This is a genomic window from Desulforamulus aquiferis, from assembly GCF_030577015.1.
GTDB classification, from domain to species: domain Bacteria; phylum Bacillota; class Desulfotomaculia; order Desulfotomaculales; family Desulfotomaculaceae; genus Desulfotomaculum; species Desulfotomaculum aquiferis.
The window spans coordinates 114,536-172,206 of the sequence record NZ_JARPTC010000001.1 but is presented as its reverse complement, the minus strand read 5'-3'; the positions used below and the strand labels follow the sequence as shown (position 1 = coordinate 172,206).

At 44.0% G+C, this 57,671-nt stretch carries 54 protein-coding genes, 1 tRNA gene and 1 riboswitch (2 of these 56 running past the window's edge); of the genes, 8 read left to right on the top strand and 47 right to left on the bottom strand.

What is annotated here, in order from left to right:
- The 4 genes from P6N53_RS00880 to P6N53_RS00865 form a co-directional block, all read right to left on the bottom strand.
- Positions 1-31, bottom strand: partial view of a hypothetical protein gene (locus P6N53_RS00880; RefSeq protein WP_304540401.1) — the 5' end (the start) only. It extends 176 nt beyond the left edge of the window; only the first 31 of its 207 coding nucleotides appear in the window; it begins with the start codon at positions 29-31; its stop codon lies off the left edge, out of view.
- 211 nt (positions 32-242) lie between these two features.
- Entirely contained in the window at positions 243-1,136 is an 894-nt protein-coding gene (locus P6N53_RS00875; RefSeq protein ID WP_304540400.1) for a hypothetical protein, read from the bottom strand.
- 276 nt (positions 1,137-1,412) lie between these two features.
- Positions 1,413-1,487 (bottom strand) — tRNA-Arg (locus P6N53_RS00870).
- 129 nt (positions 1,488-1,616) lie between these two features.
- Positions 1,617-2,561 (bottom strand): L-lactate dehydrogenase, encoded by a 945-nt coding sequence (locus P6N53_RS00865; RefSeq protein WP_373322959.1) that lies wholly within the window; start codon positions 2,559-2,561, stop codon positions 1,617-1,619.
- A 124-nt stretch (positions 2,562-2,685) separates the two neighbouring features.
- Positions 2,686-2,844, top strand: a riboswitch (cyclic di-AMP (ydaO/yuaA leader).
- 7 nt (positions 2,845-2,851) lie between these two features.
- On the opposite strand from P6N53_RS00865, the gene P6N53_RS00860 reads away from it, so the two are divergent.
- Positions 2,852-3,673, top strand: coding sequence for a cell wall hydrolase (locus P6N53_RS00860; protein ID WP_304540398.1), 822 nt, complete (start codon positions 2,852-2,854; stop codon positions 3,671-3,673).
- A 28-nt stretch (positions 3,674-3,701) separates the two neighbouring features.
- On the opposite strand, the gene P6N53_RS00855 is transcribed toward P6N53_RS00860, so the two are convergent.
- The 3 genes from P6N53_RS00855 to P6N53_RS00845 all read right to left on the bottom strand — a co-directional run bounded on the left by P6N53_RS00855 (position 3,702) and on the right by P6N53_RS00845 (position 5,297).
- Entirely contained in the window at positions 3,702-4,397 is a 696-nt protein-coding gene (locus P6N53_RS00855; protein ID WP_304540396.1) for an endonuclease/exonuclease/phosphatase family protein, read from the bottom strand.
- Between the two features lie 14 nt (positions 4,398-4,411).
- Entirely contained in the window at positions 4,412-4,918 is a 507-nt protein-coding gene (locus tag P6N53_RS00850; protein ID WP_304540394.1) for a hypothetical protein, read from the bottom strand.
- An 82-nt stretch (positions 4,919-5,000) separates the two neighbouring features.
- Positions 5,001-5,297, bottom strand: a complete 297-nt coding sequence (locus tag P6N53_RS00845) for a hypothetical protein (protein ID WP_304540392.1) — start codon at positions 5,295-5,297, stop codon at positions 5,001-5,003.
- 114 nt (positions 5,298-5,411) lie between these two features.
- On the opposite strand from P6N53_RS00845, the gene P6N53_RS00840 reads away from it, so the two are divergent.
- A complete protein-coding gene (locus P6N53_RS00840) occupies positions 5,412-5,732 on the top strand; it encodes a hypothetical protein (RefSeq protein ID WP_304540390.1) in 321 nt (106 codons plus the stop codon).
- Positions 5,733-5,796: 64 nt separating this feature from the next.
- On the opposite strand, the gene P6N53_RS00835 is transcribed toward P6N53_RS00840, so the two are convergent.
- Positions 5,797-5,931 (bottom strand): hypothetical protein, encoded by a 135-nt coding sequence (locus tag P6N53_RS00835; protein ID WP_304540389.1) that lies wholly within the window; start codon positions 5,929-5,931, stop codon positions 5,797-5,799.
- 188 nt (positions 5,932-6,119) lie between these two features.
- On the opposite strand from P6N53_RS00835, the gene P6N53_RS00830 reads away from it, so the two are divergent.
- Complete coding sequence (locus P6N53_RS00830; RefSeq protein ID WP_304540387.1) at positions 6,120-6,449, top strand: DUF2508 domain-containing protein; 330 nt, start codon at positions 6,120-6,122, stop codon at positions 6,447-6,449.
- A 55-nt stretch (positions 6,450-6,504) separates the two neighbouring features.
- Here P6N53_RS00830 and lpdA read toward each other — a convergent pair whose 3' ends face one another.
- From lpdA to P6N53_RS00785, 9 genes are all read right to left on the bottom strand, one after another.
- Complete coding sequence (gene lpdA, locus P6N53_RS00825; protein ID WP_304540385.1) at positions 6,505-7,884, bottom strand: dihydrolipoyl dehydrogenase; 1,380 nt, start codon at positions 7,882-7,884, stop codon at positions 6,505-6,507.
- A gap of 90 nt (positions 7,885-7,974) precedes the next feature.
- The gene (locus P6N53_RS00820; RefSeq protein ID WP_304540384.1) at positions 7,975-9,459 is read right to left on the bottom strand and encodes a glutamate synthase subunit beta; all 1,485 of its coding nucleotides are present in this window, start codon (positions 9,457-9,459) and stop codon (positions 7,975-7,977) included.
- A gap of 28 nt (positions 9,460-9,487) precedes the next feature.
- The gene (gene gltB, locus P6N53_RS00815) at positions 9,488-14,098 is read right to left on the bottom strand and encodes a glutamate synthase large subunit (protein ID WP_304540383.1); all 4,611 of its coding nucleotides are present in this window, start codon (positions 14,096-14,098) and stop codon (positions 9,488-9,490) included.
- A gap of 266 nt (positions 14,099-14,364) precedes the next feature.
- Positions 14,365-15,699: a type I glutamate--ammonia ligase gene (gene glnA, locus P6N53_RS00810; RefSeq protein ID WP_304540381.1), complete on the bottom strand. Its 1,335-nt coding sequence runs from the start codon at positions 15,697-15,699 to the stop codon at positions 14,365-14,367.
- Positions 15,700-15,984: 285 nt separating this feature from the next.
- Positions 15,985-17,319, bottom strand: coding sequence for a type I glutamate--ammonia ligase (gene glnA / locus P6N53_RS00805; protein WP_304540380.1), 1,335 nt, complete (start codon positions 17,317-17,319; stop codon positions 15,985-15,987).
- 155 nt (positions 17,320-17,474) lie between these two features.
- Positions 17,475-18,059: an ANTAR domain-containing response regulator gene (locus tag P6N53_RS00800; RefSeq protein ID WP_304540379.1), complete on the bottom strand. Its 585-nt coding sequence runs from the start codon at positions 18,057-18,059 to the stop codon at positions 17,475-17,477.
- 175 nt (positions 18,060-18,234) lie between these two features.
- Positions 18,235-19,812 carry an FMN-binding glutamate synthase family protein gene (locus P6N53_RS00795; RefSeq protein WP_304540378.1) on the bottom strand — a complete coding sequence of 526 codons (1,578 nt, stop codon included), beginning with the start codon at positions 19,810-19,812 and terminating at the stop codon, positions 18,235-18,237.
- Positions 19,813-19,868: 56 nt separating this feature from the next.
- Entirely contained in the window at positions 19,869-21,170 is a 1,302-nt protein-coding gene (locus P6N53_RS00790; RefSeq protein ID WP_304540377.1) for a glutamine synthetase family protein, read from the bottom strand.
- 169 nt (positions 21,171-21,339) lie between these two features.
- Positions 21,340-21,921 carry an ANTAR domain-containing response regulator gene (locus tag P6N53_RS00785; protein WP_304540376.1) on the bottom strand — a complete coding sequence of 194 codons (582 nt, stop codon included), beginning with the start codon at positions 21,919-21,921 and terminating at the stop codon, positions 21,340-21,342.
- Between the two features lie 308 nt (positions 21,922-22,229).
- Between P6N53_RS00785 and asnB the strand changes: the two genes are divergently transcribed.
- A complete protein-coding gene (gene asnB / locus P6N53_RS00780; RefSeq protein WP_304540473.1) occupies positions 22,230-24,074 on the top strand; it encodes an asparagine synthase (glutamine-hydrolyzing) in 1,845 nt (614 codons plus the stop codon).
- A 64-nt stretch (positions 24,075-24,138) separates the two neighbouring features.
- On the opposite strand, the gene P6N53_RS00775 is transcribed toward asnB, so the two are convergent.
- The 13 genes from P6N53_RS00775 to P6N53_RS00715 all read right to left on the bottom strand — a co-directional run bounded on the left by P6N53_RS00775 (position 24,139) and on the right by P6N53_RS00715 (position 37,796).
- The gene (locus P6N53_RS00775; RefSeq protein ID WP_304540375.1) at positions 24,139-25,407 is read right to left on the bottom strand and encodes an ArsB/NhaD family transporter; all 1,269 of its coding nucleotides are present in this window, start codon (positions 25,405-25,407) and stop codon (positions 24,139-24,141) included.
- A gap of 121 nt (positions 25,408-25,528) precedes the next feature.
- Positions 25,529-26,737 carry a cystathionine gamma-synthase family protein gene (locus tag P6N53_RS00770; protein ID WP_304540373.1) on the bottom strand — a complete coding sequence of 403 codons (1,209 nt, stop codon included), beginning with the start codon at positions 26,735-26,737 and terminating at the stop codon, positions 25,529-25,531.
- A 49-nt stretch (positions 26,738-26,786) separates the two neighbouring features.
- The gene (gene rocD / locus P6N53_RS00765; protein WP_304540371.1) at positions 26,787-27,992 is read right to left on the bottom strand and encodes an ornithine--oxo-acid transaminase; all 1,206 of its coding nucleotides are present in this window, start codon (positions 27,990-27,992) and stop codon (positions 26,787-26,789) included.
- Between the two features lie 18 nt (positions 27,993-28,010).
- A complete protein-coding gene (locus P6N53_RS00760) occupies positions 28,011-29,108 on the bottom strand; it encodes an amidohydrolase family protein (RefSeq protein ID WP_304540370.1) in 1,098 nt (365 codons plus the stop codon).
- Positions 29,092-30,438: a glutamine synthetase family protein gene (locus P6N53_RS00755; RefSeq protein ID WP_304540369.1), complete on the bottom strand. Its 1,347-nt coding sequence runs from the start codon at positions 30,436-30,438 to the stop codon at positions 29,092-29,094. Before P6N53_RS00755 ends, P6N53_RS00760 begins: the two co-directional genes overlap by 17 nt.
- Positions 30,439-30,453: 15 nt before the next feature.
- Positions 30,454-31,638 (bottom strand): M20 metallopeptidase family protein, encoded by a 1,185-nt coding sequence (locus P6N53_RS00750; protein ID WP_304540368.1) that lies wholly within the window; start codon positions 31,636-31,638, stop codon positions 30,454-30,456.
- A gap of 78 nt (positions 31,639-31,716) precedes the next feature.
- Complete coding sequence (locus tag P6N53_RS00745; RefSeq protein WP_304540367.1) at positions 31,717-32,466, bottom strand: creatininase family protein; 750 nt, start codon at positions 32,464-32,466, stop codon at positions 31,717-31,719.
- A 17-nt stretch (positions 32,467-32,483) separates the two neighbouring features.
- The gene (locus P6N53_RS00740; RefSeq protein WP_304540366.1) at positions 32,484-33,674 is read right to left on the bottom strand and encodes an ABC transporter substrate-binding protein; all 1,191 of its coding nucleotides are present in this window, start codon (positions 33,672-33,674) and stop codon (positions 32,484-32,486) included.
- An 88-nt stretch (positions 33,675-33,762) separates the two neighbouring features.
- Positions 33,763-34,773, bottom strand: coding sequence for a branched-chain amino acid ABC transporter permease (locus P6N53_RS00735; RefSeq protein ID WP_304540365.1), 1,011 nt, complete (start codon positions 34,771-34,773; stop codon positions 33,763-33,765).
- Position 34,774: 1 nt separating this feature from the next.
- Complete coding sequence (locus tag P6N53_RS00730) at positions 34,775-35,671, bottom strand: branched-chain amino acid ABC transporter permease (protein ID WP_304540363.1); 897 nt, start codon at positions 35,669-35,671, stop codon at positions 34,775-34,777.
- Between the two features lie 3 nt (positions 35,672-35,674).
- Complete coding sequence (locus P6N53_RS00725; RefSeq protein WP_304540361.1) at positions 35,675-36,379, bottom strand: ABC transporter ATP-binding protein; 705 nt, start codon at positions 36,377-36,379, stop codon at positions 35,675-35,677.
- Entirely contained in the window at positions 36,372-37,139 is a 768-nt protein-coding gene (locus P6N53_RS00720) for an ABC transporter ATP-binding protein (protein ID WP_304540471.1), read from the bottom strand. The genes P6N53_RS00725 and P6N53_RS00720 overlap by 8 nt, the downstream gene beginning before the upstream one ends.
- Positions 37,140-37,163: 24 nt before the next feature.
- On the bottom strand, positions 37,164-37,796 hold the full coding sequence (locus tag P6N53_RS00715) for a GntR family transcriptional regulator (RefSeq protein ID WP_304540359.1): 633 nt from the start codon (positions 37,794-37,796) through the stop codon (positions 37,164-37,166).
- A 515-nt stretch (positions 37,797-38,311) separates the two neighbouring features.
- Here P6N53_RS00715 and P6N53_RS00710 point away from each other — a divergent pair.
- Positions 38,312-39,445, top strand: coding sequence for a PRK06851 family protein (locus P6N53_RS00710; protein WP_304540358.1), 1,134 nt, complete (start codon positions 38,312-38,314; stop codon positions 39,443-39,445).
- A gap of 67 nt (positions 39,446-39,512) precedes the next feature.
- Here the strand turns inward: P6N53_RS00710 and P6N53_RS00705 are convergent, their stop codons facing one another.
- A complete protein-coding gene (locus P6N53_RS00705; protein ID WP_304540356.1) occupies positions 39,513-40,019 on the bottom strand; it encodes a GNAT family N-acetyltransferase in 507 nt (168 codons plus the stop codon).
- 178 nt (positions 40,020-40,197) lie between these two features.
- On the opposite strand from P6N53_RS00705, the gene P6N53_RS00700 reads away from it, so the two are divergent.
- Together P6N53_RS00700 and P6N53_RS00695 are read left to right on the top strand one after the other, a co-directional pair.
- Positions 40,198-40,446, top strand: a complete 249-nt coding sequence (locus P6N53_RS00700) for a DUF2164 domain-containing protein (RefSeq protein ID WP_304540354.1) — start codon at positions 40,198-40,200, stop codon at positions 40,444-40,446.
- A 38-nt stretch (positions 40,447-40,484) separates the two neighbouring features.
- Positions 40,485-40,916, top strand: coding sequence for a hypothetical protein (locus tag P6N53_RS00695; RefSeq protein WP_304540353.1), 432 nt, complete (start codon positions 40,485-40,487; stop codon positions 40,914-40,916).
- 159 nt (positions 40,917-41,075) lie between these two features.
- On the opposite strand, the gene P6N53_RS00690 is transcribed toward P6N53_RS00695, so the two are convergent.
- The 3 genes from P6N53_RS00690 to P6N53_RS00680 all read right to left on the bottom strand — a co-directional run bounded on the left by P6N53_RS00690 (position 41,076) and on the right by P6N53_RS00680 (position 43,177).
- Positions 41,076-41,456, bottom strand: coding sequence for a methylglyoxal synthase (locus P6N53_RS00690; protein WP_304540351.1), 381 nt, complete (start codon positions 41,454-41,456; stop codon positions 41,076-41,078).
- A gap of 139 nt (positions 41,457-41,595) precedes the next feature.
- Positions 41,596-42,516 (bottom strand): AEC family transporter, encoded by a 921-nt coding sequence (locus P6N53_RS00685; protein WP_304540349.1) that lies wholly within the window; start codon positions 42,514-42,516, stop codon positions 41,596-41,598.
- A gap of 88 nt (positions 42,517-42,604) precedes the next feature.
- On the bottom strand, positions 42,605-43,177 hold the full coding sequence (locus P6N53_RS00680) for a glycerol-3-phosphate responsive antiterminator (protein WP_304540347.1): 573 nt from the start codon (positions 43,175-43,177) through the stop codon (positions 42,605-42,607).
- Positions 43,178-43,430: 253 nt separating this feature from the next.
- Here P6N53_RS00680 and P6N53_RS00675 point away from each other — a divergent pair, with 253 nt between their 5' ends.
- Positions 43,431-44,693 carry an ArgE/DapE family deacylase gene (locus tag P6N53_RS00675; RefSeq protein WP_304540344.1) on the top strand — a complete coding sequence of 421 codons (1,263 nt, stop codon included), beginning with the start codon at positions 43,431-43,433 and terminating at the stop codon, positions 44,691-44,693.
- A 117-nt stretch (positions 44,694-44,810) separates the two neighbouring features.
- Here P6N53_RS00675 and P6N53_RS00670 read toward each other — a convergent pair whose 3' ends face one another.
- The 13 genes from P6N53_RS00670 to P6N53_RS00610 all read right to left on the bottom strand — a co-directional run.
- Positions 44,811-46,172, bottom strand: coding sequence for a PLP-dependent cysteine synthase family protein (locus P6N53_RS00670; protein WP_304540342.1), 1,362 nt, complete (start codon positions 46,170-46,172; stop codon positions 44,811-44,813).
- A 27-nt stretch (positions 46,173-46,199) separates the two neighbouring features.
- Positions 46,200-47,480 carry a TRAP transporter large permease gene (locus P6N53_RS00665; RefSeq protein ID WP_304540340.1) on the bottom strand — a complete coding sequence of 427 codons (1,281 nt, stop codon included), beginning with the start codon at positions 47,478-47,480 and terminating at the stop codon, positions 46,200-46,202.
- A gap of 15 nt (positions 47,481-47,495) precedes the next feature.
- A complete protein-coding gene (locus P6N53_RS00660; protein WP_304540338.1) occupies positions 47,496-48,017 on the bottom strand; it encodes a TRAP transporter small permease in 522 nt (173 codons plus the stop codon).
- A gap of 125 nt (positions 48,018-48,142) precedes the next feature.
- Positions 48,143-49,198 carry a TRAP transporter substrate-binding protein gene (locus tag P6N53_RS00655; RefSeq protein ID WP_304540336.1) on the bottom strand — a complete coding sequence of 352 codons (1,056 nt, stop codon included), beginning with the start codon at positions 49,196-49,198 and terminating at the stop codon, positions 48,143-48,145.
- A gap of 71 nt (positions 49,199-49,269) precedes the next feature.
- Positions 49,270-50,259: a xanthine dehydrogenase family protein molybdopterin-binding subunit gene (locus tag P6N53_RS00650; protein ID WP_304540334.1), complete on the bottom strand. Its 990-nt coding sequence runs from the start codon at positions 50,257-50,259 to the stop codon at positions 49,270-49,272.
- The gene (locus P6N53_RS00645) at positions 50,256-51,527 is read right to left on the bottom strand and encodes a xanthine dehydrogenase family protein molybdopterin-binding subunit (protein WP_304540469.1); all 1,272 of its coding nucleotides are present in this window, start codon (positions 51,525-51,527) and stop codon (positions 50,256-50,258) included. The genes P6N53_RS00650 and P6N53_RS00645 overlap by 4 nt, the downstream gene beginning before the upstream one ends.
- A 3-nt stretch (positions 51,528-51,530) precedes the next feature.
- On the bottom strand, positions 51,531-52,019 hold the full coding sequence (locus P6N53_RS00640) for a (2Fe-2S)-binding protein (protein WP_304540332.1): 489 nt from the start codon (positions 52,017-52,019) through the stop codon (positions 51,531-51,533).
- A 2-nt stretch (positions 52,020-52,021) separates the two neighbouring features.
- Entirely contained in the window at positions 52,022-52,882 is an 861-nt protein-coding gene (locus P6N53_RS00635) for an FAD binding domain-containing protein (RefSeq protein ID WP_304540330.1), read from the bottom strand.
- Positions 52,883-52,961: 79 nt separating this feature from the next.
- Positions 52,962-54,113 (bottom strand): 4Fe-4S binding protein, encoded by a 1,152-nt coding sequence (locus tag P6N53_RS00630; protein ID WP_304540329.1) that lies wholly within the window; start codon positions 54,111-54,113, stop codon positions 52,962-52,964.
- A 144-nt stretch (positions 54,114-54,257) separates the two neighbouring features.
- Positions 54,258-56,000 carry a PucR family transcriptional regulator gene (locus P6N53_RS00625; protein ID WP_304540327.1) on the bottom strand — a complete coding sequence of 581 codons (1,743 nt, stop codon included), beginning with the start codon at positions 55,998-56,000 and terminating at the stop codon, positions 54,258-54,260.
- A 351-nt stretch (positions 56,001-56,351) separates the two neighbouring features.
- Positions 56,352-57,053 (bottom strand): ABC transporter ATP-binding protein, encoded by a 702-nt coding sequence (locus tag P6N53_RS00620; protein WP_304540325.1) that lies wholly within the window; start codon positions 57,051-57,053, stop codon positions 56,352-56,354.
- A gap of 13 nt (positions 57,054-57,066) precedes the next feature.
- Complete coding sequence (locus tag P6N53_RS00615; RefSeq protein ID WP_304540324.1) at positions 57,067-57,432, bottom strand: GntR family transcriptional regulator; 366 nt, start codon at positions 57,430-57,432, stop codon at positions 57,067-57,069.
- Between the two features lie 3 nt (positions 57,433-57,435).
- Positions 57,436-57,671 carry the 3' portion of a hypothetical protein gene (locus P6N53_RS00610; RefSeq protein ID WP_304540323.1) on the bottom strand. It continues 538 nt past the right edge of the window, so the window shows 236 of its 774 coding nt (coding positions 539-774); the start codon falls outside the window, past its right edge; it ends in the stop codon at positions 57,436-57,438.

The window sequence follows — 57,671 nt, the reverse complement described above, 5'->3', positions numbered from 1 at the left end:
CTTCAAAGCATTTTACTGTAAACGCATACATTTTCGCTTTCCCCCTACTCCTTTTGAGTCTGTTGCAGCACCGGTGTCTACGGTAGTAGCGGTGTAGTTGAGAGCGAAAATAACTTTTGGTATGTAATCTGACCATGATCTTAAACTCCTTTCTTTTCTGAGTAAGTAGCCGTAAATAAAAAAACAGCCCTTTTTAGGACTGTAATTTTTTACCCTTTCTTATTTCATTTAATTGAATGTAATTACGCTGAATAGGTATCCTGTATTTCACTCCAGCTTGCTGACACTTTCTTGAGCAACTTTTTTGACTCATTCTCTCTTTCCTTGGATTTTTCAAACAAGGACAAATCACAATATTGAAGAACGGTTTCTCTTATCAATTCTTCAATAATTTCCGGCTTAAGTGCATCCAATTCCCAACATTCATGCCCGAACTCTCGTATATATCCATGGCAACGGCTGTCGGTAAGTTTTGTAGGGTTAGGAGGGGGATTGTACTTCTCTATCTGATCGATATTTAGAGCTATTCGCATGAATTTAGGATAGACACCAAATGTGTTTAACCGATCCACTATATCTCTACTCATATCTTTACCGCTTGGATCATGGTCACCCAGGTGAATAATAACAATCCCCTTATCTTCTCCAAGCCTCTCCAACCTCTGTGCAGCTCCCCACATTTCTGATTGGCTTACATAACCCCTGCAAGAGAAAAATGGAACATCCAGCCTACCACATATCTGCCCCACGACTCCTACTAGCGCGTCTTTCTCAACCCAAACCTCAACGTAGTTATCCTGTTCTTCCCACTTGTTATAAGCAAATTGGTTTGCACAAGCTTCTATAATTTCAGCCGGTGAACTCCAATGGTTGTTTTTTCTTAAATTTCTTGTGCGGTCTATAATTGCATTCCAATCAATGAGGCCAGCCATTCTACCATCAGATATTAAGTTTCCAAGGTTTTTATAACTACGCTCGTTGTTCGGTATAACATCTCTTGCAACTAATTGGTAATACACTTGTCTTAAGGTCAGGTCATAACCCTTTGAATGGTATTCTTCGATAATTCGATTAACGCGATTAATTAAAACAATTCTATCTTGCCTAAAGTTTTTTTCCTGGTAACAAATCTTCATTTTCATGCCTCACTTTTAGTTCCAAGTACTGCTTAAGCACATCTAACAGAGTTTTAAATCACCTACTGTCCCAATCATTACTTCTTCCCTTATATGTCCATTAATAAAAAACTCCTGCCGTTACTGCTCGGCAAGAGCTTATAGTTGTCAATCTGTCAGGCTGGTTGTCAATCCGTTAATGGATTTAACGGGAACTTTTGGGAACTATTGCCTTGTCCTCATCAAATATAAAAGCCCGTGAAATCCAGTATTTTAAGGACTTCATGGGCTTATCAGTGGTGCGCCTGACAGGAATCGAACCTGTGCACCCGGCTCCGGAGGCCGGCGCTCTATCCCCTGAGCTACAGGCGCATAAAAACTTCGCTATTACATTATAGCAACAATTATGAATTTTGCAAGGGTTAATACGGAAGGATAGCAACTAAAGAATAATAACATATTTTTCACACTCACACAATAGGGGGTTGAGCCAGGCCGGCTTTAAAAGCCGGCCTGCTTAATAATATCCTTTAAAAGTTTGGCAGATCTCCTTAGGGCGTCCTCTTCCTCAACAGATAAGGGTAATACTACTGTTTCGGCACGTCCAAGACCGTTAACGATACAGGGTAAGCTTAAACAACAGTCCTCAATTCCGTAAGAGCCTTTTACTAATCCTGACACGGTTAGGATGGAGTTTTCATCCCTTAAGACGGCCTCACAAATACGCTTGATAGAAAGGGCAACGGCATAATAGGTGGCCCCTTTACGCTGAATTATTTCATAGGCTGCGGTTTTTACTTGCTCGGCAAGCTGTTCCCTATTCAGGGGAGCCAATCCCCTGAGCTGGAAAAAATCATCTAGGCTGACGCCCGCTATATTGGCAGAACTCCATAGGGCAACCTCTGAGTCACCATGTTCACCCACGATGTAGGTATGGACATTCCTTGGATCAACCTGACAGTGTTGTGCCAGTGCAGCTTTAAATCTGGAGGTATCCAGCACTGTTCCCGAGCCAAAGACCTGATTGGGTGGTAGCTCTGAGGTTTTTAAAGCAATATATGTAAGTACATCTACAGGATTTGTTACCATAATGAGAATGGATTTTTCACAGTACTTTACAAGTTGTGGCATTGCTTGCTTTAGTATAGTTACATTTTTCTCCATTAAATCCAGCCTGGTTTCTCCAGGTTTTTGGTTTGCCCCTGCAGTGAAGATTACTATCTGGGCTCCCTGGCAGTCTGCATAGGTTCCTTCATAAACGTTAATTGGTTTTGTAAAGGCAGCGGCATCTCCCAGGTCCATAGCTTCACCCTCAGCCTTTTCCCTGTTGATATCGATAAGAACCAATTCGCTGGCAATCCCACTGGCCATAATGGCAAAGGCTGTTGATGCTCCCACCTGACCCAAGCCAATTATGGCAATTTTGACCCCTCTCCTAAAAGCCACAATTAATCACTCCCCCCGCGAAATATTGCTAGTATCTCCTTGTTTTACTTATTGTATTAGGTCCACTTCCAAATTTTGTGGGTAGACGTATTAATTGAAAGATTGTACAATTGTTGTTAACTTATTGGTTAATAGGCCGAATCTCCAAAAACTGGAGTACGGGGGACTAAATATTTACGGGGTGAATCCGCAACCTTTTTCAGGGGGTGTCTACAGGTGCGGTAGGGGTGCCCTTCCAACCCGAACCCGACAACTAACCTCGAAGGCCAAGAGGAGGGTAACTGTACTTAATGAACATTTCTAAACGTATAAAACGTTTGGTTGTTGCCTTATGCTTTGTGGGTCTGATGACTCCTGCATTTGCAGCCTATGGTTATGATTATACGGTTCAAACAGGTGATTCGCTCTATATCATTAGTCAAAAGACCGGTGTAGGTATTGATGCCATAAAAAGCAGCAATAAACTGACCGGAGATTTACTTCAACCCGGACAAGTTTTAAATATTCCTGATAGCCAGGCTAAGCAAGCCACCCCACAACAAACTGCTTCCACCTATACTGTTAAAGCTGGAGATAGTTTATTTACAATTGCTCAGAACCAGGGTATTAGGCTTGAAGCCTTGATTGTTGCCAATAGTATTAGTGGAACTTTGATTTATCCAGGTCAGCAACTAAACGTTCCTGTGGCTGCCTCCCGCAGTGCAGGTGCAGTAGTTGAAGTCAGTCGAAGTGCAAAAAGGCCTGTTATACCCTTCACTGATGAGGACTTCGATCTTTTATCCAGATTGGTTAACGCAGAGGCCGGCGGTGAACCATTAGATGCACAAGTTGGTGTTGCAGCGGTGGTTATAAACAGAGTGAGAAGCGGTATTTTCCCTAATTCAATCAGGGAAGTAATTTATTCACCAAATCAGTTTAGCCCCGTAAGAAACGGTTGGATTAATCGCCCTGCTACTGAGAAATCTAAAGAAGCTACCCTGGACGCCCTGTATGGAAGTGATCCTACTAATGGTGCTTTGTATTTCTTTGATACCTCTACAAGAAATACTTTCCTGCGCTCACTGCCTGTGGCAGCTACCTATGGACAAATGATTTACGCTAATGCTAAGTAACAAAGGCGCCGAATAATCGGCGCTTTTATTATTTTATAAGCCTTATATCACATATCACTGCCAGGTGATCTGAAGCCTGGGATTCCACTGTAAATGCCGACATTACCTCCCATTCATGGGATACAAAAATAAAATCCAATTGTTCCTCAGGCTTTTGGGCCGGAAAAGTCTTTAAAGCCCTTGCTATTCCTGTGGCATCTTGGAGGAACGAGGTTATTAGTTCATACTCAGGTGAATTTCTATCAGAGTTGAAGTCGCCCACCAAAATTGAGGGGTATCTTTTTTTAAAAATAATATCAAGGACTTCCTGGGCCTGCTTTTTCCTTTCCATTTTGCTGAGTCCTAAATGGGTGCAATAAAAGGCAATTGGCGGTACACCTCTTATATTGATTATTGCCTCTATCAGTCCCCTCTGTTCACCGGTGCTGGTCAACAGGTGGTTTTCCCATTTCACTATAGGCCAACGACTTAGCACTGCATTACCGTACTTTGCAGGGCTCCATTTTAGTGTAGATCCGTAGACCCATTGCCTTTGTAATAGCTTACCCAATCGTCTGGCCTGATGTCTAAAACAACTTCTAGGAAGATATTTGTCCACTTCCTGAAGCCCCATTAGTTGCGCTCCTGAGCAGGCAAGTACCGCTGCTACCCTGTTAAGGTTAATCCTATTGTCTGTACCCTGGGCATGATGAATATTATAGCTTGCAACCCTAACTGTTTCCACATATTCACCCCCGGTCAGATAAGAAATGTATCTCGACCGGCTTTTCTGGTTGAGTTTAATAAATCAGCTAAATGGGTCATCAATCCTCGTATATTAAGATCCGGTGGTATATTTGCAGCTTTATTTGCCAAACTAACCAGTCCTTTATCGATCCCTTTGAGCAAAAATCCTTCCCGGGCTGCCACTGGACTTATCAAAGAATTGTTATCTTCTATAAGCCCCCTGTCAGGCAATAATAGCAGGTTACGATAGTATATCAAGTTACCTAGCTGTTCCCAGGTGTTTTGCTTAAAGCCAATAATTGTAATGTTTCCATCATCCCAAAGTATTTCAAAGGTTATCAGGCAAATACCCAGACTCTTAATAATTACCAGGTTCCAGTCTAACCTATAACCAACCTCTCCGCCCATGGCCTGCCTTTCTGCATAACCAGCCATTTCATTTTTTATAGCTGGAACTACTAAAAAACAGGTATCGCCCAAAGTACCTATAATATCTGGATATACAATTAATCCGCCCATAGCTTTCCCTCACTAACCCAAAAAAGGGCCTTCCTATTTAGCTGGGTTAAAATATGCTATGCGCTGCTTATAAATGCTGTTACTATTTATGACTTCGGTTAAACTCCTGGGCCCAGATGTTATATTCCTCAAGTAAGGTCAGAACCTTAGCATAGGTGCTGCCCTCAGTGTCTAGGATACGGGTCGCAAAGCCAATGCCTGAAATAAAACCCGCACTCATTCCCCTCTGAAAATCAGTCCCATGATGATGTTGTTGTTCATCCCTGGGATTTTTTGAAGCAACATCCTTCAGCTCAGCAATCTTACGGCTGAGTACCTCTAGGATATATGCCTCTCTATCTTCAGAAATTGACTGGTTTAAACTGTCTTTGTCTGCCATAGTAGCCCTCCCATCTTTTGTCACTATTTACCATTATAACAGCCAACCAGACATTTTACACCCCTTCCAGATTAGCCTACAGCAACCTATAATAATTTCAGGAGGTGGAAAATTATGGCTGACAAATGGGATGTCATGGAGGAAATATTTGAACTAAGTGATAATCGGGCTGTTAACTTGTTCCTTCAACCTGTAGAAGGTCAGGTTAAAATCCGGGGACGATTTGTTAGGGATGAAGGTGGTAAACTTCGTCCTGTCCTTGTAAAAACAAGTTATTTTCCCAGTAGAAATAATGAGCAATCACCCGACTCTCCATGGCGCATTGTTGCTTCGCAACCAGCCACCTCTTCGGATAAAAGTTCTAATAATAATAAAAGCATAAATAAATGGTACAGTAGCATTTGGCAACGTCTAAATGACTTTGTAAGGTTCTAGCTATAAAAGCAAAAAACCTCCCGTAAACCGGGGGGTTATATAAGCATCCTTTTTAGGGTAGAACTTAAACACTTTTTGAGCTTCTCAGGGCTGCATACATTTTATAACAGCACCCCATTCTAATTTTTTCACCATCACCTATGCGTTTCAGTTGTACCTTGCCGTTTACGATCTTAATTGTTCCAATAAGTTTAGCCATTTAAAACACCTCCTGTTTCATTAGCTTGAGAAAATTATAACAAGCAATGCCATTAGCTTCAATAGCTTGAAACTTATTCCAAATTGTAAAATAACTCACATAATTCTAAATCAGAATCATTAAAATTTTTTGTAATACTCCTTGTCCTTTGGCCATAAACATTAGCAATTGGACAAGGAGGTATTAATATGAGAATAGATAAAGAGATCTTCTCTTGCCTTATTAAGGGCTTTTCTTGGAAAAGGCTACGGAGAGCTATCCTAAAGGATAAGCAGGACCCGAAAAGGGAGTATAGCTTAGAGGTGCAAATTGTCCAGGCAAAAACCTCGTGGGAAATAGCAATCCAACAACTCCAATGGGCTGATAAAGATATGTTGGACGCGGCAATCCTGTATACCAACGCTTGTGAAAAACGTTATATGTCTTTGCTGCGCCAGGCCAAGGAACAGGGTTATTCTGCCTGGGGGCAGTTAGATGTCCAAAGCTTTACCCCTAACAATGCAGGCATGGCCGGCTAAGAATGGCTCTAGCGTAAAAAAGGGCAAAGAGCAAGCTTTTCCTTGCCCTTTGCCCCTAAATATGAATTGCTCTTCCATGAACTGCCTCTGCTGCCTCTAAAAGTGCCTCTGCTAAAGTCGGGTGAGCATGGATAACTTGAGTTACCTGTTCCACAGTAGCCCCCATTTTAATGGCCAATGCTGCCTCAGAGATTAAATCTGTGGCATGGGGTCCGACTATATGTACACCAAGCACCTTATCTGTCTCAGGGTCGGCTAAGCATTTAACAAATCCTTCGGTCTCACCCATGGCTGCAGCTTTTCCAGAAGCCATAAAGGGAAATTTTCCTACTTTAGCCTTAAGGCCTAGCTCTTCACACTGCTGAATCGTAAGGCCAACCCCCGCCACCTCAGGTATGGTAAATATACAACTGGGTATTACTCGGTAATCCATTTTTCGAGGCTGACCCATAATGTTCTCAACGGCAGCTAAACCCTGGGCTGAAGCCACATGGGCTAACTGGACCTTGCCCGTTATATCACCGATGGCATAGACCCCGGGTACACTTGTCTTTAAATATTCGTCAACAATAACCTCACCCCGCTGCCCCAGGGCAACTCCCGCTTCCTCTAGCCCCAGGCCCATGACATTCATGGTACGACCAATGGAGATAAGCACCTTGTCGGCATAGATAGCCTCATTACCCTCTAAAAAAGCAGTGACTCCCTCCTGGGTTCTTGCCACTCTCTCTATCTTGGCCTTGGTCTTGACTGTTATTCCCCTGCGCTTGAGTATGGTTTGCATCTGCCGGGCAGCATCACGATCGGTGAAGGGCAGGATGGTAGGCATAGCTTCCACAATTGTTACCCTGCTGCCCATTTCTGCAAAGATGCAGGCAAACTCACAGCCTATAACCCCACCGCCGACAATTAAGAGTTCCGGTGGTACCTCCTGAAGAATCAGAGCTTCGTTGGATGTTATTACCTTCTGCCCGTCATAGCCCAGGGCAGCAATCGTGGCTGGCTTTGTTCCAGTGGCTAAGATAATGTTCTCTGCTGCTAATTCCGAAATGCCTCCGTCATTCAATTCAACTATTACCTTGCCTGTTTCCCCCAATTTTGCCGCCCCAGGGATTAAGTCCACTTTATTCTTCTTTAATAAATAATTGATACCCGTAACCATTTTATTTACAACTGCATCCTTACGCTCCATTAGCTTTGCCAGGTTAAATTCTTTATTCTCAATGGTAATGCCAAATTCCCCGGCTGACTGAATTTTACGCAGCAGCTCTGCCCCTGCGACCAAAGCTTTGGTAGGTATGCAGCCCCAATTTAGGCAGGTGCCCCCCACCCGCTCCCTTTCGATCAAGGCAACCTTAGCTCCCATTTGGGCGGCACGAATAGCTGCAACATAACCACCAGGCCCACCGCCTATTATTACGATTTTATATTGCAAACAAACTACCTCCAGTACAGTTTTTTACCCGTCAATCTAAAAAATAACGCTCCCATTATAGGAGCGTTATCAATTTAGCTTTTTAGTATTTTATAACAGATTGGTGGAACCCATCAAGTAACGATCACATTCCCGGGCTGCTCCTCTGCCTTCGTTGATTGCCCAAATTACTAAACTCTGACCCCGCCTCATATCTCCGGCTGAGAATACGCCTTCTAGGTTTGTAGCAAATTTACCATATTCAGCCTTGGCGTTGCTGCGTTCGTCACGTTCCACACCAAGTTGTTCAAAAAGTGTTTCTTCTGGCCCGGTAAAGCCCATGGCCAAAAGCACAAGCTGGGCGGGCCAAACCTTTTCAGTCCCGGCAATTTCCCTGGGGGTAAAACGACCAAGGTCGTCCTTAACCCATTCCACCTTTACTGTGTGCACTTCCTTCAATTGACCCTGTTCATCTCCAACAAATTTCTTAGCTGTTATGCAGTATTGTCTTGGATCCTCGCCAAAGATTGCGGCCGCCTCCTGCTGACCATAGTCAACCTTATGCACCCTTGGATATTCTGGCCAAGGATTGTTGCTGCCACGCTCCAAAGGAAGTTGGGGCATAATCTCCAGCTGGGTGACACTCTTACACCTGTGCCTTAGGGATGTGCCCACACAATCAGTACCGGTATCACCACCACCTATAACGATTACATCCTTGTCCTGGGCGGAAATAAAATTGCCATCCTCAAGGTTGGTATCCAGTAGGCTTTTAGTGTTGGCCGAGAGGAACTCCACGGCAAAATGAACACCCTTGAGGTTCCTGCCTTCAATTGCCAAATCCCTGGGCTTGGTTGCCCCGCCACAGAGAACCACCGCATCAAATTCCTTCAATAATTCCTTGGCAGGATAGTTTTTGCCCACCTCTGTGCCTGTGAGAAACTTAATGCCCTCTGCCTCCATTAGTTCTACACGTCTCTGAACATATTTCTTATCCAGTTTCATATTGGGAATACCATACATAAGGAGTCCGCCAACCCTGTCGGCACGTTCAAATACCGTTACCCAGTGGCCTGCTTTGTTAAGCTGGGCCGCAGCAGCTAATCCTGCAGGACCGGAGCCTACTACAGCAACCTTTTTGCCTGTACGCTTTACTGGGGGCTGGGGCTTTAGCCAGCCTTCCTCAAAGGCCCGATCAATAATGGCACATTCAATATTTTTCACCGTCACAGGGGAGCCTATCAGGCCGCCTGTACATGCACCCTCACAAAGGGCAGGACACACTCTGCCAGTAAACTCGGGGAAATTATTAATCTTAACCAAGCGTTGAAAGGCTTCCTTCCACAAGCCCCGGTAAACCAGATCATTCCACTCGGGGGGAAGGTTATGGTTGGGGCAGCCAGAGGCCACCCCATTAATAATCATGCCACTGTGGCAGAAGGGAGTTCCACACTCCATGCAGCGAGCTGCCTGTTCTTTTAGCTTTTCCTCAGGCAGGCTATTATTAAGTTCCTGCCAGTCATTGATTCTTTCAATAGGATTTCGGTATGGCGCCTGTTCCCTTTTATATTCCAAAAATCCGGTAGGTTTACCCATGATGTACCCTCCCAACCTTTTTGCAGGGCTAGTTACCACTAACCCGAGACTTATCCATTTTGTTTTCCTCAAAGGCAGCCATAATGGCTTCCTCTCCACTTAAACCAGCCTTGTGAGCCTGCTCGATGGCTTCCATCACACGCTTATAATCCTTAGGTATAACCCGAACAAATTTGCTGATCAGACTATCCCAGTTATCAAGAACCTGCTGAGCCACTTGGCTTTGGGTGTACCTTAAGTGCTGTTCAATCAGGTTTTTAACCTCTTCGATTTCCCCAGCATCCTCCAGTTTTTCGAGGAGAACCATTTCTTTATTGCAAAGATTGGGGAATGTACCATTTTCATCAAGTACATAGGCAATACCGCCGGACATTCCTGCCCCAAAGTTTCTGCCCGTTGAACCAAGAACTACCACTCTACCGCCGGTCATATATTCACAGGCATGGTCGCCTACACCTTCAACAACCGCCTGGACACCACTGTTTCTAACGCAGAATCTCTCTCCCGCTATACCACGGAAATATGCCTCTCCTGAGGTGGCACCGTAAAGGGCTACGTTACCAATAAGGATATTTTCCTCAGGTACGAAGGTGGCTTTACTTGGTGGGTAAACACAAATCTTTCCGCCGGAAAGGCCTTTACCAACATAATCGTTGGCATCACCCTCCAGATTCAGTGTTATTCCCTTGGGAACAAAGGCTCCAAAGCTTTGGCCCGCAGAACCTTCAAAGTATAATTTAATTGTATCTTCAGGTAGACCTTGGCCACCGTAACGCCTGGTTACTTCGCTGCCTAAAATAGTACCTACCACCCGGTTAATATTTCTAATATTTAACCTGGCTTCCACCGGTTCTCCCTTTTCCAGTGCAGGCTTGCAAATATCAAGAAGCTGCTGCATATCAAGGGATTTATCCAACCTATGATCCTGTTTAATACTGCAGTATCTGCCCACAGTGTCTGGTAGATTAGGCTGATAAAGAAGCGGGGTAAGGTCTAAGCCCTTCTTCTTCCAATGTTCAGCGGCATCACAAACATCCAGCACATCTGTCCTGCCCACCATTTCGTTAATAGTGCGGAAGCCTAGTTCTGCCATAACCTCACGCATTTCCTGAGCGATATACCGCATCAGGTTAACTACATACTCGGGCTTACCCTTAAAGTTTTTGCGCAATTCGGGATTCTGGGTTGCCACGCCCACTGGGCAGGTATCTAGGTTGCAAACACGCATCATGACACAACCAATAGCCACCAGAGGTGCAGTCGCAAAGCCGTATTCCTCTGCCCCAAGAAGGGTAGCAATTACCACATCGCGGCCAGTCATTAACTTACCATCGGTCTCAACTACAATACGGTCACGGAGTTGGTTCAGCACCAGGGTTTGATGGGTTTCTGTCAGTCCTAATTCCCAGGGAAGGCCTGCATGCCTCATACTGGTACGGGGAGAAGCACCTGTTCCGCCATCATAACCACTAATTAACACAACGTCAGCCCGACCCTTTGCCACCCCTGCGGCAATAGTTCCTACCCCTACCTCGGAAACCAGCTTAACATTAATTCTCGCTTGGGGGTTAGCATTTTTCAGGTCATGGATCAGTTCCGCGAGATCCTCAATGGAGTAAATATCATGGTGCGGTGGAGGAGAAATTAACCCTACTCCCGCAGTGGTGCCCCTTACCTGAGCAACCCATGGGTAAACCTTCCGGCCAGGAAGTTGACCTCCTTCACCAGGCTTAGCACCCTGAGCCATCTTGATTTGTATTTCATCGGCATTAACCAGGTAGTTGCTGGTAACACCAAATCTCCCTGAGGCCACCTGTTTGATAGCACTGCGCCTTAAGTCACCGTTGGCATCCGGCAAGAAACGGGCCGGATCTTCCCCACCTTCACCGGTATTACTCTTGCCGCCAATACGGTTCATAGCAATGGCCAGACACTCGTGGGCCTCTCTGCTGATGGAACCAAAGGACATGGCCCCTGTCTTAAAGCGGCGACAAATAGCTTCTACCGGTTCCACCTCATCAATGGGGATAGGCTTTCTGTTGTTTTTAAATTTAAACATTCCCCTGAGGGTACAAGTCTTTCTGGCTTCATCATCCAGCAGCTTGGAATATTCTTTAAACAAACCATAGTCACTATTCTGACAAGCCCTCTGTAAATAGTAGATGCTTTTGGGGTTAAATAGGTGTTCTTCACCATCATGACGCCACTGAAGGGATGAGCCTGAATCTAGGGTTTCATCACGGCCTTCCTGTTCAGTAAAGGCTCTCTTGTGGCGAAGCTCAACTTCCTTAACAATGGCATCAATGTCAATGCCGCCAATGCGTGATGGTGTCCATGTAAAGTACTTGTCTATGACGGACTGGTGAATACCGATGGCCTCAAATATTTGGGCTCCGGAATAACTTTGGATGGTGGAAATGCCCATCTTGGACATTACCTTAACTACACCTTTGGTTGATGCCTTGATATAGTTTTTGCTTGCATCTTTAACAGTAATCTCAGTAATATAGCCCCTGTTAATCATATCTTCCAATGTTTCGATGGCCAGATATGGGTTAATGGCACTGGCACCGTAACCCAGCAGCAGGGCAAAATGGTGTACCTCCCTAGGCTCCCCGGATTCCAGAATCAGGCTTACTTTAGTACGGGTTCCTTCGCGAATCAGGTGGTGATGTAGTCCGGAAACTGCCAGCAGCGCCGGTATAGCTGCATCCTCCTGGTTGATTCCCCTATCGGAAAGAATCAACAAATTATTACCCTCGACAATGGCAGTGTCTGCAGCCAAAAATAGTTCATTCATGGCCTTTTCTAGCCCGGTGGTGCCATCTTCCACCTTATATAAAATTGGCAGGGTAGTTGATTTATAGCCTTCTTTGTCAATGCAACGCAGTTTAGCAAGCTCTTCACTGTTTAAAATTGGACTCTTAATCCTTAATCTCTGGCAGCTACTTGGTTCAGGTTTAATCAAATTCTTTTCTGAGCCAATGGTAGTACCGCTGGCGGTAATAATCTCTTCCCTAATGGCATCAATTGGCGGGTTAGTTACCTGGGCAAAAAGTTGCTTAAAATAGTTATATAGGAGTTGTGGTTTTTCTGATAAAACTGCCAGGGAAGTATCATTACCCATGGCACCTACCGGATCAACCCCGTTTTTACCCATAGGCTCAAGAGTCTTTAGCAATTCCTCATGGGTATACCCGAAGGCTTGCTGACGCTGGATTATGTTATCGCTATCCCCTTTAACCTTTGGAGCATCTGGTAGTTCTTCAAGATTACCCATGTATTCTTGGATCCATTGACGGTAAGGATGCGCCGATGCCATTCCCTGCTTTAATTCATCATCGGTAACAATTCGTCCGGCTTCGGTGTCCACCAGAAGCATTCTTCCTGGATGCAGCCTCTCTTTATAGGCTACATTTTCAGGCTCAATCTCCAGCACACCTACTTCCGAGGCAAGGACAATCATGTCATCCTTGGTTACATAGTAGCGGGATGGTCTTAGACCGTTTCTATCAAGGGAAGCCCCAATAATCTTGCCATCTGTAAAGGCGATGGCTGCAGGACCATCCCAGGGTTCCATCAAGCAGCTGTGATATTCGTAAAAGGCCTTTTTCTCATCACTCATACTTTCATGATTGGCCCAAGGCTCAGGAATCATCATCATGGCCGCATGGGGTAGTGAGCGTCCTGATAAAAATAGAAACTCCATGCAGTTATCAAACATTGCAGAGTCGCTGCCCTCTTGATCTATAACAGGCAGCACCTTCTTGATATCGTCACCGAAAAGCTCTGATTGGCACATGGCCTGCCTGGCGTGCATCCAGTTAACATTACCCCTGAGGGTATTAATCTCGCCATTGTGAATCAGGTAGCGGTAGGGGTGAGCCCTTTCCCAACTTGGGAAGGTATTGGTGCTGAAACGTGAATGTACGAGGGCTAAAGCAATTTCTATATCAGAGTCCTTTAAATCCAAGTAAAACTGGTCAAGCTGTTCGGGGGTAAGCATGCCCTTGTAAACAATGGTCCTTGAGGACATACTGGCAAAGTACAGGGTTTCTCCATCCATTAGGACAGATCTGCGGATTTCCTTTTTTGCCCTTTTTCTGATTATATATAGCTTACGCTCAAATTCCTTCTCAGTTAGTTCGGGATTTGAGCCAATAAATAGCTGAGTAATATATGGCTGTGCTGATTTGGCTGAATCACCAATCATTGAGTTATCAACGGGAACCTCTCTCCAGCCCAGGAGGTTTTGTCCTTCCTCTGCGATAACCTGCTCCAGAATTCCTTTGCAAGCTTCATACTTGGCAGTATCATTAGGAAGGAATAGCATGCCTACGCCATATTTCCCAGGGCCAGGCAGGTTAAAGCCCAGCTTAGCACACTCCTTTTCAAAGAAGTTGTGGGGGATTTGCATAAGAATTCCTGCACCGTCACCGGTGTTTGTCTCGGCACCCTGCCCGCCACGGTGGTCAAGATTAACCAGAATGGTCAGAGCCTTGTGCAAAATTTCGTTGGATTTTACCCCTTTAATATTGGCAACAAACCCAATGCCGCAGGCATCACGTTCTAAGCTGGGATCGTACATGCCTTGTTTTGAGGGCAATCCCTTAGGATTTCCTTGAGATATACCAGTCATTGGTGTCATGACCTCCTATTTGCAGAATTATACATTTACTACAGGCGGGCAATTGCCTTAACCTGTGAACCTCTAATTAATAGTCAACTAGAAAACAAACTTCCTTATTAAAACAATTCCAATATTAACTGCCAATTCCTTAAACAATATAATTTTCCAGAATTTTCTGACACCCAAAAGGGACAAAAGGGCCCGGACGAAGGCACTACCCTTAATGTACGCTTGTCCGGGCAAAAACCTTTGACTAGATATAATTTATGCTATTTTTAATACTTTGTCAGATATTCTTCCAATTCCCAGGGACTAACCTGCATACGGTAACGATCCCACTCAATGGACTTGGCTTCCAAATACCGATCAAATATATGTGGGCCTAATGCTTCTTTGATTACTGTGTTGACCTGAAGTTCCTTTAATGCTTCCTGCAAGTTTTCCGGCAGGCTGGTAATCCCAGCTTCCCGCCTCTCTGCTATAGACATCTCGTAAATGTTTCTATCGGTCGGTGGTGGTGGAACCAGCTTTTTCTTTATACCGTCTAGGCCTGCCTTCAGACATACCGCCAGGGCCAGATAAGGATTACAGGATGGATCCGGACTCCTCAGCTCAACCCTTGTGGACATTCCCCTTTTAGCGGGAATACGAATCAATGGACTGCGGTTACGGGATGACCAAGCTACATAAACAGGTGCTTCATAGCCTGATACAAGACGCTTATAAGAGTTTACTGTGGGGTTAATAACGGCGGTGATAGCACCGATATGTTTCATTAACCCAGCAACATAATTCATACTTTCTTCACTCATACCAATGGGAGCACTGGGATCATAGAAAGCATTTTTCCCTTCATTAGTAATGAGGGATTGGTTGAGGTGCATACCTGAGCCAGCCATACCAAAGACCGGCTTTGGCATAAATGTGGCATGAAGTCCATGACGCTGTGCAATGGTTCTTACTGCCAGTTTAAAGGTAACAATGTTATCAGCAGCAGCCAATGCATCCGAGTATTTAAAGTCAATTTCATGCTGACCAGGAGCTACCTCATGGTGGGAGGCCTCTATCTCAAAACCCATTTGTTCAAGGGTAAGCACCATATCCCTTCTGGCATCTTCACCCAGATCAATGGGAGTCATGTCAAAGTAACCTGCTTTATCATGGGTATTGGTGGTTGGACGCCCGTTGGCATCCACATGAAACAGGAAAAACTCAGCCTCTGGGCCGACATTCATGGTATAGCCCATCTCGGCAGCCTCAGCAACTGCCCTTCTCAAGGCATAACGTGGGTCACCTATAAAGGGGGTCCCATCTGGATTATAAATATCACATATTAGACGGGCTACAGCACCTTCTCTAGGTTTCCAGGGAAATACAACAAAGGTATTTGGGTCGGGACGCAGGTACATGTCTGATTCTTCAATACGTACAAATCCTTCAATGGAGGAGCCGTCAAACATCATCTCCCCCTCAAGGGCTTTATCCAGTTGCTCTACTGTAATGGCCACATTCTTCAGGACCCCAAAGATGTCAGTAAACTGGAGACGGATAAATTTTACGTTTAATTCCTTACACATTTGCCTAACATCATTGTTAGTCAGCTTGGTCACAATAACACACCTTTCTGCTTTAACTTACATGATATTATATCACAAATTAAAAAAACGCCTACATACAGGCAGCAAAAAAGTGCATACCTCGTGCAGGCGTCATTGCCTAATTAACTGGCACCCCATTGTGCCATTTCATCTTCTTATTTAGTATATCAAAAATTCTACAAAAATCCATAGTTGTTCTCTATGAATTATGTATACTTTTATAAAAAGCAACAAAAGGCAGACCATACCCCTTCCGGATATAGCCTGCCTTTTATTTATTTAGCTATTTTTCTACTTCTAGTAAACAGTCAGGTACTTTTTAAGCTCCCAATCATGGACAGTGGTTCTGAACTCATCCCACTCTTCCATTTTACCTTCCACGAAACGACCCAGGATATGATCTCCTAGTACGGAAGAGATAACAGGGTTGTTTTGCAATTCCACAACTGCCTCTTGGATGCTGGCGGGTAAAGCCACAATACCTTCAGCAGCCCTTGCGGCAGCGTCCATATGATAAATGTTTTTCTCAGTCTGTACAGGTGGTTCAATCTGGTTCTTGATACCATCAAGACCAGCCTTTAAAGCAGCGGCAATGGCCAGGTATGGGTTGCAAGCTGGATCTGGGTTGCGCAGTTCAACACGGGTAGACATGCCACGCTTAGCAGGAATACGGATTAAGGAACTGCGGTTCCGCAGGGACCAAGCCACATAGCATGGAGCCTCATAGCCGGGAACCAGACGCTTATAAGAGTTTACACTGGAGTTGGTTAGAGCAGCAAAGGAACGAGCGTGCTTGATCAAACCTCCAATGTAGTATTTTGCAGTTTGGCTCAGTTGATCTGGAGTACTGGGGTCATAGAAAGCATTTTCCCCATCCAGGGTAAAGAGGGACTGGTTCATGTGCATGCCAGAACCGTTAATACCGAAGATTGGCTTTGGCATAAAGGTTGCGTGCAGACCATGGCGCTGGGCGATGGTACGAACAACAAACTTGAAGGTCATGATTTTATCGGCAACATCTAAAGCGTCGGAATATTTAAAGTCGATTTCATGCTGTCCAGGAGCTACCTCGTGGTGGGAGGCCTCAATTTCAAAGCCCATTTCCTCCAGGGTTAGTACCATGAAACGACGGGCGTTTTCACCCATATCAATGGGGGTCATGTCAAAGTAACCAGCTTCATCATGTGTATCAGTGGTAGGTTTACCGTCTTTATCTAAATGGAAAAGGAAAAATTCGCACTCAGGACCTACATTCATGGTGTAGCCCATTTCTTTTGCTTCTGCCAATACCTTTTTAAGGGCATAACGCGGGCTGCCTTCGAAGGGAGTGCCATCTGGATTGTAAACATCACAAATCAAACGTGCCACCGCTCCCTCACGGGGTCTCCATGGGAATACCACAAAGGTGCTGGGGTCTGGACGAAGGTACATGTCAGACTCTTCAATTCTGGTAAAACCGTGGATGGAAGAACCGTCAAACATCATTTCTCCATCGAGGGCCTTTTCTAATTGTTCAACAGTAATGGCCACGTTTTTCAGAGCACCAAAAATATCAGTAAACTGTAGGCGAACAAACTTAACTCCCATTTCCCTAGCCTTGTCTAATACATCCTTTTTAATTGCAGCGTCCATAAATTTAGCCACCTTCCCTTGGTTAATTTGTTGACAACTTTTGTTGTTTAAATAAATAAACGCCTTTTATAAAAAGGAAATTGAGTAATCCCCTAATAAAAGGCGCCATTGCCTCCGGTACATCCTTGTGCCGCTATTCAATTACCCTAATTTAGTTAAACCTGATTAATGTTATAGGCTAATATTACGGCTTCAGCCACAGCTCGCATGGAAATCCTCTTGTTCATGCTTTGCTTTTGAATTCTTTTAAAGGCTTCCTCTTCGGTAATTCTCATGCTCTTCATCAAGATACCTTTGGCCTTTTCCACCAGCTTTCTGGTTTCCAAAGTATCCCTTAATTCGCTAACCTGCTTTTCTAATTTGATAATTTCTTGGTAATTACCTAGGGCAAGTTCTACCGCCGGAAGCAAGTGACTCTCGTCAATGGGTTTGAGCATAATGGCAAACACCCTAGCATCCTTGGCCTTCTCAACTAGCTCTTGCTGCATATAATCTGTGGTTAATATAACAGGGCCAAGCTTATCTTCATATAAGATCTGGGCAAGCTCCAAACCACTCAATCCTGGCAAATTATCTTGGCAAATCAATAGGTCAGGAAGACGAGTGCGGATTTGTTTGAGTGCACCGGTGCCGTCGGAGGCATCTCCGACTACCAGATAGCCCAACTTGCCCAACATGGTCTTTAGATTCTTTCGCCATGTTTCATCTTCATCGACGATGATTATTCGTTGATTAGCCACGAAATCCCCCCGAAAACAACAAAAAGCCCAGCCAGGACTATAAAGACCTGTCTGGGCAACGTTGCCATGATAGGATACAACTTTGTATCCATTGATATTCAACTTCTATAGCAGTATTATAGTCTAGTCCTTATGCTTTAGTCAATAGGTTAAAGCAAGTATACAATATTCCAATTTAACCAAGGATTTTCTCTACCTCGTCGGCATCTGCTTCCATAACATATTTAATACCACTAAGCTGGGCTGCCTCAGGGGTAAGGGCTACTAGATCATCCCGGGTGATGTAATCCAGGCCAAATTTCCTCGCCCCACACATAAATTGACGCAGACCTTGGGATAGACGCTCAAAATATGTGTATACGCCAATTGCACCTACAGGCAGATCATTGAAACGGTCGCCCAGCTTATCTTTAAGGACTGCTGTATTAATGAAGATTTGCTCCAGATTTTCACCATACTTTTTGTACTCAGTGGGAACTTTACCATCTTTAATTAACTGTCCTACATTCTTGCCGACCATTGCTGCAGTCAGAGCGGAACGGGCCATGGCAATGGACTTAACATAGGGAGCGCTCATGGCAAAGCCTTTGAACATATGGTCTTCCAGGGTAAAGCCGCCAGCCATAGCCACAGGCGGAACATACTCGCCCTTAGCAGCCAGTCTGTCACAGTATTTGGTTAGCAGCGCCTGCAGGTAAACAGTAGGCACACCCCACTCGTTCATCATACGCCAGGGGCTCATACCAGTTCCACCGCCAGCACCGTCAACGGTTAGAAGGTCAATTTTAGCCAGGGAGGCAAATTTCACTGCCCGGGCTAAGTCAGCAGGACGATAAGCACCGGTCTTCAGGAATATATACTTGGCACCTGCTGCACGTAATTCATCAACCCTCTTAACAAAGCCTTCTTCAGAAACCATACCGATACGGGAGTGACGCTCAAACTCTTTGAAAGCACCGGCCTTATAGGCTTCCTGTACCTTTGGCTCTTCAGGGTTAGGCAGAACGATGTAGCCACGTCCTTTAAGCTCCAGGGCACGTTCTAGGCTGCTAAGTTTTACCTCGCCGCCAATGTCCTTGGCACCCTGTCCCCATTTAATTTCAACGGCATCTACGCCAAGCTTTTCCAGGGCATATTCTTGAACACCCAGCTTGGTATCTTCAACGTTTGCCTGCACTGCAATAAAGCCTGCACCCTGGGACCACTCTTGGAAATCTTTGATCCTTCTAGCTAGATTAGGTGAATGCACAACACGACCATTTTTAATCTCTACGTTGGGGTCCATGGCACAAACGTTTTCACCAATGGCAATACCTGCACCGGAGATAGCACAGCCTGCAGCCAGGTGATCCCAGTTGTCAGCCGCGACATTGGTGGAACCCATGGCAGCAACAATGATGGGGGTGGTAAGCTTCAGGTCTTTATTTACTCCCAGGTAGGAGTCTAAATTTACCGCGGGGAAAATAGCCTTATCAGGGTTTGGCTCAATGCCGTGTGCACCAACAGCAGTACCCATAATATTAAAGTGGGAATAATCAACAGGATAATCCTTTTGAGAAGCGGAAGTGGTCTTGCCGAAGGGCTGTGGATAAAGTACCTCTTTACCTCTCACGGCAGATTTACCAATTTCACAGAAACCTGGACAGCCATCCAGGCAGGTGGTGCACATTCCGCTAAATGGACAGTAGCTGTCGGGAGTGCGTAGTTTGGTCAGGGTAGCATTACTGGCATTTGTTCCTTTACTAAATGTCATTGTTTGATGAACCTCCTATTTATTCTTTTAGAGAAGGATAACCTTCTAGTTAATCCTTAATAATTGGTCAAATATTTTTCAAACTCCCAGGGATGAACATAATATTGGAAATCATCCCATTCCTGCTTTTTAATCTCCATATACCTGTTGTAGGTATGGCTTCCCAGTACAGTTTGAATAAACTCATCCCCGGCCAAGGCATCCAATGCCTCACCAAGGTTTCTGGGCACCCTGCCGCCGGATATATCTTCATCCATTGACACAGGCAGAGGAAGGTTTTCCTTTATACCCTTTAGCCCGGCTTGCATAATCAGGGATAGGGCAAAATAGGGATTGCAGGTAGCATCCGGGCTGCGCAAAACAATCCTGGTATCAATACCACGCAGGGCAGGAACCCTAAGCATCGAGCTTCTGTTCCCCTCGGACCAACCCTTTAATACCCTCTCAACCTCTGAGTTACCCAATCGTTTATAGGAATTGACCAATGGGTTAGTTACTGCGGTAAGCGCACAGGCGTGTTTGGTAAGCCCCGCTATAAAAGATCCCGCCAGTTTACTTAGTCCATAGGGCTGGCCTGGTTCAACAAGCATGTTATCTCCCAACTGGTTCCAAATGGAAAATACCAAGGCCATACCTGATCCATTTTGACCCGGAAAGGGTTTAGGCATAAAGGAAGCATGCAAGCCATGGCGTTGAGCAATAGTCCTTACTACAAATTTAAAGGTTGCTATTTTATCGGCCATACTCAAAGGGTTATCTTCCCTTAGTACAATCTCATGCTGTCCGGGGGCACTTTCGTGATTACTTGATACTATCTGAAAACCCATTTCCTCTAAGGTAAGAACCATATCACGCCGGGCATTTTCCCCAAGATCTACAGGTGTTAGGTCACAGATACCGGCATTATCATGGGTTTGTTGAACCGGGCGCCCCTGTTGGTCAGTGTTAAATAGAAAGAATTCTATTTCTGCTCCTACCGAGAGATCCAGCTCGGCTCTAGTTAGTTCGTTTAAAGAATTTTTCAAGTTGCTTCTGGCACAGCCAGGGTAAGCTTTTCCCATCGAGTCTACAACATCGCAAATCAAGCGAGCTACCGCACCTTCCCTGGGACGCCAAGGAAACACTTCCAGCGTAGTTGGGTCAGGCTTTAAGAAAATATCCCTTTGCCCTGGACCATACTGTCCTTCAAGGACGGCGCTATCAAAACACACCCTTCCTTCCAAGGCTCTTTCCAGTTCCTCAACAGTGACGGCGATATTTTTAAAGGAGCCTCCAATATCCGTAAACTGCAGCCGAACAAATTTTACATGATATTCTTTGACATGTTCTAAAACTTCTTGAGATGTTAAGGGCCGCATTAGTCAATCTCCCCCTAAAAATAAAGACGTCCCAACTAGACCCTTATCATCTAAAGATCCAGTTGGGACGCCTTTGCCCCAAAAGTTATTAACTTGCTAAATATTAATATACCCTGTGGCTAAGCTACTAGTCAATTATTTAAGCATAATAATATTGTATACATCCGGCTTAAACATGTGGCTTTAAGGAGACTATCACCTGTTGAGCGACCCTAGCCATGGTGCTGGCCCGATCCATACTTGTTTTCTGGATAAAACGGTAGGCTGCTTGCTCGCTAAAGCCTTTTTTTTCCATTAATAGATGTTTTGCCTGCTCCACCAGGTTTTTCTCCTCGAGTCTCATCTTTAGCTTTCTATTCTCTTCTTCCATCTTGGTAATTCTCTTAAAGGTAGCAAGGGCCATCTCAATAGTGGGAATTAAGCTAGCCTCATCAATAGGTTTTATTAGATATCCCAGCACAGAAGATACCTTAGCCTCCTCAATCAGTTCTCTATGGGTTTGGGAGGTAACCAGAACAACAGGAGCAAGGCGATTTTCCTCAATAAGCCTGGCAACTTCCAGCCCTTTGCAACCCGGCATATCACTCTCCATGATAACCAAATTAGGCTGGTTTTGAAATGCTGCCTGGAGTGTACCTCTGCCATCCTCTGTTTCAGCCACAACTAAGTAGCCGTGCTGTCTCAGCAAGTCCCTCAGTTTTTTTCTATATTCCAGATCCGGGTCAGCCAGGAGTACTCGCCTTTCAAACATTGAAAACACCTCAAGAATATTACTACTCAAATATATTAATTTTACGACCAGTGTCAACAAATGTCCATTACTTTTAATTATATAAGGCTTTATACATAAGCTTGCCTCAGGTATAAATTGCCTGGGCCCTTTTATGACATTTTAGGGTTAACAAGCGTAATATATTACTAAAGGAAAACAGGTCACCTAAAGTGACACCGGGGCAACGACGCCACTTGGTTAAATGTGTTTTACCAGCATTTATCCTGTGGTTTTTATTTTTGCCCAATAGTTTAAGGCCTATGGTCGTATAAAGGAGGATGAAAGAAATGTGTGGCATAACTGGTTGGATTGATCAGGATATTCAATTACCAAGGGACCGGCACATTCTTGAAGAAATGACTGCCACTTTAACTAATCGTGGCCCTGATGCCGTCGGCCATTGGGTCTCTTCCAGGGCTGCCTTAGGCCACAGGCGCCTAAGTGTAGTTGATCCTGAAGGTGGTGCCCAGCCTATGATTCGCACCGCCGGGGATCGTACCTTTGTTATTGTCTACAACGGTGAGTTATATAATACACCGGAACTAAGACGGGAATTAGAATACAAGGGCTATACCTTTCAAGGACATTCCGATACTGAGGTATTATTAACTGCCTATATGGAGTGGGGAAGCAGCTGTGTTGAGCGTTTTAATGGAATATTCGCCTTTGGGATTTGGAGCGAGGCGGAGCAAAGCTTATTTATGGCCAGGGACCGGATGGGGGTAAAACCGCTCTTTTATGCCAGACGGGGCGATGCCTTTATCTTTGGCAGCGAATTAAAGGCCCTGCTGGCTCACCCCTTGATTAAACCGGAAATAGGTATGGACGGCCTTGCAGAAATATTTGGTCTTGGGCCGGCCCGTACTCCCGGACACGGAGTCTTTAAAAATATATCTGAACTCAGACCCGGATATTGCCTTTTATATAAAGATAATAACCTCACTATAAAAAAATATTGGAGCCTGATCAGTAAGCCCCATGAAGATGACCTGCACACTACGGTAAATAAGGTGAGAAATCTTTTAGGGGACTCAATTTCCCGCCAACTGGTGGCCGATGTTCCTGTCTGCACATTACTATCCGGTGGACTTGATTCCAGCGCATTATCTTCCTTTGCTGCCAGGGCCTATAAGCAGCAAGGGTTAGGTCAGTTACACACTTTTTCGGTGGACTATGTGGATAATGAACTGTATTTCAAAGCCAGTACCTATCAACCAAACTCTGATGCACCCTGGGTAAAACGTATGTCGGATTATCTTAATTCCCAGCATCATTATATCACCGTTGATACCCAGAGATTGGTGGATGCTTTAAAGACCTCCACCCTGGCCAAAGACCTTCCAGGTATGGCTGATGTTGATTCATCCCTTTATCTATTTTGCCAGGAAATCAAAAAGGAGGCCACTGTGGCCTTATCCGGCGAGTGCGCGGATGAAGTCTTTGGGGGTTATCCCTGGTTCCATAGGCCCGAGGATTTAAACGCCAATACCTTCCCTTGGTCTCAATCCACGGATGATCGTGCTAGTTTGCTAGCACCCCATCTGTCAGCAGAAGTGCAGCTAGAAGATTATGTAGCTAACCGATACCAGGAAACCCTTGACGAGGTGCCTCGCCTAGCTGGTGAGGACCCTGCCGAAGCGAGAAGGAGAGAAATGTTTTACCTTAATATGATCTGGTTCATGCAAACCCTCCTTGATCGCAAGGATCGCATGAGTATGGCCACCGGACTTGAAGTAAGAGTACCCTTCTGTGACCATCGCATTGTTGAGTATGTCTGGAATGTACCCTGGTCTATGAAAAACTTTAACGGTAGGGAGAAGGGTCTGCTGCGTCTTGCTTTAGCTGATGTTTTACCTGAAGATGTTCTAGAAAGACGTAAAAGCCCCTATCCTAAAACCCACAACCCCTCTTACCTGGCTGCAGTAAAAGCCCTTGTAAGGGATATTGTCAATGAACCATCCTCCCCTCTTTTGCAGTTAATTAACAGGGGTTTAGTTAATAAAATGCTAGAATCAGAAGGTGATATCTTTAGCCGCCCCTGGTTCGGCCAATTAATGACAGGCCCTCAGCTCTTTGCTTACCTTTATCAGCTTAATACTTGGCTTGAGCAATATAGGGTAACCATACGTTAGGATGTTTAATAAATGAAGGGTATGCTGTTCTAAACGAACGGCATACCCCTTTAAAAGCATGTGCCTAATGAAATGTGTTCCAAAGTATTATGTAGCCGGTAGATATTAAAATGGATAATAACATTAAAGGGAAAGCAACCTTCATAAAGCCTATAAAGCTAATATCTACACCCCTTTTTTCTGCCATTCCGATAACCACAATATTCGCAGAGGCCCCTATAGCCGTACCATTACCACCAAGACAGGAACCCAGGGATAATGACCACCAGAGTAAAGTCAAATCAGTCATGCCACCCAGGCGACCCATATCCTGGATCAAGGGAATCATGGCAGCAACAAATGGAATGTTGTCAACAAAGGCTGATGCAATGGCTGAAAACCAGAGTATTATTAAACCTGCTGCCAGCATATTGCCATCAGTTATATCCAGGCTCAATTTAGCCAGACTTTCAAAAGCATTTAATTTATCTAAAGCTCCCACCATTATAAACAAGCTGACAAAAAATATAATAACCTGCCATTCAACACATCTTAAAGAATCCAGAAGATTATTTTTTGAAATTATTTGTAAAATAACCGCCCCCAGCACTGCAATAAATGCTGGCTCCAATTTTATTTGTTGATGTAGAATAAAACCTAACATCGTTAGGCTCAAGACCAACATACATTTTACTAATAGGGCACTATCCTTAAGTTCATCGGCGGCATTTAATCCCATTATCCTTTCCCTTAGTATAGGAAATGTCAGCATATATTCTTTAAAGATTACCTTAAAAATAAGCAGAGTTATAATATAAATAACTACAACAACCGGTGCAAGATTAATGACAAAATCCATAAATCCCATACCAGTAAACCCGCTGATCATTATATTAGGCGGATCACCAACTAAAGTGGCAGTACCCCCAATATTGGAAGTGATGATAATTGCAATGAGAAATGGGATAGGATTAATCCTAAGTTGTCTAGTAATAGCAAAGGTGACCGGAATAATCAGCATAACTGTAGTCACATTGTCTAAAAATGCCGAAAAGACTGCTGTTATTAAGCATATTGAAGTGAGTATTTTAATGGGCCTGGCCTTAGCCCTTTGAGCTGCCTTAATGGCTAAAAATTCAAAAACTCCTGTTTTTCTAGTAATGCCGACAATTGTCATCATGCCAACCAATATGCCCACCGTGTCGAAGTCAATGGCATAAAAGGCTTCTTCTGGCCCTAAAACACCCAGTGCCAGCATGGCCACTGCCCCAATTAAGGCTGCTAAGGTCCGGTGAATTATGCCAAATACTATAAAAAGATAGGTACTGATAAAAATAAAAATAGCTATAGACATGATTTATTTTTCCTTCCTAAGAATAAAACTAGAAAAGCTAATAATAAATCATATCTATGCTGGAAAAAGTTACATATGATAAAAAGAAAAGGGGTATCAGTGAGTGATACCCCTTCTCCCGTTAAGCCTTATAATTTTGATAAAGATGTTCAAAGGCCTGGTCTAAATCTGCAATGAGATCCTCCACATCCTCTATGCCTACGGAAATTCTAACTAACCCCTCAGGGATTCCCATTGCCTTTCGTTCTTCCACTGTACACTCAACGTGGCTGGTGGTTCTTGCAGGTCCATAGGTTGTTTCTACAGCACCCAGGTTGGCAGCCCGGTGGGCATATTTTAGTTGGGGAAGCAGGATAGAGACAGCTTCCATCCCCCCCTTTAAGGCAAAGCTGAGCATCCCGCCAAAGCCACGCATTTGTTTTTTAGCAATATCGTGATTCACATGGGTTTCCAGGCCAGGATAGTATACGGCTTCAACACCAGCTTTGTTCTGGAGGTGCTTGGCAATTTCCATTGCACTTTGCTGTTGACGCTCTACCCGAAGTTTTAAGGTTTTCATCCCCCTAAGCAGGAGATAGGCCGCCCAGGGATCAAGGGTTGCTCCATTAATTTCCCTATAGTGATAAATTTTTTCTACTAACTCTTTATTGCCGCACACTACACCACCTAATGCATCAGCGTGGCCGCCTAAAAACTTTGTTGCACTGTGAATTACCAGATCCGCACCTAGCATTAAGGGATTTTGGTTTATCGGGGTAGCAAAGGTGTTATCCACAACCACTAAGGCTCCAACCCCCTTACCCGCCTTTGCCATACGCTCAATATCGGTTATTTTAACAGTGGGATTAGTGGGTGTTTCTAAATATAAAATCTTACAGCCCTTCTTAATTTCTTCCTCGATAGCCTCATGGTCGCCTGTGGTACAAAGAGCCACCTGAATATTCATGGCCGGTAGAAACTCTGTAAAGATTTTGTTTGTTCCGCCATAGGTATCCTTAATGGAGACAATTCTATCTCCAGGTCTTAGAAATGTATACAAAGTATTGCTGATTGCCGCCATGCCAGTTGAAAAACTGGTTGCCGCCTCCGCTCCCTCCAGCGCACGAACCTTGTCCTCAAAGGCTTGTACCGTTGGGTTTGTATTTCTACCATAGATGTGGCCCGACTTTTTTCCGATGGCCACATCGTACCACTCATCCATATCCTCGTAAGAATAAGCCACACTTACCACCACGGGAACTTGTGTGGCCCTATGTACCCTTTGCTCCTCCTCACCTGCCCAAACTGCATTTGTACCAATACCAATTGCTGAAATATTATTGTTTGACATCTGTTTTCTCCTTCTTTACTGAATCTACTTTCAAAATAATATTTGGTTCCTACTTACAGTCTAGTACCAGCTTTATCTTTTCTAACGCCCAATCTATATCCTCCCTGGTGATGATTAGGGGTGGCGCAAACCTTATGGTTTGCTGGTGAGTTTCTTTACATAGAACTCCCAACTGCATCAATCTTTCACAATAGGGACGGGCTGTTCCGTATTCCTCTTTTATCTCTACTCCGATCATTAAACCCTTACCCCGGATTTCCTTTACCAGGGGACTATTTATATTGATCAATTTGTCCATAAAGTAGCTTCCCAGTTCCATCGCCCTCTGGGGCAAGTTTTCCTCTATTAGCACCTCAATGGAAGCAATACCAACCGCGGCAGCCAGGGGGTTGCCACCAAATGTTGAGCCATGATCCCCCGGGGTAAAAACATCCATAATTTCATTGTCCGCCAGGACAACCGAAACAGGGTAAACACCTCCCCCAAGGGCCTTTCCTAAAATAAGAATATCAGGGGTGATCTTTTCATGTTGAAAAGCAAACATTTCCCCCGTTCGGCCCAGGCCGGTTTGAACCTCATCAAGTATTAGCAATAGGTTGTGTTTCCTGGTAATCTCCCTAATTTCTTGGAGATAGCCCTCTGGTGGTACCACTACCCCACCCTCCCCCTGTATTGGTTCCACCAGAAAACCTATGGTGTTCGGTGTAATAGCTTCTTCAAGGGCTTTGGCATCTCCGAAGGGAATGGCTTTAAAACCTGGAGTATAGGGTCCAAAACCAAGCCTATACTGGTCTTCCGTTGAAAAGCTGATAATGGTTACTGTCCTACCGGCAAAATTGTTATTACACACAATTATTTCGCCTAGATTTTCCTGAATCCCTTTTTTAAGGTAACCCCACTTCCTTGCTGCCTTAATGGCAGTTTCAACGGCCTCGGAACCTGTATTCATTGGCAAGGCCTTTTCAAAGCCCGATAATTGACAGATGGACTCAAGGAACTGTCCCATTTTATCATTATAAAATGCCCGTGAAGTTAGGGTTAGTTGTTGAGCCTGTTCAATTAGGCGGGCTATAATCCTAGGGTGCAAGTGCCCCTGGTTTAGGGCTGAGTAGGCCGAAAGCATATCTAGGTATTTTTTACCTTCTACATCGTAAACCCAGGCCCCATTTCCACTATTTATGACAATTGGCAATGGGTAATAGTTATGTGCACTCCGTTTTTCAGTTTGCTGAATTATATTTTGGGTATCACTCATTTTTTTCTCCTAAGTATTCTACAAAGAATAAACCCTTTTAGCATTTTTAAAGAATATATTCTCTGCGGTTTGATAGCCATATTCTAAATCAAACAATTTGTCATTTACCAATTCCGTAAACAACAAGGCCAATTCATATTTTGCCACCTTGGCAGCCAGCCAATGTATTTCAGGTGCAACAAATCCATCGGAGCCAAACATAATCTTGGTCAGGGGAGCCATATCCAACATATCCCTTAACCCTTTCCGCAGACCTAATGGCACAAAGGGAACCATCTCAGATATATCTAAATACACATTGGGATACATGGCCGCCAGATAGCCTGCTTCAAAACTATAGGGATAACCTCCATGGACTAAAATGACATTAACCCTATTATACCTTTGATCTTCAAATAATTCCTTAAGCAATAGCGGATTATTATGCAGCAGGTTTAGATTAGACTCTCCAAAGGAAGCATGGATCTGGATGGGGAGTTTGTTCTCAGCACACTTTTCTATTGCCCTGAGCAAAAAATATTCCCTAAACTGTTTTTCATCCTCCAGCCAGTTTTCCTTTATCTCAGCCCTTGTTCTATCTTTGATGGCCAGTCCGGTCCTGTAACCTATAATACTCTTCATGGCCACAATGTTTAGTCCATTAATGGCTTCATCAAGTGCCTGGTAAAATTTTTCTTCCCCGGAGTTAAAATCATATTTGTTCTTCCAAATATCATCCAGCACACTCTCAATGCGGTAGATATACTTTACTTGCCCTGGAACCAGGTCCTCAAATTGGTCTAAACTAACATGTGCAGGCTTATAACCAAGATCAATCAGCAGGGTATTAATAGCCCCATCCTTAAATAATCTCTCCACATAACCTGAATAATCAGAGAGCATGGCTTCTTTTCTTTTATCTAAAACCCTTTGTTGGCATCCAGATACACCCAGGAAGTCCTTTAGCTCTGCAATCATTTTACGATAAATTAAGCTGTTTTCCAATTGTTCCTGGGGCATGTCCTGCAAGGAGAGGCTTAGTATTTTAGCCAAGTCCCGTTCCTGATAGGTTAGGTTAAACAAATGGCAGTGGTTATCAATTACAGGTATTTGAGAAAAATCAAAAAGACTCTGCATATTTTTCCAGCTCCCAGGGTGTTATTTGCTTATTATATTCCATCCAGGTAAACCTTTTCAGCTTTATATATTCATCGTACATAACATCCCCAAGCACCTCCCGGAAGAACTGATCCTCTTGCAATGCAATTACAGCCTCTCCTAGATTAGTAGGAAAACGGAAAATGCCTAAATCTTGCCGTTCTTGGTCACTGAGGTTGGCCGGGTCAAAATCAATGGCCTTACCAGGATCTATCTCCTTCTCAATACCATCCATACCGGCGGCAAGTATAGCTGTTAAGGCTAAATAGGGATTGCAGGTTCCATCTACCGGCTTAAATTCTATATTGAAGGATTTTTCCTCTTTTCCCCTTGATCCAGGTATTACTCGCAAAGCCGCTTCCCTGTTGGCAAAACCGTAGCAGCCATAGGCCGAAGCCCAGTTGTGGGGCACAAGTCTCTTATAGGAGGTTACGGTGGGGGCTGTAAATGCACATAGGGCAGGCAAATGTTTTATAATACCCCCAATAAAATACCGGGCTGTTAAACTTAATTGATTTTCATCCTTTGGATCATAGAAAACATTTTTCCCTTCACTCCAGAAGCTGAAATGTATATGTGCCCCACTGCCGGCCTTATCTGAGAAAATCTTAGGCATGAAGGAACCAACCAGGCCATAATTCTGTGAAACGCCCCTGACAGTCTCCCTAAAAATCACTTGATTGTCGCAGGCCCTTAGGGCATCACTGTATTTTACAGCAATTTCATGTTGACCCGGTCCGTATTCTGCCAGGTATTTTTCTACAGTTAGTTGTTGTGCTTGCAGGGCTTTAATGATGTCGGAAATAACCTGGTGTCCTTGATTCATGCCTGAAGTTGTAAAACACAGGCTATTATCAAAGGGAACAAGCCGTCCTTGCTCATCCCGCTTAAGTAAGTAAAATTCATTTTCAAAGGCTACATTTACTTGATAATCTATTTTACTAAGTAGCTTTTTCAACATTGTCCTAGGGCAGAGGCCCGTATCCTGATGGGTATCTTTACTTAAAAAATCACAGATGACACTGGCGGTATTAGGTACATAGGGCAAGATTCGAAAAGTATTCAAGTCAGGTACCGCACTTACTTCACCGGCGCAGCCAAAGTTTGTCTCCGGTCCAATGGTATCCAGAACACCAAAAAAAGGCATGGCCAAGGCATAGGAATGTCCGGTTTTAAATACTCCTTCTATTTGGTCACCCACCGCAGCTTGTCCCCGGATTACCCCATCGTTATCTATATAAAGAAGCCTTGTAAAAGCAATATCTTTATTTTCCATTTCCCGTAAGGTGGTTTCAATTGATTTCATCATTTACAACTCCTCTGGTTATACATCAGGATGTTTTAAATACTGTAAAATAAGATGACTCAGTATATATGTAGCATCTATTAATATTTGCTCATTAAAATCAAAATTTGGCGTATGGAGATTATGAACATAGTTATTCGCCTCATAGGAACCGATTCTAAGATACGTTGTAGGTACAACCTTGGAAAAATTAACAAGATCCTCTGAACCCATGGATGAATTACCGATAAGCTTTACTCTATCCCTACCTATTAAATTGCCAAGAATTTCTTCAGTAAATTTTGTTAGTTCTTGATCACAAATTAATGGTGAGTCCTTGGCAATGATCTGTAATGAGTATTGAATGTCAAAACTATGCTTAATGCCTTCCACTAGCTCCTTTAGCCTTTGCAGTGCAATTTCCCTGGAATGCTCCTCTGTACTGCGAATGGTTCCCTTTAAAGTAACCGTGTCCGGGATAATATTGAACCTGTTTCCCCCATTTATCTCCGTAATACTTACAACCAGCGGGTTTGCCGGGTCATTGCTTCGAGAGACTATGGTTTGGACCGCCAGTATTAAATGTCCCGCTGCAACTATCGGATCAGAGCACCTGCTGGGATAACCTGCATGGCCCCCCACCCCTTGCAGTACAATAATAAATTCATCATTACCCGCCGTCATTGTGCCATAGCGTAGCCCAATAATCCCCTCGGGCAAACTGGGGAAGATGTGACAACCAAACAATGCATCTACCCGGGGGCTTTCCAAAACGCCCTCTTCCACCATGGCCTTGGCTCCACCGGGGGATTCCTCCCCAGGTTGGAAAATTAGCTTTACCGTTCCATTGAAATCTTTAATTTGAGCAAGGGCCGCTGCTACACCCAAGCCTATGGCCGTATGACCATCATGCCCACATGCATGCATTACACCTTCTATTTCCGAGGCAAAGGGTAATTCTGTTTGTTCCTCTATGGGCAAGGCATCCATATCTACCCTGAGGGCTACCACCGGCCCAGGACCAGTGCCATGTAATGTACCCAATACACCTGTTTTAGCAATACCGGTCTTCACGTCATACCCAAATTTTTGCAACTGTTCAGATACCATAGCTGCAGTATTATAACACTCTAAACCCAGTTCAGGCTGCCGATGAATTTTACGACGCCAGCCAATGATTTGGTTGCTGAGCTTAGCGACACTTTTTTCTAGTTCCATTGCCATTATTTACTTCCCTTCCCCAAGAGGTTCCTATGCTGTGCAACCATAGAAGGAGATTATCCCCTTCTATGGTTGCTCATGCTAAAAGTTTTTACTAAGTTTCCAATCAGCCTGATCCATTTCTTTAATAAAGCTTACTAAAACATCTATCACAGCCTGCTCCATTAATTTACCCTTATCTGCAGTGGCAACACTGGGGTCCCCTGTGGCACCTGTGTTGGTTAGCTCATTGAAGCACCATTTAACTTCAACGTGCTCCGGCAAGGTGGGAACTACCCCCCTGGCATATTCCATTTCAATCAAATCAGGGAATAAGGCCAGTCCCATTGAGGTCTCCCCCTCCCCGGCGTGACCCAGGCCATTCCACACCTTGAAGGTATCAGGGGGCACCAGCTTTCCTGCAGCTACCCACCAGTCATTTAAGCTGGCAATTACAACCTCCGGGTGCATGACCTTCACAGTTCTGGCCGCAATTTCAATGGGAGCTATATTACCGTCATGACCATTAAGGATTATTATTTTGCTGATTCCATTGCGAATAACTTCTAGTAGAATTTCTTTAATTACAGTGGTTATGGTTTCTGCACTTAGGCTCACAACAAAGGGAAAGTTGTTATAGTGTGAGCTAAAGCCATAATTTACCGGGGGAAGCACCAGCAGTCCCTCAACCCGTTCGGCAACCTTCTCAGCCAGTATATTTGATATTAATGCATCTGTTCCAAAGGGCATATGGCTGCCGTGATTTTCAAAGGAACCAATGCCTATGATTACCTTGTCAATCTTTTCCTTACTGTATTGATTCCCAGTCAACTTGGTACCGACATAACCCATGGTTACCCTCCTACTACTTAGTTAGGAAGAACTTCCTTAACGAATTCAAACTCACCATTATTTACCTTCATGATGGTAACACTCTTTAAGGGAACCCTTTGACCGTCCTGATAGGAGATGGTCCCGGTTACACCTTTAAATCCTTCGGTTTTTTGCAGGGCATCTCTGATTGCAGTAGAATCATCACTGCCTGCCCGCTTCACAGCATCGGCAATTAGATACATGGTGTCGTAGGCCAAGGCGGCAAAGGCATTCTCCGGTTCTTTGTTGAATTTCTTTTTATAAGCCTCAACAAAGGTGGTAACCCCTGCATCAGTATTACCCAGGGATACGTGGGTGGTAAAGTAAGTATCATTGGTCTGTGGAACTCCGCCTAATGATACCAAATCCGGGGTATCATAGCCGTCACCGCCAACAACAGGGGTGTCAACGCCCAAGTCACGTAGTTGTTTTACAACAAGACCGCACTTATCTGGCTGAGCAGAGACAAATAGTACTTTGGGCTTCTCCGGCAGATTCTTTAATTTTGTGATTTGAGCTGAAAAGTCCATGTCTGAAGCACCGTTGTATTTATCTTCTAATAGGATTTTTCCACCCTTTGCGGTGTAACGTTCCTTAAAGAATTTTGCAAGTCCTAAAGTGTAATCTGTGCTTGTGTCAGTTAATACCCATACTGTATCTGCCTGTAAATCATTCAGGGCAAAATCTGCAGCGGCAAAGGCCTGGATGTTATCTCCAAAGGGAGATAGGAACATATAATCCCCTACTTGATCAGGTATTTCAGGGGCAGTGGCACCTGAGGTAATGAAGGGAATCCCTGCCTTTTGAGCAATGGGTCCGGAGGCCAGTACAAAGGTACTGTCGCTAAGTCCAGCCAACACCTTAACCTTCTTTACATCTACCAACTCCTGAACCGCACTGGTTGTGGTAGCCGGCTCGCTCTTGCCATCCACCGAAATGACTTCAATCTGCATGCCATTTATGCCACCTGCAGCATTGATTTCTTCAGCAGCTAACTGGAAGGCATTAAGTGAAGGCTGATCCAGCGAGGCCTGTCCACCTGTTAAATTGTATATGGCACCTATCTTGATAGTATTAGAGTCGCCATCCCCTGCTTTTTTCTCTCCACCGTTATCCTGGCTGGAGCAACCGGCCATCATCAGGCCTAAAATCATAAGAATTGATAACAAAAACTTAAACTTTTTCATATTTTCCTCCCTAAATTAATTATTTTTTATTTTTAATAATTGAAATTAACCGGTTTATTTCCCTCCCTTCGATTTCACATTCAAGATGTTATTTGCCAAGAAGTCCCTTTGGCTTAAAGATAATAATTACAATTAAAGCAATGGACATTAACACTTGGCTAACACCAAACATTTGAGGTAAATGAAGGCCAAAAAGATCGATTCCCCGCTCTAACTTATTGAGAAAGAGTTCCGGCAAAAGGGTCACAATTACCGCACCGACAACAGAACCGGGTATTGATCCTATGCCGCCGATGACAAGCATTACCACTAAGCCAAACATCATGCTGTAGGAAAAGTCATTGGGGCTGACCATGGTTAGCAAGTGTCCGTAAAGTGCTCCACCAACGGCTGCAAAAAAGGCGCCTATGGCAAAAGACATCAGTTTTATTTTTACCAGGTTGACCCCTACGGCCTCGGCGGCTAAGTCATCCTCCCGAATGGCCAGCATAGATCTGCCGTAGGAAGAATTTATGATGCGCCAAATAACGTAAAGGGTGATAACAGCAATGGCGTAAGTCCACCAGATATTTGTGTAATCCTTCAGTCCTGTTAAACCGCTATTACCCCTGGTTATATCCCTAAGGTTCATGACAAATACAGTAACAATAACCATAAAACCTAAGGTTGCCACCGAAAGATAATGACCCCTAAGCTTTAACACCGGGTAACCGATGATGTATGCACAAATTACTGCAATAAGTCCCCCTATAATTAGGGCCGGCAAAAATGGTACATAAATGTGGGCCAAAAACCCCGGCAGATCCGGTAAATAGACAGCCTTACGCTCTATGGGCATGGTAAGAAGGGCCACTGTATAGCCCCCGATGGCCATAAAGGCTGAATGGCCCAGGGAAAAAATACCGGTAAAACCTATTGTTAGGTTTAGACTTACCACCAGGATTATATTAATGCCAACCAGATTAACTATCCTTAAGTAATAGCCATTGAGCAGAAAGTTGGCCGCCATAAGGGCAGCAAATAATAGGCAAAGTCCGATTATTACTTTAAAAGGCAGTTGCTTATTAAAAGCAGGTTCCTTAATTAATCCCCCGTCCATCCTAAACCCTCCTATCTTCTTCAACTCCTAGGATACCTGTAGGTTTAATCAGCAGTACCACTATTAGAGCTATAAATACAAAGGCATCTCTAAACTCTGAATACTGGGAGGGCAAAAGCCCCACAAATAAAACCTCCCCAATGCCTAGAAGATAACCCCCAAGGGCTGCTCCAGGTATGTTGCCAATTCCTCCAATTACTGCAGCCACAAAGGCCTTAAGTCCCGGCACAAAGCCCATCAGCGGGGAAACACTGCCGTACTGGCCGCTTAGCATTAGCCCTGCCACAGCAGCCAAAGCCGAACCAATTATAAAGGCAGTCCTGACCACCAAGTTAACATCAATTCCCATCAGGGTGGCAGCATCAATATTTTCAGAAGAGGCCCGCATTGCAATGCCCATCTTAGTTCGCTTGGTGTAAAGGGTTAATGCCAGCATCAAAATTACCGAAAGGACAATGATTAGGACCTTCATATTTGTAAAGGAAACATTACCCAGGTTATGAATGGTTTGCAGGTAGTTGGGTATTTCAAATTTTTTAGCCTGGGGGGAAAAAATCATCATGGCTAAGTTTTGCAATAATATTGATACCGCCAAGGAAGTTATTAACGTGGTTTCTTCAGAGGCCCTACGCAAGGGACGATAGGCTGCCCGCTCAATGGTAAGCCCGATTAATGCAGCCAAAACCATTGATACCACAATGGCCACCGAAAAGGGCAAATATAACTGGCTGAACACAAAACCGGCGGAATAGGCTCCAAGCATTAACACATCGCCGTGGGCAAAGTTGATCAATCGTAAAATACCATAAACAATGGTATAGCCTATTGCCGTTAAGGCATAAATACTTCCTAAGCTTAAAGCGTTAGTTAGCTGTTGAAGTAAATAATCTATCGACATGGACTACCCTCCTAGGTACGCTTTTTTCACTTCAGAATTGTTTAATAAGTCCCTGGCAGCACCATGTAATTTCACAACCCCAGACTCTAAAACATAGGCCCTGTCTGCTATCTCCAAGGCTTGATAGGCATTTTGTTCCACCAGCAAAATAGTGATATTATTTTTTTTCAGCGTCTGAATAACCTCAAAGATTTTTTCAACCAACAGCGGAGCAAGTCCAAGGGAGGGCTCGTCCAATAGCAAAAGCTTAGGTGAACTCATTAAGGACCTTCCGATGGACAGCATCTGCTGTTCCCCTCCCGAAAGGGCTCCTGCGGGAAGCTTCTCCCTATCTTTCAGGACTGGAAATAGGGAGTAAATATAATCAATATCACCCTTAATGTTGCTTTGCTTATTCTTGATAAAAGCTCCAATAAGTAAATTTTCCAGTACCGTGAGGCGGCTAAATATCTGCCTACCCTCGGGACTATGGGATATCCCGAGCTTCACCAGCCTATGGGCCTCCATATCTGAAATATCATTATCTTTATAAATGATCTTGCCCCTTCTCGGCCTTTGAAGGCCGGAAATAGCCCGCAGCACTGTAGTTTTACCAGCCCCATTGGCACCAATGAGGGCAACCAACTCCCCTTCTTTAATATCAAAGGAGACATCTTTAATGGCGTGAATTTGATCGTAGTAGACATTAATATTTTCTGCCCTAAGCACCTTCCGCAGCCCTCCCCAGATACGCTGAAATAACTTCCGGGTTGTTGCGAATTTCTTCGGCAGTCCCTTCGGCAATTAGCATTCCATAACTTAATACCTGAATTTGCTCACATAAATTCATCACAAATTTCATATCGTGCTCAATTAATAGGATAGTGAGCTTAAATTTTCCCCTTAATAACCTTATAAGCTCCATTAGTTCCAAGGACTCTTTAGGGTTCATACCTGCCGCCGGCTCATCCAGCAGGAGAAGCTTTGGCTTAACTGCCAGAGCCCTGGCTATCTCCAACTTCCTTTGCTGCCCGTAGGGAAGATTTCTAGCCTTGATATCCTTGGCATATAAAAGTCCCATGGTTTCAAGAATCTCCAGGGAATAATTTATCAGCCGCTTCTCCTCTTTCAAAAATGATGGCAGGCTGAGTAATACCGAAAGGAAATTATAATTTTTGTTTATTTGAGTTGCTATGAGTACATTTTCTAGAACAGTTAAATTCTTAAACAGCCTTATATTTTGAAAGGTCCTGCATATTCCCATTTCCGCTATTTGATCCGGCCTTATGCCGGTGATATCTTTACCTTCAAAATATATGGTTCCTGACGTACTCTTTACTAAGGAGGTTAAAAGATTAAAGGTTGTGGTTTTACCCGCACCGTTTGGCCCAATAAGCCCCCTTATCTCACCTTGTTTGATCCTTACCGAGTAGTCAGCCACTGCCCTCAGACCTTTATATTGCTTCGTTAATTCTTTAGCCTCCAACAATACGCTCACTTGTAGACCTCCAATTTAAACCACCTTCATAATGCGATTTCTGGTGGCTTCAATTTGGCTTACCAAAGCCTTCCTAGCATTCTCTCCGTCACCCGTTTGAATAAATCCAATTATATCTTCATGCTCAACGTGCATATCGCTGCGGTTACCTGCGGTTAAATCAGCATAGAGTACCCTTTGCAGTTGATTAAGGACATTTGATAAAAAGCTATATATGTACTGATTGCCTGACCCTTTAGCAATGGCCATATGAAAGTCATAATTTAGCCTCATCAGGCTATGACTGTTTTCATGACTTTCCTTACATCTGCTTGCCAAGTCCTTTAGTTGTTCAAGCTGCTGGGGTAAAATGTTCTTTGCAGCCAATTCTGCCCCCGAACCCTCTAAAATGATTCTTAACTGAAACAAATCTAGAAGCTCTTTAACATCCACCCTTCTTACAAGAAATCCTTTATAGGGCAAAACCTCAACAAGTCCCTCATGTTTTAAAGTATTCAAACTATCCCTGATGGGAGTCTTGCTGACGTTAAAGCGTTCTGCCATCTCACCAACGGTAATTATTTCTCCAGGCAATAACCCGTTGTAAATAATTAGATCTTTAATTTTTTGATAAACCCCTTCGGTTAGAGATTGCTTGTTTTTTTCCATTATCCACATTACTCCATTTTTTTGTTTTGCACTTAGGCTTACTTCTATCACCTCCAATCGTATTAACGACAAGCCATATCCGTTGATTTTTTGTGGCAAATAGTCGACAATATATTTTCAGAATATACATGACATTTTAGCGATATATCACTAAGGGGATATTCCCCCCCTTAATTAACAAAAAGAAGCCCTCCCACCTGCTTGCAGGTGGGAAAGCTTCCTTGCTTGTTCTTAAGCTTCTTCGCTTATAATCTTATTTTTAATTTATTCTATTGTTGCATTTGACTTTTGTCAATAAAGGGGTTGCTATCAAATGGTACAAAAAATAAGCGTTTCTTTTGTTTCCTCCTTTTGCCAGACATACTTAGGCCGGTTATTCATTATGTATTTAATATGCGTAAGGGTTACAATGGGGTGACTCTGATTATAAGCGCCACAGCAGTCACCAGGCTGTTGATTAGTGGTGCTTTTTTGATGCACCCCATTTCCAAAAATTTACAAGGGGGTAAATTTATATGGCAAAAGGAAAATTGAAAAAAGTATTTCCCGGAGGAAATACCTCTAAAGGCTTCTTTTCTTATTACAATCATATCATTGAACCAAACTCCACAAGGATCTTTGTTATTAAGGGGGGACCTGGCGTAGGCAAATCAACATTTATGAGGTATATAGGTGAACAAATGCTGGAGTTAGGCTATGACGTAGAGTACCATTGCTGCTCCTCGGACAATGGCTCCCTTGATGGCGTATGTATACCTTCCATAGGTGTGGCCCTCCTGGACGGCACTGCCCCCCACGTAGTAGATCCCAAAAATCCCGGAGTGGTAGATGAGATAATTCATTTAGGTGACTTCTGGGATGAGGAAAAAATGAGGGAAAATAAAGAAGGTGTCTTAAAAGCAAATGCCAGGGTTGGTCGACTTTTTAAAATCGCCTATAGCCAGCTGGCCGAAGCAAAAGTCATTAAGGACGAGCTAGACAGTTATTATTCAGAAGCCATGAACATGGCAGGTGTATATGGTGTCGTCCACGACATTGCGGAGGATATTTTGGAGGATGTTATGGAGGACGAACAACTACAATTTGAAAAGGAACCTAAAGAGCGGCACCTCTTCGCCACTGCCTTTACACCAAAGGGCCAGGCACACCACCTGGAAACCCTGCTGGATGGCACTAAAAAGCTATATTATATCTCCGGGGATGCCAGTGCCATTGGCTCTGAAGTGGTAGGTACCCTGGCTAAGGCCATGCATATGCACGGTCTGGCCACAGAGGTATATCACTGCTCCTTTGAGCCAACAGCCGTAGATTTAGTGGTGATCCCGGATATAAAGATTGCAATCTTGAAGCAAATACCAGGTATTGAATTTTCCATTCAAAACATACCCGGGTTAAAGAAAGTCAAATTAAAGGATCTAAACAAATACCTGGATTTAGATGTGCTTGCCCTCTATCATGAAGAAATTAAGGGAGCCAAAGAGCGACTCACATCTGCCATCGGCAGGGCTATGCGCTATATTTCAGCCGCCAAGGCAGAGCATGATCTTATGGAATTGTACTACATCCCGGCTATGAACTTCGAGGCAATCAATGAAAAAAGAAGAGAAATATTTAATAGAATCCTAAAGTATGCAGAGGAACAAAAATAAATCTGGTTCTTTAAACTGTAAATCTACTTTGCTATGGTGAAAGTGAGAGTCCGTAGACCTTTGGTGCCTACGGACTCTCATTTGTTACTACCAATTTTTTGTTTGACAGTACTACTGAAGTTTCCACCTGACGTTCAGGAACCGACCAGTATTTATTAAGAAACCGCTTCTTCTCTTCGGAAGAAACTAGCTGGAAACCATGTTTCTGGTAAAAGCTGATGGCCCACGTGGCATCGGCCCAAGTCCCAATCAGAATGGGACGAGTTGTTTGCTGAGTGAGAAAGGCTAGCATTTGACCTCCTATACCCTGCCCCCTGTTTATAGTACGGACGTAAGCATGCCTAATAAGTGTTACATCCTTGACATTCTGAATCCCCATTACACCTATCAATTGACCGACTACTTCATACCCCCAGAAAATAACTCCCTCATCTATTTCATGTTGAAGCTCCTGGCTGGACATGTAGGGCTCTTTAAAACGGTCTCCGGGTATTACACCCTTGTACGCCTCCGCGGCATCGTTGATTATGGCATATATTGTCTCAAAATCCTCCCTACTACACTGCCTGATCATAAAACACTTCCCCCTATATTGAAATACAAACTATTATCTATTTACAATATTCCTATAACTGATTGTACACCTAAGCTATATTTTTTGCATTATATTATTAGTAATATTTGGATCACCAATACTATTTTATGTAATATAATTTTATGAAAATATCTGCTTTTAAAGGAGGGGACTAAGCTTGCAGAAGTTAATTAAGCTAAGTAAAGAAAATAGACAATATATGATTTCTGAAATCCAAAGCTATTTTTCAAAGGAAAGAGATGAAGAATTGGGAGAGCTGGCTTCCGGTCTAATCTTAGATTTTTTTATTGAGAAACTAGCCCCTGAATTTTACAATCAAGGTGTTAATGATTCATATCTTTATATGAATGACCGAGTGGAGGATCTCTTAGGCATTCAAAAGTTAAGCAATATCACGAAGCGTTAAAAAAATACTGAAGGTAAATCTTTAAGGAGTTGAAACACATGAAACATACATATCTGTTTTCTGAAGGAACCTGGGTTGCCACAGGTAAATATTTTGATGAAAGTAACAATTTCACAAAGGTTGAAGGCAAAACTTTTATTACCCACCGGGAAGATTTCTGGATACTTGATGGATATATGAAATTATTGTTGGATAACCCCATCCAGTTCGAGAACCGCTACGAAATAATACCTTTTAATAAAGACTTCACCAACTGGCAATCCTTTAACCCGGCATTAGGCGAACTTGTTGGCAAGTTCATGTTAATTGAAGATACTATACTTTCTACCTATGCCGCAAAAAATCATGATTATTCCGGTTCGGAGTGCCTAATAAAAATTAGGGATGATTTTTATATATCTAAGGGATTTGCCCTCAAAGGCAATACAAAACTATCCTCCTGGTCCGTTGAACTAACTAAAGTCGAATAAACCTCCATGTCACGGGGACGGTTCCATGTCACGGGGACGGTTCTGATGACAATATTAACCACCAGACCTTGTTCACCAGTGTCACCGGAACCGTCCCCGTGACAACCCTTAACAAAACCCCCTGGGATTTGAATATTCTCCAGGGGGTTTTAATGATTGTTAGCACTTTGTTAGCTTATCATTCAGGCCACTCAATAACAGTGATGCTGTTCCTAGATTGGTAGCAACGGGTATATTGTGGACGTCACATATGCGAATTAAGGCGCTGATATCTGGTTCGTGGGGCTGAGGGGTCATGGGGTCCCTAAGGAAAATTACCAGGCCGACCTGGCCCTGGGCAATTTCACCACCGATTTGTTGGTCGCCACCTAATGGGCCTGATAAATAGCAGGCAATTGGGAGTCCGGTCTCCTTTGTAAGAAGGGTTCCCGTGGTGCCGGTTGCAATTAATTCATGACGGTTTAAAAGATTTTGATATTTTTTAGCTAACTCGATCATATCTTTTTTCTTTTTGTCATGTGCTATTAGCGCTATTTTCACTGAAAACCTCCTAAATCATTACTAAACTCTGAGCCCTCTGTACGACATTATAACTGCTTTTTATCTATATTTAGATATTCTCCCTTTATCTTCGAAAACCTTCGACAATTCTATAAATAGTCGATATTACAGCCTGCAATTAAATCAATCTGACTAAAACGATCACTAAAGTCATGGTTATGACACTCAATATTGTTGTTGATAATACCACCTGGGAAGCAAATTCTGGTTCATTATCATACTCAATGGCCAATAAAACTACATTCAATGCAGTTGGTACCGCACTTGAAATGATTAATACCTGAGCAGTGACCCCTGTGATTCCAAATAAGGTTACAATAAACAATGCTATTATAGGCGAAATTATTAATCTTAAAATATTAGTTATAAGGACCTTATTAAAAGAAAAACGCCAACTTATATTGGCCAGTTGGAAACCTAAGGTTAATAGTGCAATGGCAATAAACCCATCATAGACATAATTTAACGGGATCAGGATGGGGTTGGGTATCTTTATATTGAGGTACTGAAATAAATACCCCAGGGGTATGGCATAAAGGAAGGGTAGTTTAGCTAAATCCAAGCATATTTCCTTCAAGGGCTTCTTCCCGGCATTGATTGTTATTATCCCATGGGTAAAAGGTAAGATAGTTTGAAAGACAATGACTATAATTTGTATGGAGAAGGCCAAGCTATTGCCAGGAAAAACTAGCATGATCAGAGGTATACCGTAATTGCCACAGTTATAATACAGAACACTGTTGATAATAGCCGCTGCCTTTTCCTTTTCTATTCCCTTTACTTTTATATACAGCTTAGTCAATAGGTAAAGTAATATATGTAAAAGAACTAGGAAAATTAGTGTTTCCTTTAATATTTCGACCGAAATATCAATTTGATACATTTGGACAAAAACGAAAACCGGCATATAGATAGTGAATAGCAGCCTTGTAAGTATTTTTACATCAAGGTGATATTTCTTTTGTACTGCCATCCCGATCAAAATCATTATAAAAAGAGGAACTACATTGTTATATAAAATATGAAAAAATATTTCCAACAGGTTCACTTCTCTCAGGTTTTTAAATTAGATAAGTTTGTTCATTTAAAATACCGAGTTGCCAGCGGTATGTAAATTAACTCATTAACTAGCCAAGCTTTAAATTCCACAATTTGCGAAGGCTGGTGCTTATGGCTGTGACGCCCTTTGACAGGGCTTCATGAACATCTGCCTCCGTTCTAACAAACCCGCCGGCCAAGATGGGAATATTTAGGGACTGCTGTAATTCTTGAATTACATAGGCCGGGATTGTGGATGGTAGAACCTCTATGGCATGGGGACGGATTTGCTTAGCAACCTTGATAGCAGTTTTTAGGGACTCCGAGTCAACCACAAAAATCCGCTGTACTGTAATCATCCCTTCTGCCCTGCCGAACTTAATCAGGTTTGATTTTGTTGTTACTATGCCGGTTAGGCCCAACCTGGCCAAGAAGTGAATTCCCTCCTGGTCTTTACCGATGCCCTCAAACAAATCCAAATGAACAATGAGAAATTTGCCCGCTTCAGCAGACTTTTTTATAAGGCTCGGCAGATAATTTATACTGCCCTTCAAAGCAAATATAACTTTTATGTTGGGATGGCTGAGGGCCTCCGGAAAATCTTCTTTTCTGGTGATACAGGCTGCAATTTTCTTATTAAGTAAATTCTCAAGGTTAGCCATATACTCCTCCAGTCTAATTCAATTAAAATATCCCTACTTTTATAATAAATGGTAAACTAACTCCTTGTCATTATAAATAGTTGTAAATTGCAGCTTCTAAAAGACTCACAGTTCAAACTGTACCAATGGTACAAAGGGGTAACACCTGCCTTTAGCGAAAATTCGAATATAGATACTATCAACAAAATAACGACTATGGATTCTTTTTAATGAAACCATCTAAAAATATTTAATTGAAAGGGGCCACCAACCTATGGATAAAGGTCAACTCATAGACCAGTGGATAGAACAAAACCATTCAACCATCGTTACCTTTCTTCAAGAACTGATTAAAATTCCCAGTGTTACCGGAGAAGAAGGACCCATACAGGAATTTATTGCCGGGAAGTTGCAGGAAATGGGTCTGGAAGTTGATGTTTTTGAGCCATCCCTTGAGGAATTAAGGCAGCATCCCGCCTTTGTTGAGGTCTCCCAGGGCTATGAGGGACGTCCCAACGTGGTTGGAACATTAAAGGGTACAGGGGGAGGAAAGTCTTTACTCTTTAACGGGCACGTTGACGTAATTCCCGCCGGTGCGCCGGAAAGCTGGCAGCACGGCAGCTGGTCCGGTGACATTGCCGATGGACGCCTCTATGGACGTGGCGCTTCGGATATGAAATCGGGACTCGCTGCCATGACCATGGCTGTAAAGGCCATTTTGGACTCAGGTATCAAGTTGCGGGGAGACGTCATTTTAGAATATACCATGGATGAAGAGCTTTCCGGCAATGGCACCCTGGCCTGTGTGATGAAGGGTTACAAAGCTGATGGGGGGATTTGCTGTGAAACCTCCAGCATGAGGGTACAGCCAGGCTCCATTGGTCGCATTTGGTTTGAGATCAAGGTACAGGGCAAGGCCGCAGGCATCCAGCGCCGCTGGGAGGGAGTTAACGCCATTGAGAAGGGCTACCTGGTTACCCAGGCAGTATCCGAATTTGAGGGAGTGCGGGTCAATCGCATTAGCCATCCCTTGTATCCAGACATTCTCGGTGCTATTCCCTGTATGGTGGGGGTATTTGAGAGCGGCTCCTACCACAGCGCCTTCCCGGACAGCTGCCTACTGAAGGGCTCCATGGCTACCGTTCCGGGAGAGGATTCGGCTGCAGTAAAAGAGGAGTTTGTCCAGTTTATTTGCGAGAAGGTATCCAGGGACCCCTGGTTGAAGGAACATCCTCCAGAAGTCATCTTTACCGGATATTTTGCTGAGCCATCAGAGATTCCAGTGGACAGCCCCATTGTACAAACCCTCAATCAGAGCTTTATTAAGGTCATGGGCAAGGAACCAGTTGTAAGCGGTCGTGAAGGGGCAGCAGATATTCGCTTCATGAACTGCTATGGCGATACCCCTACGGTGATTTTTGGACCAGGCTTGACCGAGCAGATGCATGCCAATAACGAATGGGTTAACATAGAGGATTTAATTCAAAGCACAAAAATCTTAGCCCATACCATTCTGGAATGGTGTCAAACGGATTAAGGCAAAAAAGCACAAACATATAAATAATTCAGATACGCTAAAAAATGTCCTTGCTTCTTAGAGCGAGGACATTTTTTAGCTAGGTTACATAACTGTTCTTCCTCAAAGATAGGTGACTTATCGGCTTTGACTAATCTTCTCGTCATACTTTTTGCACAGGTCATACTCAGCATCCCAAAAATCCATACTTCTCATTTCGTCCAGGTATTCCTTCTTATAGCCAAAGGGCAGCCAATCCTTTTCCTTTTGCTTGAAGAGTTGTTCTTTCCTATCCCCTCTTCTGAAATCATAAATATATTTTTCGTCCTCAGCTTGGAATATATCCTTAAGCCATCTTGCCAAAACATAATTTTCCAGCTCCAGATTACGTTTTCCCAAGTCCTCCAGCACTGAAGGGTAGCGATCAAAACCGTCGGTAGCAATGGTTACCACATTGTCATCGGGACCCAGGCGTAGATGTCTGGCCATTTTAATAGCCCCAAGGATGTTGCAAATTCCAGAAACACCAAACAAATTCTTTAGACTTTCCGCCACTTCAGGGGATATTCCGGCACTCACCAGAACATCGGTACCATCTTGAAGTAATTTAAGGCCCCGAACACAGTCATCATCTTTAATCAAGGTAACAAAATCGGTGGTTAGTACGTTATGAATCAAGGTGCACATTTTGTCCCCGATGCCTTCGATTCTGTGCTGGCCCAGGCCTCCGTTGGCCAAGGTTGAACATTCGTAAGGTTCTAGGGCCGCTATCTTTGCCTCTGGAAAAACAGCCTTAATCTGGTCCCCCGCTGCCAGGGTTCCGGCCGAACCGGGCGCCGAGGTGAAGCAGGCAATTCGTCCGTTGCCAATGCCCTTGACAGCCTCAATGGCGCTATTACCTGTAACATAACGGTGGAAGCGATAATTAGGCATCAGTTCAAACTGGGCTAGGGGTTTATTTCGAGGGTCCTTTTTCAGCTCGTAGGTTCTCTGCAGGGTTAGGATAACATCTGACTCGGTTCCAGGGGTTAAATCCAATTCGGCCCCATACTTTCTAATCCGCTCATAGCGTTCCTTGCTCATGTTGTCCGGCATGATCACAACGGATTTATATCCCATTAAATTGCAGATGTAGGCTACACCAATTCCAAAGTTGCCGGTAGATGGCCCAAGTATAGTATGATCACCGGGAACAATCTCTCCGTCGACGCATCCCTCAATAAGGGTGGAATAGGCTGGTCCAACCTTGTGTGATCCCGAGGGGAAATAGGTTCCCAGCAGCACTACGATGTTGGCATCCACATTGGTTAGTTCCTTGGGCAACACTATTTTTCTTACCTGATTGCTCTCGTCCTTCCAGGTAATATTAAATAGATTAATGGGGTCCATTTCATTTTCCTGAATGGCCTTTGAGGCCCGCTCACGGATTTGGGGATCTATCTTCTCCGGGTGCAGCATTTCTTCATAGGTAGGTCCGAAGGGTATCTTCCTGTTGTCCATTATTCCATCTCCTTTGATGTCTTTAAGTTATAGTCCATAAACCATGCGTGGTATAAATAGTGAAATGTCCGGCAAATAAGTAATCAGCAGCAGAGCCGCCAAACTGATAATAACGAAGGGCATTATTCCCTTCATAATATTCATCATATTTTCACCGGTGGCCGACTGGGCAACAAATAGGTTGAGTCCAAAGGGTGGGGTAAACATCCCGATGGAAGCATTGGCAACCATAATAACTCCCAGGTGAACCGGATCTATTCCCAGTTGCATGGCCAATGGATAAACCAGTGGGGCAATAATGATAATGGCTGAGGAGCCATCAATAAACATTCCTGCAATGATTAAGATAAGGTTCAGCATCATTAGAAAGGCAATTGGCCCAAAATTACTGTCGGCTATGTACTGGGCTAAATTCTGTGGTACTTGGCCCACTGTCAATATCCAGCTAAAGACCGAGGCGGCTGCCAATAGAATCATAACCTGGGCAGTTGATTCTGCAGAGACTATGCATGTTTTGTAGAGCTTTTTCAAATCCATTTCCTTATAAATGAACATGCTGACAAAAATGGCATAGACTGCCGCAATGCCGGAAGCCTCGGTGGGCGTAAAAATACCAAGATAAATTCCACCCAGGATAATAATGGGAATCCCCAAGGCCCAGCTGGCTTCCTTGGTGGCTTTGATCTTATCTTGAAAGGAGGCCCTTTCATCAACAGGAACACCTGATTTCCGGGCATACCAGTAGCAGTATATTAAATAAACTACCCCATAAAGAATACCTGCCCCCAGACCAGCCATAAAGAGGGCGCCAACCGAGACACCCGTTACCGCCCCATAAATGATTGCACTAATACTTGGTGGTATGAGCAGGGCAACAGAACCACTGGCAGTTATCAACCCTACAGAAAACCCTCTGTCATACATTTTTGCCTTTAGGGCCGGATACATTAGGCCACCGATGGCCACTACTGTGGCAGGGGATGAGCCTGAGACCGCACCAAAGAACATACAGGCCACTTCGGTGGTCAAGGCCAAGCCTCCCCTTAACCCCCCCACTAGGGTGTGGGCCCAATCAAGGATCCTTTTAGCTATGCCACCCATTTTCATGACATTGGCCCCTAGAATAAAGAAAGGGATGGACATTAAAGCAAACTTATCAATGCCACCTATCATTCGTTGGGTTATTACCTGTAGAGGCATATCTGTATAAACAATAAAGGTTAGCAAGGAGGCTAAGCTAAGGGCAATAAATACAGGGGAACCTAGGAAAAGCAAGGCAAACAGCAATATAAATAAAAATGTAATCATTTTATCAGCCCCCTTCTATAGTCTGGATATATCAACCGCATCCTCATTTTTAACCTCTGCCCCAGTTGTTTTATCCCTCAAGATAGCCACTGCCGCTGCCACAAATCGAATGGTCATAAGTGCACTGCCCAGGGGCATAGAAATGTAAACTATCCACATGGGCATCAACATTGCCGGACTCTTCTGAGCTGTCTCAATGACAAGCTCCGTTGACACCCAGCCGAAATAAGTTATGAAGGCGGTAAAAAAGGCTGCAGTAAGCTGGGCAAAGGCCAGCAAACACTTTTTTATTAATGGAGGGGCCATTTGAATAAAAATGTCAATTCCTACGTGCATCTTATTCCTGGCACAAAGGCTGGCGCCAAAGAAGGTGACCCATACAATTGCATATCTAATGGCCTCTTCGGCCCAGGTAGTAGAACTTGTAAAGACGTACCTTAAAATAACATTAATAAAAAGCAATAGTGTTGCTGAGAGGAGGAGAGCACCATTCACAGTTTCTTCTATGGCTGTTAAAGCCTTGTCAAACTTAGACATAAGATTCCTCCTAAAATAGTAAGAGAAGGTATGAAACCTACCCCCTCTTACTATGCTTCTGATTTTCTTTGGGAGTTTAATTAACTAGCTCATTGTAACTGGGGCTCTAAACCGCTAAGTACAGTTTATTTACTATTTTCTTGGATGAATTTCAAGGTTCTATCCATTAAATCAGCACCGATTTTGTCTTTAAACTCATCATATACAGGCTCACTGGCCTTACGGAATGCTTCCCTTTCTTCTGGAGTAAGCTCATAAACAATGGTGCCGGAATCCTTGATGTTTTTCACGTAGCCATCGTTAGCCTCTGCCATTAAGCCTTTATGAGATTCTGCCACTTCCCTGCCTGTATCATAGATAAGTTTCTGTAAATCTTCGGGCAAGCTGTCATACCATTTCTTGCTGACACTCATGAAATAGGACAGGTATGCATGATCCCCGACGGTCATGTACTTTTGTACCTCGTAGAATTTCATGTCGTGGATACTGAGGTAGGGGTTTTCTTGTCCATCCACCACACCCTGCTGTAGGGAATTGTATACTTCGGCAAAATCGATGGGTACAGGATTTGCACCCCAGGCCTTGTATTGGGACATGATCACGGGAGCTTCCATGGTGCGTATCTTTAGACCTTTAAAATCCTGGGGCAGATGTATTTCCTTGTTGGAAGTAAAGGCCTTAAAGCCCTCTGCGTAAAAGGAGATCCCTTTGATACCAATATCGTCCAAGCCGCTCATAATCTCATTGCCGATTTCGCCATCTAGCACCTTCCAGAGGACGTCTTCATCCGGGAACAGGAAGGGAAGATCAACCATGGTAAGTCTTTGGTCAAAACCACCAAACTTAGCGGTGGGTAATAAAGTCATCTCAACAGTACCCATCTGCATACCTTCAATCATTTCCCTGGAGCTTCCTAGTTGCTGAGCTGGGTAGATTTGAACTTCTATCCTGCCATTGGATCTTTCTTCGATTAGCTCTTTAAACTTTAGAGCAGATTTCTGAAAGGGTGAGCTAGTGGTATGGTCATGGCCTAACTTTAACACAATCTTTTTTGGAGTCTCTTCATTGCCTTGACCCTTGTCCTCTGAACTCTCCTTGGCACCACCGCAGCCCGCAAGAGTAGCCAGTGCAAAAATACATATCACCATAACTGCTAATATTTTGTTCTTTATTTTTTTCATACTAAAACCTCCCCATATTATTGATTAGCTTTAATTACACGAAAATATTTACCCAGTGTCACCCCCGATTTTTACATTTCCTTCCCTTTTAATAGTGCTAAGATTTTGTCCGGTGTTGCCGGAAGACTATTTATTCGAACGCCCACAGCATCATAAATTGCATTAATTATGGCCGCTGCAGTCGGGATGATTGCCCCTTCGCCAACTCCTTTTGCTTGGAAGGGGCCTTGATATTCCAAGTCCTCTACGATAATAGGAATAACTTCAGGCACATCTAAACTGGTTGGTATCAAAAATTCAGCAAAGGTGGGCGTCAAGGTCCTGCCATCATTAAGAATGACTTCTTCCATAAGGGCGTAACCCAGCCCCTGAGCCACTGCACCTTCAATTTGCGCTTCAACTAGCTGGGGATTAATGGCACGGCCACAATCATGGGCAGCAACCACTTGTAAAACCTTTACCTCACCCGTCTCAGTATCCACCTCCACATCAGCAACCTGGGTAGCATAAATATAGGTGGAATAGGCATCCCCCTGGTTGGTTTCCGGGTCAACGTCACTGGTGGTGTTATCATGCCAGCCGTGGCCGATAAAGGGTTTCCCCCTTTTGTGAGCTTCCGAGGCCACCGTGGCAAAGGCAATAGTTTTATGCTCATCCTTTATAGATGTAATCCTTTGATTTGCCACCATCAGTTCTTCAATGGTGCATTTCAGAATTTCAGAGGCTAATTGAATCATATGGCTTTTTGCATCCTCTGCCGCCTTTTTCACGGCATTTCCCGAAACGTAAGTTTGTCGACTGGCAGTGCTGGGGCCACCGTCAGGTGTAACTCCTGAATCCCCACTAATAATTCTTACCCATTCAAAGGGGATACCCAATTCCTCAGCGGCAATTTGACAGAGTACCGTGTCTGAGCCCTGGCCTATTTCACTGCAGCCGCTTAGCAAGGTCACACTTCCATCATCGGCAATCTCCACATAGGCCGAGGAATGGTCCGGGCGATTGAATCCAAAGCCTACTCCATATAAATTACATCCAATACCTCTACCCCTCTTTTTCATTCTTCGGCACCCCCTTGCCGGTCCAAGTATTCCTTTGCCTTAACTAAGGTATCGTAAATACCGACGCTGGAATCAAAGACCTGCCCGGTCGCGTTGCTTAGCCCCGGTCTCAGGGCATTCAACATTCTAATTTCCCAGGGAGACATACCCAGCCTTTCTGCCAGCATGTCCATCTGGCTTTCATGGGCAAGGGCAGACTGCAAGATGCCAAAACCCCTGAAGGGCCCGGAAACCGTATTGTTGGTATATACTGCAAAAGTGTCAACACTTATATGAGGTATGTGATAGGGACCGGATAAGTGTAAGCCCGCTTTCTTAGTGATAAAATGTCCGATTGAACAATATGCCCCTTTATCACTGTAAACCGTCCCCTCTAAGGCCACCAGTCTCCCATCCTTAGTAGCCCCGGTTTTACACCAGATCTTCATCGGGTGCCTCTTTGTAGAACAAACCATGGACTCTGCCCTGCTCCAGGTAACCCTAACGGGGCGCTTAGTTTTTAAGGCCAATAATCCCGCTTGTATTTCCGTGGTAATATCGTCCTTGCCGCCAAAGGCACCCCCGGTGGCAGCCTGAATAACCCTGACCCTGTTGGTGGGAATACCCAAGACGGGTGCTATTTGTCTCCGATCCCTAAAAACATACTGGGTAGAGGTCCAAATGGTTACATTGCCGCTTACATCTATGGTTGCCAGGGAGGTTTCGGGTTCCAGGTAAGCATGTTCAGCCCGCTGGGTATAATAGGTGTTTTCCACAACCACATCCGCCCGGGCGAATCCCTCCTGAATATTTCCCTTACGAACTTTAGTATGCTGTAAAAGATTTGTCCCCATCTCTTCATGAATCAGCGGAGCATTATCAGCCAAACCAGCCTCTATGGTATAAATACCGGGCAATTCCTCGTAAGAAACCTTTATTGCTTGCAAGGCCTCCTCAGCTATATCCCCTGACTCTGCCGCAACTAAAGCAATGGCATCGCCACGCATACGCACTTTATCAGCAGCCAAAACCGGCTGATCCAGGATGGCCAACCCGAATTTATTAATCCCCGGAATATCCTTTGCAGTCAACACAACATGAACCCCGGGTATTTTTTCTGCAGAGGAAGTATCTATTGATAGAATTTTTGCATGGGCATAGGCACTCCTCAGTGCTTTCCCATAAAGCATGCCTGGCATTTCCATATCACCGGCATATACAGCCTGACCAACAGCCTTCGTTAGTCCATCAACCCTGGGAACCCGTTGACCGACCGTTTTTAATCCCATCAATTACAGTACCTCCTTTCCTTCAGCCATACTATTACTTGCCTTTTGCACTGCTCGAATTATCTTTTGGTAACCTGTACAGCGGCAGAGATTGCCCGACATTGCTGTGCGAATTTCCGATCCAGTGGGAGATGGATTGTAATCTAATAACGCCTTGGCTGATAAAATCATGCCCGGGGTACAATAACCACACTGGATGGCACCTTCCTCCACAAAGGCCCTTTGCAGGGGATGGGGATTATCCGGTCTGCCTAAGCCTTCAATGGTGACCAGTTCCTTGCCCTGGGCCTGTACCGCCAACACCAGGCAAGAGTTAACCGCCTTACCATCCAGGATCACGGTACAAGCTCCACAGTCCCCCTCGCCGCAGCCTTCCTTGGCCCCTTTTAGTCCCAATACCTCCCTGATTAAATAGAGCAAATTTTTATCTTCTTCCACCTGCACCTGGGTCTGCTTGCCATTAACCGTCAAGTCTAAAGCTATAAGAGCCATTTTTATTCCTCCTCCCCATGGCACAAGGCTTCTAAAGCCCGCTTAACAAGTACTTCTGCCAGATGCCTACGGTGTTCAGCAGTAGCCCTAATATCACTTATTGGAGAAATATCCCCCGCTATAATTTTCTGGGCTTCCCTAATGGCAGCTTCATCTAGCTTCTTCCCTAATAAATAATCCTCCACTTGCTTAGCCCTGACGGGAGTGGGAGCCACAGCTCCCAGGGCAATACCTACCTTGACGCATTTACCCTGGGAATCTAACTCTATACAGGCAGCCAAATTAATTAACGATATGGCCATGGCATTTCTTTTGCCGATTTTATAAAAAACCGATCTAGCAGCAGGGTTTGCTTTTATCCTAACCTTGCTGATGAGCTCATCCCTTTGCTTCACTGTTTTACCCGGTCCGGTGAAGAATTCATCCGCCTCTACCTCCCGTTCACCCTTGACACTCACTAGGCTCAAAACCGCTCCCAGGGCCATTAATGGTGTAACTGTATCAGCGGCAGGGGAAGCACTCTGCAAATTACCCGCCAGGGTTCCCCTGTTTCTAATTTGCGGCCCCCCAACCATCCCAGCGGCGGCGCTAAGGGCAGCATAGGGTCCCTTTAAACAAGGTGCATTAGTCAGATCAGCATGGGTTACCAAGGAGCCGATTTCCAGTACCTCTTGATGCAAACTTATTTCCTTCCACTCATTTAATCTCGACAAATCCACTAGAGCCTCAGGTTTAATTTTTGCACGATGTAGATCCACAAGTATGTTGGTTCCCCCGGCTACCGGAATCATTGCCCCCTGGTTGTTTTTCAATATTTCCAAAGCCTCAGAAGAATTACTGGGAGTTAAAGTTTTAAAACGCATATTCTCCTCTCTCCTTTGTCTCTAATTTACGGATTAACACTTTAGCCCCCTTCACACTCTCTCAATGGTATAGTGCTGCCTACCGAAGTTCGATGGAGCCGGTGGGGCACCACTGGGCACATAGTCCGCAGCCGTCACAATTGGACTGGGTAACATAATGTGCTGTATCCCCGGCAGTAATAGCCCGATAGAAACAAACTTTTTTACAGATGCCGCAGTTTGTACACTTATCAGCATCAATGCTGGCATATTTAGCTGGCAGCTTGGCCAGGTCTTCCACAGTGGTGATGTGTGGTAAAGCGATACCGCGAATTTCCTCCAGGGATTTATAGCCCTTGGCATCCATCCAGTTATCCAGATCTTTAAGCAGCTTGGGAATAACTTCATAGCCGTTCCACATTACTGCGGTACAGGTTTGTACTGTGGAGGCGCCCAACATGATATATTCAACAATCTCTTTAAAACTCATGACACCTCCCACCGCGGAGATAGGGATATCCACATTCCGGGCAACTTCCGAAAGATGCCGCATAACAATGGGCTTAATGGCCGGGCCGGTATAGCCACCGTAAGCCCGTAAGAGTGGGATGCCCGTTTCTATATCTACCCCGGCAAAGGAGCGTACAGAGTTGCTGATGGTTACTCCGGCAGCCCCTGCTTCCTTGGCAGCCTGCGCGATTTCCACCATGTCCGCTACATTGGGTGTCAATTTAACGGTCAAGGGAATCTTGGCCGCACCCTTAGCCAGTTTGGTCTGCTGGTAGGTCAGCTCCGCACTTTTACCGATATGCATACCAACGGTTGAGGCGGGCATAGGACAAGAAACATTTAGTTCCAAAAGATCCACTAAGCCGGTGGCCTGAATTTCCTCTATTAGTTGGGCTGTCTCTTCGGGCTGGGGCATGGCAAGGACACTTACCTGCATGGTGGCCCCACCCTCCTTAGCGATGGCCAGGTCCTTATTAGTCCAATCTTCCCTGGTCTTGGTGGTGAACAATTCTAAATTAACCATGCCAAAGGGCTTGCCATTTTGCCTGATTAATTGGAGTCTGCCATTGCAGGGGTGGGCTGCCCAATCCTGCAGGGGGCCAATGGTTTTGGGTATTACACCACCTATACCTGCCAGTCCTGCCCTCTTCATACCCTCCCCGTCCCAGCCAGGAGTGGCAGAAGACAAAACCAGGGGATTTTTAAACTCAATTCCTGCATAATTAACCTTCAAATTAGCCATAAACTTTTTCCACCTTTCGACAATTAGGATTTATTAATAGTCTGAAAAAGAGATGTGTTGCTTTTGACTCTAAATGTTCAAAAGTTCAACAGCTTCTTTCCTAGTTAGTGTTCTGTATCAACGTAACACCTTCCTTTGGACCGTTTAACCAATCCTTAATTGCCACTTTTGTTTCGTTTGGACAGTGCCAAGGGCTGCTGTATTGGTGGTGCTCTGTTCATCAACAAACTGACTAAGCTTCATACTCAATTGCAGATTAAAACGTTCATCGGGATTATTTAAATTTAGCCCGGTAATTTCTTCAATTTTTTTTATCCGGTAAATCACTGAGTTTTTATGTATATAAAGGTTTTCTGAAGTTACTCGCAAATTGCAATCATGCTTAAAATAGTAAAATAGCGTTTTCATCAATTCCGTATTGTTTTGCCCATCATAGGTAATTAGCTTCCCCAGGGTCTCTTGGTAAAAATCCTGCATGGCCAGAGAATCCTTTAGTTCATACAAAAAGCGGTACGGGCCTAATTCCTCAAAGAAGGTTATTTTGGACAACCCCTGCATAGACCGCCCTATACGCAGGGAAGCCAAAGCCTCATCATAGGAATATTTAACATTGCGCACTCCTGTAAAGGGCCTGCCTATGCCAGCGGAAATTTCAAGCTTTGGCAATTTAGCTGCCATTTTAGAAATAATCTCGTTAAATTTTTTAGTCAGTACTGCTAGTTCATTACGGCTAGGTAAATGCACTAAACCCGTTACACTATCACTCTTGGCTAACAACATGGCACCCCCGGGATAATCCAAAAGGGCATTGTGCACCAGTTGAAGAATTTCTGCCTTGAGTTCCTGAACATAGCCTTCATCCCGCTTAGCTTTATACATTAGATAACTTTCAAAGCCATCAATATCCAGCACAAAAACCACTAGGCGGGTATTAATATTAAAATTTAAATAGCTGGCCCTTTTTATCACTGCCTCATCATATTGGAAATTGCCCCCGATCAAATCTTCCAGGAGTTCTCCCCGTATTTGACGTTCTGCTTCGAAAACAGCCTTTTCTTTGACAAAATCCAGGGCAACTATGGTTGAAGCATGTTCTAAAGCCCTCAAATCCTGTTCATCCAAGACCCGGCAGATTTCCAAAATGGCCAAGTAGCCCTGAAGATTACCATTTATTTTCACAGGTGCAATGACTAAATCTCTTTTTATATCACCAATGGTTAACTCCACTTTGTGCCACCTGTGTGGTTTTAGGGAAGAAAAATCCCCCCTATTCTCCTCTAAATGAGTTAGAATGGCCCCATCCCAGTTTTCTATGAACTCGCACTCCCCAAAGGCAGGCCAGGTGTTGGCTAATACATTACCCGCACGGTCAGCAATCAGTACCGGATTCCCCGCCAACTGAGAAAGGGTTTGGGAAATACTAGGTAATCCTTGTCCCTTTAAAACTACTTCTATCAGCCTGTTATGGATTTCTTCGGACTTTTTCAATAGGCAAAACTGATCATTAATCAGCACTTCATAAATAGGAATCATGAAATCCATGTATGGTACATCCTGGGGCAATTCAATTAACGGAAGTCCAACTTCGTTGGCACGCTCAATCATATCCTCAGGAACCTGATCAAAATATTGTCCCGGCTTTATGCCAAAGGCAGCTACACCCCGTTGGGCCAATTGCCCTATTAGGCTTTTCCGCAGCTCTGCATTATCCCTAAGGGTAAAACCAGCGGTTACTAGAAGCTCTCCGCCCTTCATCCACTTTGCCACTTCAGGCACTTCCATAATGTTGACAAAAGTGACCACGTTATCTAATCCTTGATGACCACCGACTACCTTAGCTTCCTTCAAAGCACTAATCTCCAAAGCTTGCCTTACAGTGATCCCCATTTTGCAACCCCCTATGGTTAATTCCGTAAATTGACCCTAGAAAAATGAAAAGAGGCCTTTTAGTTTTAAAACTAAAAGGCCTCCACGCCCTGCAAACTAATACAACTCCGTACAGCTTGCCCAATTTTATATTAATTAAATAAAGGTAAAAGCTATTTTACCAACTTTTTTTATAAATTTCTACACATTAATCAATAATCCTTTGTATACATGTAACAATAAACTACTTTTTCTTTTGTAATAAAGTACTAAGGTACGTTTCTTCCTGCTCTCATTAAAATATAATTTTACCAAGCCGAAAAAGGGGTGTCGTTTAACTACTAAAAAGTAGTTTTACGACACCCTTTTTCCTTAAGCTAGATTTTCCTTCATCCACTCCACCAGATTCTGCCCATGGGTGCTTCTTATTTCGTCTACCTCGGCCATTCCACGTATCTGCCCATTTTGCACCGCTACAACCATGTCTAGGATTGGCTCTACTTCTGTAACCTCATGGGTAGTCATAACCACTGTCTGCTGTTCTAAATCCAGATAGGAAATTAAGGACTTGATGATAGAATCCCTAACAAGAGGATCTAGACCGGACAGGGGTTCATCCATGAGGATTAGCGGAACTTTTCTAGCTAGGGTGAGAATAATTTTTAGCCTGCCCCTATTACCTTTCGATAAAGCCTTTACTTTTTTATCCGGGTCCAGCTGCATAAAGGTTAACATCTCCTGGGCCTTTGCCACATCGAAATCAGCAAATAGTCCTGCATTGAAATCAATGGTTTCTTTGACGGTATAGAAAGGGTAAAGTACATCTAATTCCGATAGATACGAAACTTCCGATGCAATCATTCGGTTAACCTCTTTGCCATTTACCTTTACAGAACCGCTGCTGGGGCGAACCAAGCCGGCGGTTAACTTTAACAGGGTAGATTTGCCGCTGCCATTTGGTCCTACCAGACCAATAATCTTGCCCTGGGGCAGACTAAGGGTGACATCATCTAAGGCCACCTGTCTAAGATATCTTTTCCTAACATTGCTAAATTGAATTATATGCTCAGCCATATTTATTCACCCCTTATACATGATCCAAAGATTTTTTAACCCCTTCTACTATCTCAGGAGCAGTAAAGCCCATTTCCTTCATATCAGCTATAAATCCTTCAATCTGCTCATTCATTAACTCTTCCCTAAGTCGCCTTAATCGTTCTTCCTTCTCGGTGATAAAGGTTCCAAGTCCCCTTCTAGTTTCCGCCACCTCTAAACGCTCCATTTCCGCATAAACCCGCTGGGCTGTATTTGGATTAACACCCATTTGTACTGCTAATTCCCGTACAGAGGGCAATTTATCCCCGGCCTCCAGTTCACCCCGTATTATTTGACGGCAGAGGCGCTGGATGATTTGCAGATAGATAGGCTGGTTGTTATTAAAGGATTGTACCATGGCCTACACCTCGACCTTATTGTCCAGCAGCCAGGCAGACAGGGCAAAGACAGCCATGGCTACTATTAATGGCAGTATGATTTGGCCCGCATAAATTTCCATAGCACCTATATGTTGGGCCGCCGGTAAAACCTGATCTGCTGTTATTAAATTAATTTTGAAGGCACCCCACTTGGTTAACCTATCATAGAACCAGGTATGATGGAATTTGCCAACACCCCAGGTGGCCAGAAAGAAAA

Bases quoted from the DNA above. Each gene is read 5' to 3' on its own strand.
- P6N53_RS00660 (WP_304540338.1), bottom strand. From the start codon at position 48,017: ATGTCTAAGTTTGACAAGGCTTTAACAGCCATAGAAGAAACTGTGAAT.
- P6N53_RS00615 (WP_304540324.1), bottom strand. From the start codon at position 57,432: ATGGTACAATCCTTTAATAACAACCAGCCTATCTATCTGCAAATCATC.
- P6N53_RS00620 (WP_304540325.1), bottom strand. From the start codon at position 57,053: ATGGCTGAGCATATAATTCAATTTAGCAATGTTAGGAAAAGATATCTT.
- P6N53_RS00835 (WP_304540389.1), bottom strand. From the start codon at position 5,931: ATGGCTAAACTTATTGGAACAATTAAGATCGTAAACGGCAAGGTACAA.
- P6N53_RS00830 (WP_304540387.1), top strand. From the start codon at position 6,120: ATGAGAATAGATAAAGAGATCTTCTCTTGCCTTATTAAGGGCTTTTCT.
- P6N53_RS00840 (WP_304540390.1), top strand. From the start codon at position 5,412: ATGGCTGACAAATGGGATGTCATGGAGGAAATATTTGAACTAAGTGAT.
- P6N53_RS00860 (WP_304540398.1), top strand. From the start codon at position 2,852: ATGAACATTTCTAAACGTATAAAACGTTTGGTTGTTGCCTTATGCTTT.
- P6N53_RS00820 (WP_304540384.1), bottom strand. From the start codon at position 9,459: ATGGGTAAACCTACCGGATTTTTGGAATATAAAAGGGAACAGGCGCCA.
- P6N53_RS00640 (WP_304540332.1), bottom strand. From the start codon at position 52,019: ATGGCTCTTATAGCTTTAGACTTGACGGTTAATGGCAAGCAGACCCAG.
- P6N53_RS00750 (WP_304540368.1), bottom strand. From the start codon at position 31,638: ATGGCAATGGAACTAGAAAAAAGTGTCGCTAAGCTCAGCAACCAAATC.
- P6N53_RS00875 (WP_304540400.1), bottom strand. From the start codon at position 1,136: ATGAAGATTTGTTACCAGGAAAAAAACTTTAGGCAAGATAGAATTGTT.
- P6N53_RS00645 (WP_304540469.1), bottom strand. From the start codon at position 51,527: ATGGGATTAAAAACGGTCGGTCAACGGGTTCCCAGGGTTGATGGACTA.
- P6N53_RS00670 (WP_304540342.1), bottom strand. From the start codon at position 46,172: ATGGACAACAGGAAGATACCCTTCGGACCTACCTATGAAGAAATGCTG.
- P6N53_RS00715 (WP_304540359.1), bottom strand. From the start codon at position 37,796: ATGGAAAAAAACAAGCAATCTCTAACCGAAGGGGTTTATCAAAAAATT.
- P6N53_RS00650 (WP_304540334.1), bottom strand. From the start codon at position 50,259: ATGAAAAAGAGGGGTAGAGGTATTGGATGTAATTTATATGGAGTAGGC.
- P6N53_RS00710 (WP_304540358.1), top strand. From the start codon at position 38,312: ATGGCAAAAGGAAAATTGAAAAAAGTATTTCCCGGAGGAAATACCTCT.
- P6N53_RS00795 (WP_304540378.1), bottom strand. From the start codon at position 19,812: ATGACATTTAGTAAAGGAACAAATGCCAGTAATGCTACCCTGACCAAA.
- glnA (WP_304540380.1), bottom strand. From the start codon at position 17,319: ATGGACGCTGCAATTAAAAAGGATGTATTAGACAAGGCTAGGGAAATG.
- P6N53_RS00785 (WP_304540376.1), bottom strand. From the start codon at position 21,921: ATGTTTGAAAGGCGAGTACTCCTGGCTGACCCGGATCTGGAATATAGA.
- P6N53_RS00635 (WP_304540330.1), bottom strand. From the start codon at position 52,882: ATGCGTTTTAAAACTTTAACTCCCAGTAATTCTTCTGAGGCTTTGGAA.
- P6N53_RS00745 (WP_304540367.1), bottom strand. From the start codon at position 32,466: ATGGGTTATGTCGGTACCAAGTTGACTGGGAATCAATACAGTAAGGAA.
- P6N53_RS00630 (WP_304540329.1), bottom strand. From the start codon at position 54,113: ATGGCTAATTTGAAGGTTAATTATGCAGGAATTGAGTTTAAAAATCCC.
- P6N53_RS00665 (WP_304540340.1), bottom strand. From the start codon at position 47,480: ATGATTACATTTTTATTTATATTGCTGTTTGCCTTGCTTTTCCTAGGT.
- P6N53_RS00705 (WP_304540356.1), bottom strand. From the start codon at position 40,019: ATGATCAGGCAGTGTAGTAGGGAGGATTTTGAGACAATATATGCCATA.
- P6N53_RS00680 (WP_304540347.1), bottom strand. From the start codon at position 43,177: ATGGCTAACCTTGAGAATTTACTTAATAAGAAAATTGCAGCCTGTATC.
- P6N53_RS00655 (WP_304540336.1), bottom strand. From the start codon at position 49,198: ATGAAAAAAATAAAGAACAAAATATTAGCAGTTATGGTGATATGTATT.
- P6N53_RS00740 (WP_304540366.1), bottom strand. From the start codon at position 33,674: ATGAAAAAGTTTAAGTTTTTGTTATCAATTCTTATGATTTTAGGCCTG.
- P6N53_RS00790 (WP_304540377.1), bottom strand. From the start codon at position 21,170: ATGCGGCCCTTAACATCTCAAGAAGTTTTAGAACATGTCAAAGAATAT.
- P6N53_RS00730 (WP_304540363.1), bottom strand. From the start codon at position 35,671: ATGTCGATAGATTATTTACTTCAACAGCTAACTAACGCTTTAAGCTTA.
- P6N53_RS00775 (WP_304540375.1), bottom strand. From the start codon at position 25,407: ATGTCTATAGCTATTTTTATTTTTATCAGTACCTATCTTTTTATAGTA.
- P6N53_RS00760 (WP_304540370.1), bottom strand. From the start codon at position 29,108: ATGCAGAGTCTTTTTGATTTTTCTCAAATACCTGTAATTGATAACCAC.
- P6N53_RS00770 (WP_304540373.1), bottom strand. From the start codon at position 26,737: ATGTCAAACAATAATATTTCAGCAATTGGTATTGGTACAAATGCAGTT.
- P6N53_RS00695 (WP_304540353.1), top strand. From the start codon at position 40,485: ATGAAACATACATATCTGTTTTCTGAAGGAACCTGGGTTGCCACAGGT.
- P6N53_RS00625 (WP_304540327.1), bottom strand. From the start codon at position 56,000: ATGGGGATCACTGTAAGGCAAGCTTTGGAGATTAGTGCTTTGAAGGAA.
- rocD (WP_304540371.1), bottom strand. From the start codon at position 27,992: ATGAGTGATACCCAAAATATAATTCAGCAAACTGAAAAACGGAGTGCA.
- P6N53_RS00850 (WP_304540394.1), bottom strand. From the start codon at position 4,918: ATGGGCGGATTAATTGTATATCCAGATATTATAGGTACTTTGGGCGAT.
- P6N53_RS00755 (WP_304540369.1), bottom strand. From the start codon at position 30,438: ATGATGAAATCAATTGAAACCACCTTACGGGAAATGGAAAATAAAGAT.
- asnB (WP_304540473.1), top strand. From the start codon at position 22,230: ATGTGTGGCATAACTGGTTGGATTGATCAGGATATTCAATTACCAAGG.
- P6N53_RS00735 (WP_304540365.1), bottom strand. From the start codon at position 34,773: ATGGACGGGGGATTAATTAAGGAACCTGCTTTTAATAAGCAACTGCCT.
- P6N53_RS00675 (WP_304540344.1), top strand. From the start codon at position 43,431: ATGGATAAAGGTCAACTCATAGACCAGTGGATAGAACAAAACCATTCA.
- gltB (WP_304540383.1), bottom strand. From the start codon at position 14,098: ATGACTGGTATATCTCAAGGAAATCCTAAGGGATTGCCCTCAAAACAA.
- P6N53_RS00845 (WP_304540392.1), bottom strand. From the start codon at position 5,297: ATGGCAGACAAAGACAGTTTAAACCAGTCAATTTCTGAAGATAGAGAG.